General features: G+C 63.5%; 43 protein-coding genes and 6 pseudogenes (1 of these 49 running past the window's edge). 35 read left to right on the top strand and 14 right to left on the bottom strand.

The genetic code is table 11. The annotated features are described in order from the left end of the window. The first annotated feature begins 101 nt into the window (after positions 1-101). The 5 genes and pseudogenes from MF410_RS26600 (at position 102) to cueR (ending at position 13,463) form a co-directional block, all read left to right on the top strand. A pseudogene (locus MF410_RS26600) lies at positions 102-5,570 on the top strand (alpha-2-macroglobulin family protein). After that, positions 5,567-7,647, top strand: a pseudogene (pbpC, locus tag MF410_RS26595) (penicillin-binding protein 1C). Before MF410_RS26600 ends, pbpC begins: the two co-directional pseudogenes overlap by 4 nt. Positions 7,648-7,809: 162 nt before the next feature. Further along, complete coding sequence (gene treY / locus MF410_RS26590) at positions 7,810-10,419, top strand: malto-oligosyltrehalose synthase (RefSeq protein WP_222134852.1); 2,610 nt, start codon at positions 7,810-7,812, stop codon at positions 10,417-10,419. 119 nt (positions 10,420-10,538) lie between these two features. Next, positions 10,539-13,064, top strand: coding sequence for a heavy metal translocating P-type ATPase (locus MF410_RS26585; RefSeq protein ID WP_222134851.1), 2,526 nt, complete (start codon positions 10,539-10,541; stop codon positions 13,062-13,064). Positions 13,065-13,073: 9 nt separating this feature from the next. After that, positions 13,074-13,463 (top strand): Cu(I)-responsive transcriptional regulator, encoded by a 390-nt coding sequence (gene cueR / locus MF410_RS26580; RefSeq protein ID WP_097625667.1) that lies wholly within the window; start codon positions 13,074-13,076, stop codon positions 13,461-13,463. A 28-nt stretch (positions 13,464-13,491) separates the two neighbouring features. Here the strand turns inward: cueR and MF410_RS26575 are convergent, their stop codons facing one another. Beyond that, the gene (locus MF410_RS26575) at positions 13,492-13,773 is read right to left on the bottom strand and encodes a hypothetical protein (protein WP_183777855.1); all 282 of its coding nucleotides are present in this window, start codon (positions 13,771-13,773) and stop codon (positions 13,492-13,494) included. A 154-nt stretch (positions 13,774-13,927) separates the two neighbouring features. Between MF410_RS26575 and MF410_RS26570 the strand changes: the two genes are divergently transcribed. The 3 genes and pseudogenes from MF410_RS26570 (at position 13,928) to MF410_RS26560 (ending at position 15,951) form a co-directional block, all read left to right on the top strand. Then, positions 13,928-14,467, top strand: coding sequence for a sigma-70 family RNA polymerase sigma factor (locus MF410_RS26570; RefSeq protein WP_183777854.1), 540 nt, complete (start codon positions 13,928-13,930; stop codon positions 14,465-14,467). Next, positions 14,454-15,244 (top strand): annotated as a pseudogene (locus tag MF410_RS26565) (anti-sigma factor). The gene MF410_RS26570 and the pseudogene MF410_RS26565 overlap by 14 nt, the downstream one beginning before the upstream one ends. Next, positions 15,241-15,951 (top strand): Bax inhibitor-1/YccA family protein, encoded by a 711-nt coding sequence (locus MF410_RS26560; protein WP_097625671.1) that lies wholly within the window; start codon positions 15,241-15,243, stop codon positions 15,949-15,951. Before MF410_RS26565 ends, MF410_RS26560 begins: the two are co-directional and overlap by 4 nt. 141 nt (positions 15,952-16,092) lie before the next feature. Here MF410_RS26560 and MF410_RS26555 read toward each other — a convergent pair. The 4 genes and pseudogenes from MF410_RS26555 to repA form a co-directional block, all read right to left on the bottom strand. Next, a pseudogene (locus tag MF410_RS26555) lies at positions 16,093-17,227 on the bottom strand (RHE_PE00001 family protein). A gap of 181 nt (positions 17,228-17,408) precedes the next feature. Beyond that, positions 17,409-18,623: a plasmid replication protein RepC gene (repC, locus tag MF410_RS26550; RefSeq protein WP_239620517.1), complete on the bottom strand. Its 1,215-nt coding sequence runs from the start codon at positions 18,621-18,623 to the stop codon at positions 17,409-17,411. 153 nt (positions 18,624-18,776) lie between these two features. Beyond that, on the bottom strand, positions 18,777-19,772 hold the full coding sequence (repB, locus tag MF410_RS26545) for a plasmid partitioning protein RepB (protein ID WP_183777851.1): 996 nt from the start codon (positions 19,770-19,772) through the stop codon (positions 18,777-18,779). Beyond that, positions 19,769-20,965 (bottom strand): plasmid partitioning protein RepA, encoded by a 1,197-nt coding sequence (repA, locus tag MF410_RS26540; RefSeq protein WP_183777850.1) that lies wholly within the window; start codon positions 20,963-20,965, stop codon positions 19,769-19,771. The genes repB and repA overlap by 4 nt, the downstream gene beginning before the upstream one ends. A gap of 201 nt (positions 20,966-21,166) precedes the next feature. On the opposite strand from repA, the gene cobF reads away from it, so the two are divergent. The 5 genes and pseudogenes from cobF to MF410_RS26515 all read left to right on the top strand — a co-directional run bounded on the left by cobF (position 21,167) and on the right by MF410_RS26515 (position 25,554). Further along, complete coding sequence (gene cobF, locus MF410_RS26535; protein WP_239620516.1) at positions 21,167-21,931, top strand: precorrin-6A synthase (deacetylating); 765 nt, start codon at positions 21,167-21,169, stop codon at positions 21,929-21,931. Between the two features lie 73 nt (positions 21,932-22,004). Then, complete coding sequence (gene cobG, locus MF410_RS26530; protein ID WP_239620515.1) at positions 22,005-23,387, top strand: precorrin-3B synthase; 1,383 nt, start codon at positions 22,005-22,007, stop codon at positions 23,385-23,387. Between the two features lie 2 nt (positions 23,388-23,389). Beyond that, positions 23,390-24,022, top strand: coding sequence for a precorrin-8X methylmutase (locus MF410_RS26525; protein ID WP_183777847.1), 633 nt, complete (start codon positions 23,390-23,392; stop codon positions 24,020-24,022). Further along, positions 24,019-24,750, top strand: coding sequence for a precorrin-2 C(20)-methyltransferase (locus tag MF410_RS26520; RefSeq protein ID WP_222134846.1), 732 nt, complete (start codon positions 24,019-24,021; stop codon positions 24,748-24,750). Before MF410_RS26525 ends, MF410_RS26520 begins: the two co-directional genes overlap by 4 nt. Then, positions 24,747-25,554: pseudogene (locus MF410_RS26515) on the top strand (precorrin-3B C(17)-methyltransferase). The gene MF410_RS26520 and the pseudogene MF410_RS26515 overlap by 4 nt, the downstream one beginning before the upstream one ends. Here the strand turns inward: MF410_RS26515 and MF410_RS26510 are convergent. Beyond that, the gene (locus MF410_RS26510) at positions 25,490-26,245 is read right to left on the bottom strand and encodes a cobalt-precorrin-6A reductase (RefSeq protein WP_239620513.1); all 756 of its coding nucleotides are present in this window, start codon (positions 26,243-26,245) and stop codon (positions 25,490-25,492) included. The pseudogene MF410_RS26515 and the gene MF410_RS26510 sit on opposite strands and share 65 nt — an antisense overlap. Here MF410_RS26510 and cbiE point away from each other — a divergent pair. Continuing rightward, on the top strand, positions 26,244-27,476 hold the full coding sequence (cbiE, locus tag MF410_RS26505; protein ID WP_222134844.1) for a precorrin-6y C5,15-methyltransferase (decarboxylating) subunit CbiE: 1,233 nt from the start codon (positions 26,244-26,246) through the stop codon (positions 27,474-27,476). The two genes, MF410_RS26510 and cbiE, sit on opposite strands and share 2 nt — an antisense overlap. Before the next feature lie 4 nt (positions 27,477-27,480). Next, on the top strand, positions 27,481-28,239 hold the full coding sequence (gene cobM / locus MF410_RS26500) for a precorrin-4 C(11)-methyltransferase (protein WP_222134843.1): 759 nt from the start codon (positions 27,481-27,483) through the stop codon (positions 28,237-28,239). A 58-nt stretch (positions 28,240-28,297) separates the two neighbouring features. Here cobM and MF410_RS26495 read toward each other — a convergent pair whose 3' ends face one another. Together MF410_RS26495 and MF410_RS26490 are read right to left on the bottom strand one after the other, a co-directional pair. Next, positions 28,298-29,110 carry a TIM barrel protein gene (locus MF410_RS26495; protein ID WP_183777842.1) on the bottom strand — a complete coding sequence of 271 codons (813 nt, stop codon included), beginning with the start codon at positions 29,108-29,110 and terminating at the stop codon, positions 28,298-28,300. A 164-nt stretch (positions 29,111-29,274) separates the two neighbouring features. Further along, positions 29,275-30,303 carry a LacI family DNA-binding transcriptional regulator gene (locus MF410_RS26490; RefSeq protein WP_183777841.1) on the bottom strand — a complete coding sequence of 343 codons (1,029 nt, stop codon included), beginning with the start codon at positions 30,301-30,303 and terminating at the stop codon, positions 29,275-29,277. Between the two features lie 132 nt (positions 30,304-30,435). On the opposite strand from MF410_RS26490, the gene MF410_RS26485 reads away from it, so the two are divergent. From MF410_RS26485 to MF410_RS26425, 13 genes are all read left to right on the top strand, one after another. After that, the gene (locus MF410_RS26485; protein WP_183777840.1) at positions 30,436-31,524 is read left to right on the top strand and encodes a fatty acid desaturase family protein; all 1,089 of its coding nucleotides are present in this window, start codon (positions 30,436-30,438) and stop codon (positions 31,522-31,524) included. Positions 31,525-31,545: 21 nt separating this feature from the next. Then, positions 31,546-31,860 (top strand): MocE family 2Fe-2S type ferredoxin, encoded by a 315-nt coding sequence (locus MF410_RS26480; RefSeq protein WP_012555387.1) that lies wholly within the window; start codon positions 31,546-31,548, stop codon positions 31,858-31,860. An 11-nt stretch (positions 31,861-31,871) separates the two neighbouring features. Beyond that, entirely contained in the window at positions 31,872-33,095 is a 1,224-nt protein-coding gene (locus tag MF410_RS26475) for an FAD-dependent oxidoreductase (RefSeq protein ID WP_222134842.1), read from the top strand. A gap of 35 nt (positions 33,096-33,130) precedes the next feature. Further along, a complete protein-coding gene (locus tag MF410_RS26470) occupies positions 33,131-33,943 on the top strand; it encodes a 3-methyl-2-oxobutanoate hydroxymethyltransferase (protein ID WP_222134841.1) in 813 nt (270 codons plus the stop codon). Between the two features lie 366 nt (positions 33,944-34,309). Further along, entirely contained in the window at positions 34,310-35,239 is a 930-nt protein-coding gene (locus MF410_RS26465) for a hypothetical protein (protein WP_239620511.1), read from the top strand. A 70-nt stretch (positions 35,240-35,309) separates the two neighbouring features. After that, the gene (gene nadA / locus MF410_RS26460) at positions 35,310-36,281 is read left to right on the top strand and encodes a quinolinate synthase NadA (RefSeq protein ID WP_222134839.1); all 972 of its coding nucleotides are present in this window, start codon (positions 35,310-35,312) and stop codon (positions 36,279-36,281) included. Then, positions 36,278-37,819 (top strand): L-aspartate oxidase, encoded by a 1,542-nt coding sequence (locus MF410_RS26455; protein ID WP_222134838.1) that lies wholly within the window; start codon positions 36,278-36,280, stop codon positions 37,817-37,819. The genes nadA and MF410_RS26455 overlap by 4 nt, the downstream gene beginning before the upstream one ends. Then, positions 37,797-38,717 carry a carboxylating nicotinate-nucleotide diphosphorylase gene (gene nadC / locus MF410_RS26450; protein ID WP_206099933.1) on the top strand — a complete coding sequence of 307 codons (921 nt, stop codon included), beginning with the start codon at positions 37,797-37,799 and terminating at the stop codon, positions 38,715-38,717. Before MF410_RS26455 ends, nadC begins: the two co-directional genes overlap by 23 nt. A gap of 246 nt (positions 38,718-38,963) precedes the next feature. Further along, a complete protein-coding gene (locus MF410_RS26445; protein WP_097625691.1) occupies positions 38,964-40,916 on the top strand; it encodes a BTAD domain-containing putative transcriptional regulator in 1,953 nt (650 codons plus the stop codon). A 104-nt stretch (positions 40,917-41,020) separates the two neighbouring features. Next, on the top strand, positions 41,021-41,164 hold the full coding sequence (locus MF410_RS26440) for a hypothetical protein (RefSeq protein WP_164918697.1): 144 nt from the start codon (positions 41,021-41,023) through the stop codon (positions 41,162-41,164). Between the two features lie 13 nt (positions 41,165-41,177). After that, on the top strand, positions 41,178-42,440 hold the full coding sequence (locus MF410_RS26435; protein ID WP_222134837.1) for a YcaO-like family protein: 1,263 nt from the start codon (positions 41,178-41,180) through the stop codon (positions 42,438-42,440). Then, positions 42,437-43,180, top strand: coding sequence for a TfuA-like protein (locus tag MF410_RS26430; protein WP_183777832.1), 744 nt, complete (start codon positions 42,437-42,439; stop codon positions 43,178-43,180). Before MF410_RS26435 ends, MF410_RS26430 begins: the two co-directional genes overlap by 4 nt. Positions 43,181-43,245: 65 nt before the next feature. Next, positions 43,246-43,512: a hypothetical protein gene (locus tag MF410_RS26425; RefSeq protein WP_003594963.1), complete on the top strand. Its 267-nt coding sequence runs from the start codon at positions 43,246-43,248 to the stop codon at positions 43,510-43,512. Positions 43,513-43,624: 112 nt separating this feature from the next. Here the strand turns inward: MF410_RS26425 and MF410_RS26420 are convergent, their stop codons facing one another. From MF410_RS26420 to MF410_RS26410, 3 genes are all read right to left on the bottom strand, one after another. Then, positions 43,625-44,029: a helix-turn-helix transcriptional regulator gene (locus MF410_RS26420; protein ID WP_097625694.1), complete on the bottom strand. Its 405-nt coding sequence runs from the start codon at positions 44,027-44,029 to the stop codon at positions 43,625-43,627. A gap of 202 nt (positions 44,030-44,231) precedes the next feature. Next, the gene (locus MF410_RS26415; protein WP_097625695.1) at positions 44,232-45,068 is read right to left on the bottom strand and encodes an amidohydrolase; all 837 of its coding nucleotides are present in this window, start codon (positions 45,066-45,068) and stop codon (positions 44,232-44,234) included. Positions 45,069-45,306: 238 nt separating this feature from the next. Continuing rightward, positions 45,307-46,092 carry an IclR family transcriptional regulator gene (locus tag MF410_RS26410; RefSeq protein ID WP_097625696.1) on the bottom strand — a complete coding sequence of 262 codons (786 nt, stop codon included), beginning with the start codon at positions 46,090-46,092 and terminating at the stop codon, positions 45,307-45,309. A gap of 303 nt (positions 46,093-46,395) precedes the next feature. Here MF410_RS26410 and MF410_RS26405 point away from each other — a divergent pair, with 303 nt between their 5' ends. From MF410_RS26405 to MF410_RS26385, 5 genes are all read left to right on the top strand, one after another. After that, a complete protein-coding gene (locus tag MF410_RS26405; protein WP_097625697.1) occupies positions 46,396-47,130 on the top strand; it encodes an SDR family oxidoreductase in 735 nt (244 codons plus the stop codon). Between the two features lie 80 nt (positions 47,131-47,210). Continuing rightward, complete coding sequence (locus tag MF410_RS26400) at positions 47,211-48,488, top strand: L-fuconate dehydratase (protein WP_183777831.1); 1,278 nt, start codon at positions 47,211-47,213, stop codon at positions 48,486-48,488. 245 nt (positions 48,489-48,733) lie between these two features. Beyond that, positions 48,734-51,316: a caspase family protein gene (locus MF410_RS26395; RefSeq protein ID WP_222134836.1), complete on the top strand. Its 2,583-nt coding sequence runs from the start codon at positions 48,734-48,736 to the stop codon at positions 51,314-51,316. A 24-nt stretch (positions 51,317-51,340) separates the two neighbouring features. Further along, complete coding sequence (locus tag MF410_RS26390; protein ID WP_164517721.1) at positions 51,341-51,676, top strand: hypothetical protein; 336 nt, start codon at positions 51,341-51,343, stop codon at positions 51,674-51,676. 14 nt (positions 51,677-51,690) lie between these two features. Continuing rightward, positions 51,691-52,908 carry a DUF1295 domain-containing protein gene (locus MF410_RS26385; RefSeq protein WP_183777829.1) on the top strand — a complete coding sequence of 406 codons (1,218 nt, stop codon included), beginning with the start codon at positions 51,691-51,693 and terminating at the stop codon, positions 52,906-52,908. A 34-nt stretch (positions 52,909-52,942) separates the two neighbouring features. Here the strand turns inward: MF410_RS26385 and MF410_RS26380 are convergent, their stop codons facing one another. After that, positions 52,943-54,547, bottom strand: coding sequence for a hypothetical protein (locus MF410_RS26380; RefSeq protein WP_222134835.1), 1,605 nt, complete (start codon positions 54,545-54,547; stop codon positions 52,943-52,945). 180 nt (positions 54,548-54,727) lie between these two features. Between MF410_RS26380 and MF410_RS26375 the strand changes: the two genes are divergently transcribed. Both MF410_RS26375 and MF410_RS26370 read left to right on the top strand, forming a co-directional pair. Beyond that, the gene (locus MF410_RS26375) at positions 54,728-55,318 is read left to right on the top strand and encodes a hypothetical protein (protein WP_222134834.1); all 591 of its coding nucleotides are present in this window, start codon (positions 54,728-54,730) and stop codon (positions 55,316-55,318) included. Between the two features lie 186 nt (positions 55,319-55,504). Continuing rightward, positions 55,505-56,010, top strand: a pseudogene (locus MF410_RS26370) (hypothetical protein); the annotation flags it as partial. 106 nt (positions 56,011-56,116) lie between these two features. Here the strand turns inward: MF410_RS26370 and MF410_RS26365 are convergent. After that, positions 56,117-57,103, bottom strand: a complete 987-nt coding sequence (locus MF410_RS26365; RefSeq protein ID WP_239620636.1) for a HupE/UreJ family protein — start codon at positions 57,101-57,103, stop codon at positions 56,117-56,119. Positions 57,104-57,108: 5 nt separating this feature from the next. Further along, positions 57,109-57,671, bottom strand: partial view of a peptidylprolyl isomerase gene (locus tag MF410_RS26360; RefSeq protein ID WP_239620509.1) — the 3' portion only. The gene runs 286 nt beyond the window's last position; only the last 563 of its 849 coding nucleotides appear in the window; its start codon lies off the right edge, out of view — the gene reads right to left on this strand; it ends in the stop codon at positions 57,109-57,111.

Genomic DNA, 57,671 nt, shown 5'->3' with positions numbered 1-57,671 from the left:
CGTCTGTGTGAAGTTGAAACAGCCTACAACCTGAGTTGACAATCCCGTGAGGAGTGAGGAGAGTGCCGCCGGTTAGAGCCTGCATTTCCGGGGGGAACCTTATGTCCGTGCGCTCGTTCTTCGCTTTCGCGACAATCGCATTTTCCATGATCGCCGTCAGTTTTCCCGCAGCCGCTGCGGACACCAAGCGCGACATCCAGACGATCAAGGACGCCGATTTCTTCGGCTTCGATCTTCGCACCGAGCAGAACGTCTCGCTCGATCAGTGCAAGACCTCCTGCATCGGCGATAAGAGCTGCAAGGCCTTCACCTACAATCCCAAGGTGAAATGGTGTTTCCTGAAATCCGATTTCAAGACGATGAACGCCTTCCCCGGCGCCATCGCCGGCAAGATCGTCGAAACCGCCGCCCAGAAGGAGCCGGACCTCGGCGCCGCGCCGCGCCTGACCTTCCTGACCAACGACCTGATCCAGCAGGCCCACGACTTCAAGGACAATCTCGAGCTGACCGACGACCAGCAGGGCCAAGGCGCTGACAGCCTGACCGCCAATGCCCGTCTCGACCTCACCGCCAACAATCTGGCCGACGCGCTCAAGTCCTTCCATGGCGCGCTGTCGATCACTCCTGACGACGCCGATCTTTGGCTCGAAACCGCCCGCGCCGCAGCTTCGCTCGGCACCGCCGAGAGCGGTACGAGCGGCCAGGCCGTGCTCGACGCGCTGAACGGCTACGAGCTGACGCGCACCAAACCCAAGCGCGCCGAAGCGCTCGCCGTCCTCGCCGACGCCCTGGACCGAAACGCCAATTACCGCCCGGCGCTCGACGCCTACAAGGCGAGCTTGGCGCTGGTTGCCTCCGACGATGTGCAGGCGGCCTATCTGCAGCTGAAATCGACGCAAGGATTCCGCATCACCGAACACACGGTCGATGCCGACAGCGCCACGCCGCGGGCCTGCGTCACCTTCTCCGAGGCACTCGTCAAGACCACCGACTACACGCCCTTCGTGACGCTGAACGGCGCCGCCCCCAAGGCGCTCGAAACCAAGGACAAGCAGATTTGCGTCGAGGGGCTGACCCATGGCGAGACCTACAAGATCGCCTTCCGCACCGGCTTGCCGTCATCCGTCGATGAGGCGCTCGAAGCACCGGTCAGCATCGACGTCTATATCAAGGACCGCAGCCAGATGGTGCGCTTCACCGGCGACAGCTTCGTGCTGCCCTCGACGGCACGCCGCGGCATTCCGATCGTCTCGGTCAACCTGGCCTCGGCCAACCTCAAGCTCTACCGCATCGGCGATCGCGCCATCGCGCCGCTGCTGACCAATTCGCAGTTCCTGAGCCAGCTCGACGGCTACAGCGCCCAGAACATCCAGGATCAGAACGGCGAACTCGTCTGGCAGGGTTCGATCGACATCGCCAACGAGCTCAACAAGGATATCGTCACCAGCTTCCCGGTCGACGAGGCGCTGCCCGAGCGCAAGCCCGGTATCTACGTCATGACGGCAACCGGCCCGAACGGACCGACGCAGGAGTGGGATTCACAGGCGACGCAGTGGTTCCTTGTTTCCGATATCGGCATCACCACCTATGCCGGTACCGACGGGCTCAATGTCTTTACCCGTTCGCTCGCATCGGCAAAGCCGATATCGGGCGTCGAGCTGCAGCTGCTCGCCAAGAACAACGAAGTGCTCGGCACCGCGACCACAGACGAAAACGGCCGCGCCACCTTCACCGCCGGCCTGATCCGCGGCACGGCGGCGCTGACGCCCGCCGTCATAACCGCCAAGAACGGCACCTCGGACTACGTCTTCCTCGACATGACGCGGGCCGGCTTCGACCTCTCCGACCGCGGCGTCACCGGCCGCGCCGCACCCGGCGCGATCGACGTCCTGACCTTCACCGAACGCGGCATCTACCGCGCCGGCGAGACGGTGCATGCGCAGGCGCTTGCCCGCGACACCGACGGCAACGCCATCGAGAACCTGCCGCTCACCTTCATCTTCAGCCGACCCGACGGGGTCGAAGACCGGCGGATCGTCAGCCAGACCAGCAATCTCGGTGGTTACAGCATCGATTTCCCGACCCAGGAAAATGCCATGCGTGGCACCTGGACGATGAACATCTATACCGATCCCAAGGGCAGCGCGATCGCCAGCAAGAGTTTCCTGGTCGACGATTTCGTGCCGGATCGCACCGACATGGAAATCAAGACCGAGGCCAAGGAAATCGGCCCGGATACGCCGGCGACGATCAATATTTCCGGCAAATATCTCTATGGCGCCCCGGCCGCCGGCCTGACGCTTGAAGGCAATGTCGTCGTCAAGCCGACCCGCGAGAGCGCCGCCTACAAGGGCTTCCTCTTCGGGCTTGCCGACGAGGAGGCGAGCGAGGATTCGCGCCTGCCGATCGACGGCCTGCCGGAACTCGACGAGAACGGCGAAGCCTCGACCGATCTGACCGTCGGCGACCTGCCGGCAACGACGCAGCTGCTCAACGCCACCGTCTATATCAGCATGCAGGAGGCTGGCGGCCGCGCCATCGAGCGTTCGCTGACCCTTCCGGTGAAGAATGAGCGCGCTTCGATCGGCATCAAGCCGGAATTTTCCAGCGATCTGCCCGAGAATTCGATCGCCAACTTCACGGTGATCGGCGTCAATGCCGATGGACAGAAGCAGGAGGCCAAAGGCCTGCGCTGGAAATTCTACAGCCTCAACCGCGAGTACCAATGGTATCGCGAGGGGACGGCATGGAAATACGAGCCGGTCTATACCGCCGAGCAGATCGCCAATGGCGGCGTCGACGCGACGACGGACGGCGGCAAGATCTCCGTGCCGGTGAAATGGGGCCGCTATCGCCTCGAAGTGGAAAGCCCGGATGCCGACGGCCCGACCTCCAGCGTCGAATTCGACGCCGGCTGGTTCGTGGCCTCGACCTCGACCGAAACACCGGACGGGCTGGAAATCGCCCTCGACAAGGACAGCTACAAGATCGGCGACACCGCCAAGCTGAAAGTCACCTCGCGCTATCGCGGTGAGCTGATGGTCATGGCCGGAACCGAAAAACTGGTCGCGGTGCAAAATGCGACGATGGGCGAGACCGGCGGCGAGGTCGACATCCCCGTCACCGCGGATTGGGGGCCGGCGCCTATGTGACCGCGACGCTCTTCCGCCCCGGCGACGCCCAGGACAGCCACATGCCGATGCGTTCGATCGGCATCAAATGGCTGAAGGTCGATCCCGAGCAGCGGGCGCTGCAGGTCAAGCTCGACACGCCGGAAAAGATGCTGCCGCGCGGACCGCTCAACATCGGCCTGCAGGTGGCGGGCGCCGGCGCCAATGAAGATGCCTATGTCACGGTTGCCGCCGTCGATGTCGGCATTCTCAACCTGACGCGCTATGAACCGCCGAACCCGGAGGATTGGTATTTCGGCCAGCGTCAGCTCGGCCTGGAAATCCGCGACCTCTATGGCCGGCTGATCGACGGCTCGCTGGGTGCGACCGGCAAGCTTAGAACCGGCGGCGACGGCGGCGCCATTGCGCTGCAGGCGAGCCCGCCGACGCAGAAGCTCGTCGCCTTCTTCTCCGGACCGGTGAAGCTCGACGCCGAAGGCAAGGCCAATGTCTCCTTCGACATTCCGCAATTCAACGGCACGGCGCGTGTGATGGCTGTGGCATGGTCGAAGACCGGTGTCGGCCACGGCGTCAAGGACGTTATCATCCGCGATCCCATCGTCGTCACCGCGAGCCTGCCGAAATTCCTCGCCCCCGGCGACAAGGCCAATCTGCGCCTCGACATCGCCAACACCGATGCACCGGCCGGCGACTACAAGCTGCAGCTGACCGGCAATGACGCGGTCGGCATCGACCAAGCCTCCGCCGCCCAGACGATCCGTCTCGAAGCCGGGGCGAAATCCGAGCTGACGCTGCCGCTCATCGGCAAACAGCCGGGCGCCGGCAGCGTCTCGATCAACCTCTCCGACTCCTCCGGCCTCTCGCTCGACCAGACCGTCGACGTGCCGGTGCGTCCGTCATCCCTGCCGATCACCGAACGCAGGGTACTGGCGCTGAAACCCGGCGCCAAGCTCACCGTCGACAAGAACCTGCTTGCCGACAGCGTGCTGCCCGGCGCCTCGATCAGCGTCAACGTCACCCGTTCGGCCGCCTTCGACATTCCCGCCCTGCTGATGACGCTCGATCGCTATCCCCTCGGCTGCGCCGAGCAGACCACCAGCCGGGCGCTGCCGCTGCTCTATCTCGCCGAAGTGGCCAAGCAGGCCGGCATTGAAAATGACGACGATGTGCACAAGCGCGTGCAGGACGCGATCTACCGCGTCCTCTCCTACCAGGCTTCGGCCGGCAGCTTCGGCCTCTGGGGACCGGATTCGGGCGACGTCTGGCTCGATTCCTACGTCACCGATTTCCTGACGCGGGCCCGCGAAATGAAATATGACGTGCCGGAAAAGGCCTTCGTGCAGGCGCTCGAAAACCTGCAGAACACCCTCTCCTACACCACCGACATCAAGGGCCAGGGCGACCAGATCGCCTATGCCATCTATGTGCTTGCCCGCAACAAGAAGGCGGCGATCAGCGATCTGCGTTACTACGCCGATACGATGATCAACGATTTCCCGACGCCGCTTGCCAAGGCGCATATCGCCGCCGCACTGGCGCTCTACGGCGACGCCCAGCGTTCGAAGAACATCTTCGTCGACGCGCTGCAGATGTCGCAGCAATCGATGGTGTCGCGAGTGAACCTGTCGCGCACCGACTACGGCACCATCCTGCGCGATGGCGCGGCGATCCTGGCGCTCGCTGCGGAAAGCCGGCCGGTGCCGCCCGTCATCCCGGATCTTGCCAAGGCCGTCGCCAAGGAATGGAGTTCGCAGCAAATACAAGAGCACCCAGGAAGAGACCTGGATGCTGCTTGCCGCACGCGCCATTCAGGGCGGCGATGACGGGTTGAAGGTCGACGTCAACGGCGCCGCCCATACCGGCGCCTATATGGCCCGCATGAGCGGCGATGCACTCGCCGACCATCCGCTGACGCTGACCAACCAGACGAGCGACGCGGTCTCGGCTGTCGTCACCACCGTAGCCGCCCCGACGGTGCCTCTGCCGGCCGGCGGCGACGGCTTCATTATCGAGCGCAGCTATTACACGCTCGACGGCGAAGAGGCGAATGTCAGCGAAGCCAGGCAGAACGAACGCTACGTCGTCGTCATCCATGTGCGCGAGACCAACGACTGGCCGTCGCGCATCGTCGTCACCGACCTTCTGCCGGCCGGTTTCGAGATCGACAATCCGAACCTGGTCGATAGCGCCCAGATGACGAATTTCGATTGGATCGGCGAGATAGCGGCCGCCCATACCGAATTCCGTTACGACCGCTTCGTCGCTGCCTTCAACCGCGCCCAGGGCGACGAGCGCGAATTCAACGTCGCCTATGTCGTGCGCGCCGTCACCCCCGGCACCTACGACCATCCGGCCGCCAGCGTCGAGGACATGTACCGGCCGGAGCTTTCGGCCCGTACCGCGACCGGCAAGATGGAGGTCGTGGCAGCACAACAATGAGGCTGTGGCGCAAGATCGCGATCGGGTCCGCCGCCGGCATCCTTCTTGCCGGCGCGGCCCTCTTCGCGCTCGACGCCGCCGACACGGCCTTTCCGCCGCCGCTCGATAAGGCGAACCTGGTCTCCGCCGAGGTGCTGGATGCCGACGGCCAATTGCTGCGCGCCTTCGCGACCTCGGAAGGCCGCTGGCGGCTGAAGACTGGAGTCGCCGACGTCGATCCGCAATTCCTGCGCATGCTGATCGCCTATGAAGACCAGCGTTTTTACGATCACGGCGGCGTCGACGCCTGGGCGCTTGGGCGCGCGAGCCTGCAATTCATCCGCAACGGCCGCATCGTTTCCGGCGCTTCGACACTGTCGATGCAGGTGGCGCGGCTCATTGAGCCGCGGGCGGGACGATCGCTTTCGGCAAAACTGCTGCAGCTCGCACGCGCCGTGCAGATCGAGCGGCGGCTGTCGAAGGAGCAGATCCTCGACCTCTATCTCACCCATGCGCCCTATGGCGGCAATCTCGAAGGCGTGCGCGCCGCAAGCCTTGCCTATTTCGGCAAGGAGCCGCGGCGCCTGACCGTCGCCGAGGCCGCCCTGCTCGTCGCCTTGCCGCAATTGCCCGAACGGCGCCGGCCGGACCGCAATCTCCAGGCGGCGCATGAGGCGCGCAAGCGCGTGCTTGAGCGCGTCGCCGTGGCTGAGGCCGTCGGCGACGGCGAAGCGGCGCGGGCCGAGATTGTCGCCATCCCGTCGCGGCGCATGCAATTGCCGGCACTGGCCGCCCATGTCGGCGAAGCGGCTCTGCGCAAGGAGCCTTCGGTCCTCAAACATCAGACGACCTTGAAGAAGCAGGTGCAGCAGGGGCTGGAGGCAGTCGCCCGGGCAGCGGCGATGAAACTCGGGCCGAAGCTTTCGCTCGCCATGGTGATGGCGGATGCCCAGACCGGCGCGATCGTCGGCGAGGTCGGCTCCGCCGATTATTTCGACGCCAGCCGCTCCGGTTGGATCGACATGACGCGCGTCAACCGCTCGCCCGGCTCGACGCTGAAGCCCTTCATCTACGGGCTCGCCTTCGAGCAGGGTCTCGTCTCTCAGGAGACGATCATCGAGGACCGGCCGGCCGATTTCTTCGGTTACCGGCCGCGCAATTTCGACATGAGCTATCAAGGCGACGTCACCGTCCGTGAGGCCTTGCAGCTCTCCTTGAATGTGCCGGCCGTCAAACTGCTCGACGCCGTCGGACCGTCGCGGCTGCTGGTGCGCTTCCGCCGCGCCGAGGTGCGGCCGGCTTTGCCGCCGAACGAGACGCCGGGGCTGGCGATCGGTCTTGGTGGCGTTGGGCTCACGCTGAAGGATCTGGTGCAGCTCTATACGGCGCTCGCCAATCGCGGCCAGCCGGCAAGGCTCGGCGACGGCATCACCGGAACGCCTGATAAGCTCGACGGCGAACCGCTTTTGGAGCCGGTGGCGGTCTGGAATATCGCCGATATTCTTTCCGGCGTCATTCCCCCACCGGCGCGCCGCAGCGCGGCATCGCCTACAAGACCGGCACGAGCTACGGCTATCGCGACGCCTGGTCGGTCGGCTATGACGGACGTTATGTCCTCGGCGTCTGGGTCGGACGGCCCGACAACAGCGCCGTGCCTGGTTTGACCGGCTATGGCACCGCCGCACCCATCCTGTTCGAAGGTTTCGCCAAGTCCGGCATCGCGACAACGCCGCTGCCCCGACCGCCCGCCGGCGCCGTGCGCATCGCCCAGTCCGAGCTGCCGATCAGCCAGCGGCGGTTTGCGCTGAATGCCCGCGGCCTGCTTGTCGCCTCCGGCCGCGAAGCCGCGCCTCAGATCGTCTATCCGCCCGAGGGTGCTCATATCGATCTCGGGGCAGGCGCAGGCGACCTGTCGCCGCTGATGCTGAAGCTGCAGGGCGGCCGCGCCCCCTTCCGTTGGCTTGCCAACGGCAAGCCGCTGCCCGATCTCTCGCGCCGGCGCACGCAGCAGTGGCTTCCGGATGGCGGCGGCTACTCGAAACTGACCGTTATCGACTCGGCCGGACGCGCCGCAAGCGTGGGCGTTTTCATCGACTAGCATCGGCCCGAAAATCGGAATCGCTTTTCGGAAAGCACGATGCGTAGATTCAAAAATGTTACAGCGTCCTTTGCGCGTCTCAAAAGACGCGCGGCGCTGTAAGGGAACCAAACCCCCGGTACAACCGTTGGAAAGGGTCTCCCTCCAACGTCAGACGGCCTCATGACACTTCCGACCGCGACCTACCGGATACAATTCCGCAACGGCATGACCTTCGATCGTGCCTGCGGCCTCATTCCCTACCTCAAGACCCTCGGCATCAGCCACCTCTACGCCTCACCGATCTTCACCGCCGTTAACGGCTCGACCCACGGCTATGACGTCACCGATGCCAACGACATCGATCCGGCGCTCGGCGGCCGGGCGGGGTTCGAACGGCTGACGGAAAGCCTTGCCGCGGCGGGCATGGGCCTCATCCTCGATATTGTTCCGAACCACATGGCCGCCTCGCCGGAAAACGGCTGGTGGCGCGACGTGCTGGCATTCGGCCCGCAGAGCGCCTATGCCGGCCACTTCGACATCGACTGGAGCGAGCCGCTGACCCTGCCGCAGCTCGGCCAGGATTTCGAGGCGGCACTTGCCGCCGGCGAGCTGCGGATCGTGCTCGACGAAACGCGCGGCAATTTCGCCTTCGCCTATTTCGAAACGCTGCTGCCGCTCAACCCCAGCAGTTACGGCGCGATCGCAAACCGACTCGACGATCCGGTGGCAACGAGAATGGCGGAGGCTGCGGCCATAACGTCCGGCGAGGACATTGTCCGCACCATGCGCGACATCCTCTTCGAAGGCGGCGACCGGGCGGTGCTCAGGCAGAAGCTCGAGGACATCTCCGCCGATCGCGACTTCGTCAAAGGCCTGCATGAGGCACAGTACTGGCGGCTCACCCATTGGAAGGAAGCGGCCCGGCATTTGAGTTATCGCCGTTTTTTCGAGGTCACCGGGCTTGTGGGAACCCGGGTCGAAAATCCCTCCGTGTTCGAGGACATGCACCGGCTGACGATCGAGCTGGTGCACCATGGCAAGGTGCAGGGCCTGCGCATCGACCATGTCGACGGGCTCGCCGAACCCAAGGCCTATCTCGACCGGCTCAGGGACGCGGTTGGGCCGGACACCTATATCGTCGTGGAAAAGATCCTCGGGGGCGGCGAAGCGCTGCCGGAGAGCTGGCCGGTCTCGGGCACCACGGGATATGAATTCATCGCGGCACTCAGCGAACTCTTCGTCGACGGCAGCGGCCTGCGCAGATTGGATGATGCCTATCGCAGCCTCGCCGGCGAGACCGGCGATCTCGAGGAAGGCCGGCGGCTTGCCAAGCGGCTGATGGTCGAGCGCAACTTCGCCGGCGAGACCAGCAGGCTGGCAGCGATCGCGGTGGGGATCTTTCCCGAGATAAACAGAGACGAGATCGCCACGGCGCTGACCGAGCTGCTGATCGCCTTCCCGGTCTACCGCACCTATGGCGACGGCGGTCCGCTCGCCTGGCAGGATTCAGCCGTCCTTGCCGCAACCGCATCGCAAGCCATGGCCCGGCTCGATGATCGGCGGGCCCTTGATCATGTGCTGCGGCTTCTCGAAGGCAAGGTCGACGGTGATGCGGCCCATGAGTTCCGCATCCGCTTTCAGCAATTGAGCGGGCCGGTGATGGCGAAAGCGACTGAGGATACGCTGTTCTATCGCTATAACCGGTTGCTTGCCGCAAACGAAGTCGGCGGTGAACCCGGCAAGGCGCCGGATGGCCCGGAGGGTTTTCATCGCCGCATGGCCGACCGGGCACGGCTGCAGCCGCACGGGCTGTCGGCAAGCGCCACTCATGACACCAAACGCGGCGAGGATGCGCGCGCCAGGCTTTATGCGCTGAGCGAGGGCGCGGATGTTTTCGCGCAGGCGGTGGCGCGCTGGCGTGAGATGAACCGGCCATGGCTGACGGAGCTGCCGGATGGAGCAGCACCGGAGCCGAATGTCGAATGGATGCTCTATCAGGCGTTGGCCGGCATCTGGCCGGAGGATTTCGGCCGAGCTCAGACGGCCGAGCTTGCCGAGCGCTTTACCGATTACGCGGTCAAGGCGGTGCGCGAGGCGAAACTCCACACCGGCTGGATCGAACAGGATGCCGCTTACGAAGACGCGGTGAAGGCCTATGCGGCGGCGCTGATTTCACCCGAGAACGACGCCTTCCTCGAGGATTTCGAAAGGGTGCTGCAGCCCTTCATCGCCGCCGGTTACCTTAACAGCCTGTCGCAAACGCTCCTCAAGCTGACGGCGCCCGGCATTCCCGACATCTACCAGGGCTCGGAGGGTTTCGATTTCAGCCTCGTCGATCCCGACAACCGCCGGCCGGCCGATCATGAACGGCTCACCGCCTGGCTCACTGAAGCTGGGCCGATCGCCAAGCTTCAGGCGGCCGCGTTGAAGCAGCGCATCGTCGCGATCGGCCTGCAGCTGCGCCAGCGGCACCCGGCACTCTTTGCCAGGGGTGACTATCTGCCGCTGAAAGTGACGGGCAGCCGGCGCGAGCACCTGCTGGCGTTTGCCCGGGTGCACAAGGACAATTTCGCGATCGTCGCCGCACCCCGGCTGATGTTCGGCTGGCTCGACCCCGGCGTGCTCTTTGCCGGCCCGGAATTCTGGGAGGATACGGCGATCGCCGTCCCCTCCCCTCTCCATGGGCTGAAGGCGGATCTGGTGACCGGCAAGACGATCGAACCCGGCGGCAGCATTGCGGTCGCCGCCCTGCTCGGCAGCCAGCCGGTCGGATTGATCAGCCCGATCTGAGGATCGGGCGACAGAGCGCCGGCTTCAAAAAATGGGCCTTGTCAAAATTAGCGCTTGACCTTCCAGTTGCTGGAAGGTGGATAAGCATCTCCAACTGCCCCAGGGCATAGGAGATAGTCATGAATATCAAACACGACCACGATCACCATCACGGTCACATCCTTGATGACACTCACAGCTGTTGCAGCCATGGCCCGGAAAAGACTGCCGGCGTCATGACCCGCGATCCGGTCTGCGGCATGACCGTTGATCCGGAGGTCGGCAAGTCATCGCTCGATCACGCCGGCCGTCTCTATCATTTCTGCTCCGAGGGCTGCCGGACGAAATTTGCGGCCGCGCCGCAGGATTACCTGACGGCAAAGGATCCCGTCTGCGGCATGACCGTCGATCGCTCGACGGCGAAACATTTTCTGAAAGTCGAGGGCGAGAAATTCTACTTCTGCTCGGCCGCTTGCCGGACAAAATTCGAAGCCGATCCCTCCGCCTATCGCGACGGCAACCGCCCGGCGGCAAAGCCGGCGCCGAAGGACACGCTGTATACCTGCCCGATGCACCCGGAGGTCGTCAGCGACCGGCCTGGCGACTGCCCGAAATGCGGCATGGCGCTGGAGCCGATGGGCATTCCGCCAGCCGGCGAAGGCCCAAACCCGGAACTTGTCGACTTCACCAGACGGCTTTGGGTCAGCGCCATCCTGGCTCTGCCGCTGCTCGCCCTCGGCATGGGACCGATGCTCGGCCTGCCGCTCCGCGAAGCGATCGGCGAACCGCAGGCGAGTTACATCGAGCTGTTGCTGGCAACGCCTGTGGTGCTGTGGGCGGCCCTGCCCTTCTTCCGGCGTGCATGGGCGTCCGTCGTCAACGGCAGCCCGAATATGTGGACGCTGATCGGTCTCGGCGTCGGCACCGCCTATGTCTACAGCCTCGTCGCCACGCTCGCGCCAGGGATCTTCCCGATGAGCTTTCGAGGCCATGGCGCCGCCGTACCGATCTATTTCGAGGCGGCCGCCGTCATCGTCGCTCTCGTATTCGTCGGCCAGGTGCTGGAATTGAAGGCACGCGAGCGCACCGGTTCGGCGATCCGCGCGCTGCTCGATCTCGCGCCGAAGACGGCACGCCGCATTGGTGCCGATGGCAGCGAGAGTGACGTGCCGGTGGACGAGATTGAGACCGGCGACCGGCTGCGCGTGCGCCCGGGCGAGCGTGTGCCGGTGGATGGCTCCGTCCTCGAGGGCCAGTCGACCGTCGACGAATCGATGATTACAGGCGAGCCTCTGCCCGTGGAGAAGTCGAAAGGCGACGGACTGACCGGCGGCACGATCAACAAGAACGGCGCGCTCGTCATGTCGGCCGAGAAGGTCGGCGCCGACACGGTGCTGTCGCGCATCGTCGACATGGTCGCCAAGGCGCAGCGCTCGCGGGCGCCGATCCAGGGGGCGGTCGACCGGGTGTCGGCCTTCTTCGTGCCGGCGGTCGTCGCCGCGGCCATCCTTGCCTTCATCGTCTGGGCAGCGGTCGGACCTGAGCCGAGCCTTGCCAATGCGCTGCTGGCCGCCGTCGCCGTTCTGATCATCGCCTGCCCCTGCGCACTCGGTCTTGCCACACCGATGTCGATCATGATCGCGACGGGGCGCGGCGCTGGAGAAGGCGTGCTGATCAAGGACGCCGAAGCACTGGAGCGTTTCTCCAAGGTCGATACGCTGATCGTTGACAAAACAGGCACGCTGACCGAGGGAAAGCCGAAGCTTACCGACATCGTCGCCTTCGGTGGAACCGACGAAAACCGGCTGCTGTCGCTGGCCGCCAGCCTGGAGCGCGGCTCCGAACATCCGCTGGCCGAAGCGATCGTTTCCGGCGCCGAGGAGCGCGGCGTCGCCTTCGTCGAGGTCACCGGCTTCGAGGCAAAGACCGGCAAGGGCGTTCAGGGTCTTGCCGGCGACACGATGGTGGCGCTCGGCAATGCGGCGATGCTCGCCGATCTCGGCATCGATGCTTCGGCGCTTGCCGAGAAGACCGAAGCCCTGCGCGGCGATGGCAAGACGGTGATGTTCGTGGTGGTCGACAGCGCGCTTGCCGGTCTCGTCGCCGTTGCCGACCGGATCAAGCCGACCACTCAAGCCGCTATCAAGGCGCTGCACGACAGCGGTCTGAAGATCATCATGGCAACGGGCGACAATGAGCGCACGGCGCGGGCGGTGGCAAAAAGCCTGGGGATCGACGAGGTCCGCGCCGACATGCTGCCGGAGGGCAAGAGCGCGCTGATCGACGAACTGCGCTCCAAGGGCGCCGTCATCGCCATGGCCGGAGACGGCGTCAACGACGCGCCGGCGCTCGCTGCTGCCGATGTCGGCATCGCCATGGGCACCGGCGCCGACGTGGCGATGGAAAGCGCCGGCATTACCCTGGTGAAGGGCGATCTCACCGGCATCGTCAGGGCGCGGCGGCTGGCCGAGGCGACGATGCGCAACATCCGCCAGAATCTCGGCTTCGCCTTCGGCTACAACGCGCTCGGGGTGCCGGTCGCAGCCGGTGTGCTCTATCCGATCTTCGGGCTGCTGCTATCGCCGATGATCGCGGCAGCGGCGATGAGCCTCTCATCGGTCTCGGTGATTTCAAATGCGCTGAGACTGCGCTTTGCAAAATTATAGGAGATGGCGATGAATATCGGCGAAGCATCCGAGCAGTCCGGCCTGCCTTCAAAGACCATCCGCTATTACGAGGATATCGGCCTGATCCGCCCCGAAAGGGGCGGAAACGGCTACCGCGACTATGCCGCGACCGACATTCACAAGCTGCGCTTCCTGCAGCGCTCGCGCGGTCTCGGCTTTTCCGTCGAGGAATGCCGGCAGTTGCTGGCGCTCTATGAGGACAAAAGCCGGGCAAGCGCCGACGTCAAGGATATCGCCGAGACCAAGCTTGCCGAGATCGACCGCAAAATCCGCGAACTCTCGCAACTGCGCCGCACGCTGGAGCATCTTGTGCATGCGTGCCACGGCAATGACAGGCCGGACTGTCCGATCCTCGAAGGACTTTCGGACGGCGGCTGACCATGTTGGGAAACGCAGATGGCGCTGTTCAGGAAAGCTGCGGCATGTTCTGATTGGCTGCCAGCGCCGATGGAGCTCCCTCTCCCTCGCCGTCATCCAGCCGATGTTTGATCGCAAGCGCGTAGATCACGTCGAGAATATTGCGGTCTCTCAGATGGGGATCGATCAAGGCGAGAAGCGAGGCCCGGACGATCTTCTTGCTGGTGGCGTTTGGACAACGCGCTTTGACGAAATCATAGAGCGCCTGATCCGTCAGCCCTTCCATGGCGCCGTCTACGAGAGCTTCGTAGACCCGCTTCTTATCTTTCATTCTTTATTTTCCCCTCAAATCAGCGGCGTCATGATCTGTCATATAATTGTCATAAACAATCGCGGATTTGAGGTGCGGCAACGGCATCTTCGGCCCGCATGATTTTTTTAGCCGCGCCGGGAATAAAATCGGCCGCGCTTGCGTATACTCAATCATGGAACGCAAAGAACGCCCCTTCGACGTCATCGGACAGCTTGCAGCGCTCAGGCGCTATGCTCGCTCGCTGGTGCGCAATTCGGACGAGGCGGAGGATCTGGTGCATGATGCGCTGGTGCGTGCGCTCGAGAAGAAAAAGAGCTTCCGCAGCGGCGGCAATCTGCGCACCTGGCTGCTCTCTATCCTGCACAACGCTCATATCGACCGCCTGCGCCAGAACCGATCGCTGACCCGCCGCCATGACGAGGCGGCTGTCGAGGCCGAGCAGTCGCTGCCGGCCGGCCAGGAACATGCCGTGCGCCTGCAGCAGGTGCGCGACGCCTTTTTCGGCCTGCCGGAGGAACAGCGCGAGGCGCTGCATCTTGTTGCAATCGAAGACCTTTCCTACCAGGAAGCCGCCAATGCGCTCGGCATTCCGATAGGGACGCTGATGTCGCGCATCTCCCGCGCCCGCGCGCAATTGCGCGAATTCGAGGAGAACACGCCGCGCAAGTCGCATCTGAGACTGATCGGAGGAGACGGCAATGAAAGCAATTGATCCGATCCTCGATGCCGATCTCGACGCCTATGTGGATGGCGAACTCGATGTCGCCCGCCGCATCCAGGTGGAATCCTATCTCTCAGACCATCCGGCGATTGCCGCCAAGGTCATGGCCGACCTCAGCGTCAAGGGCGAGCTGCGCTTGGCGCTCGCCGGCGAAAGCGCCTTTGGCCGCCCGGAGACCCGCGACGCGGCCCGCCGGCTGGAACGTGGCCTTTCCTATGGCCGCATCTTCCATTCCATGCAGCGCATTGCCGCTGTCGGCATTCTGGTGACCGCCGGCTGGGTGGCACATAGTTCCTTCGGCGCTTTCTCGGCAACCGAGGTATCGGCATCGGTGCCGGCACCCGCCTATGTCGAGGATGCCGTCCGTGCCTATCAGACCGCGGCCCTGCGGCAATCGATGCCTCCGCAGACGCCAACCATCTACAGCGCTGACGATATTCGCGCCGCTACCGCCATCGTGATGCCGGAACTGCCTGCGGATTGGAAGGTTGCCGACGTGCAGATCTTCCCATCCGAATTCGGCCCCAGTGTCGAGATGGCGATCGAGCAGTCGGATGGAAAACGGCTGTCGCTTTTCGCCGTTCGCCCGGGGCATTCGAGGTCAAGCCGGTCAGCCATCTCGCACTTGAGAAAGCAGAAGCCGCCTATTGGCAGATCGGCGAGGTCGCCTATGCGCTGATCGCCGACGAAAGCGGCCTCAATCTCGATCAGGCGGCCGAACGGCTCGCCCGTTCGCTCTATCAGTTCAAACCGAGGAGATCAGCATGAACCCGATCAATTCCCGCTACGGCGCCGTGGCCGGCACCCAGGCCGCCTTCGACGAAGGCCTGCGCCAGCATATGCTGCGCGTCTATAATTACATGGCTCTCGGTCTCGTCATCACTGGCCTCGTCGCCTTCGTCGTTGGCTCGACGCCAGCTCTCTACGTGCCGATCTTCGGCTCGCCGCTGAAGTGGGTGGTGATGCTGGCGCCGCTCGCCTTCGTCTTCTTCTTCTCGTTTCGCATCCAGACGATGTCGGCCAGCACGGCGCAGATCACCTTCTGGGCCTTCTGCGCCGTGATGGGTCTGTCGCTCGCCTCCGTCTTCCTGGTCTTCACCGGGATGAGCATTGCGCGGACTTTCTTCATTACCGCCACGATGTTCGGCGCGACGAGCCTATACGGCTATGTGACGAAGCGTGACCTGTCGCGCATGGGCTCGTTCCTGATGATGGGTCTCATCGGCGTTGTCATCGCCAGCATCGTCAACATCTTTCTGGGTTCGTCCGCGCTGCAGTTCGCCGTCTCGGTGATCGGTATCGTCGTCTTCGTCGGCCTTACCGCCTACGACACACAGAACATCAAGGAACAGTATTCGGAAAACTACGATCAGGAATCGAACCAGAAGCTCGCCGTTTTCGGTGCGCTCTCGCTCTACCTGAACTTCGTCAACATCTTCCAGCTTCTGCTCAACTTCACGGGCGAGCGGGAATAGGGACTGCGCTTCTGGGGGCAATGGAAGCGCAAGAGCGCCTGGTCTGCACTCTGTGACAGGATGGCGGATCGGGTGCTCACTTTAAATACATGGATAACATAGAGCCAGTGTGGCCGGGTCGTCGACCCGGCCGCTTTCGTTTCAGATGATGCCCCAGGCGCGGTAGCGGCCGCGGCCGGTGATTTCACGAATGCCGATCTCGTTGACGAGGTTCAGCGCGCCCCGCGGCGTAATGCGCAGATGCCGGGCAATCATTGCCGCCGAGACCATCGGCCGCGACAGGATGAAATCGGCAAGATCGGGCAGGCTGCTATTCGAGCGGCGGCCGCGGAAGCGCAGTCTCCATCTGGGTGCGGGCGAGCGACAACCGGTCGAGTTCCTTCAGCCCGGCCGCAGCCCCCAGATGCATCGCCTCCAGGAAGGCCTGCAGCCGCGTCGCCCGATCGCGCGCCCGGCGACGTTCATGGCGCACCAGCTTCAGCCCGCCGTAAAAAGAAAAGAGATGCGAGGCGACCTTGCCGCGGGCGCGCAGGTGGCCTGCGACCAGAAGACCGCCGAGCCAATGCTGACGCCGCAATGGCTCGATCCGTTCCCAGGCTTCGAAAAGGATGATGGCGCCGAGAACCGGCGGCAAGCTGTCAGCCAATGGCAATAGGCTGCGCCACTCGGCAAGCCGCTGTTCCTCGTCCCATTCGTCGTCACCCAGCAAGCCGAGAGGATCGTCATTGCGCCGTGACGGGGCAGCGGCGACCGTCTCGCTTGCCGGCGCCTTGCCTGTATGGATGTCGAGCAGCTTCTGCGAGCGGGCAAGCAGCGCATCGATCTCGGCCATCTCGGCAGCCAGCGGCCCGTCCTCATCCCCGCCCTCTTCGTCGGTCTCGACCGGGACTGCGGGGCTCTTTACTTCAGGCACCGTCCCCTCCCCTTCCCCGAGCGTCGCCGTCAGCGTCGCAAGCCCCGAGGCTCCGAGCGCCCAGGCAGGCTCCCCGGTCCAGATGCGCCGGCGGGCCCGCAGCACGGAATGGGCGATCGTCAGCTCGTGGCTGGGCGCCCGGCTGTCCATATGCGCATCGTGCAAAACCAGATCTTCGACATGCACGAGTTCGCCGGCCACCCACAGCGCGCCGGCGGCATCGAAGAAATGACTGCGTTCGGCAAACCCCTCGCCGACCGGTGAACGCACCACCCGTTCGTCCAGCCGCGCCAGCGCATCCTCTGCTGCGGCAAAGGACGGAAGCAGGGTTTGAAGCATCGCACTGTCGATTTCGTAGCGCATTGTTAAGCTTTACGGTTTTTTACAAATGGAAGCAAAGCAAACGTTTCCTTCCGCCATCTATGACATGGTTAACGGCGCATTTCAAACAGAATGGTCAGGGAAGGAAGCGGTCGAGACGGCTGAGCGACGCGCCGCATATCTTCTAGCTGCCGCAACTGGCGCGAACCTATTTCATCGCCGTTCATCCGGTTTTCCTCGCTGCCGGACCATTTGCCCGCATCAGCGCCATCAGCATCGGCCCAAGCGAGAACTCGCCGCGCTCGGCCCGCCGTGTCAGATCACGCAGATAGCCGCCGGCCGAGTTGATATGGCCGCCCCTTTCCAGGATGCAGGCGATCACCGTCGCGGCGTTTTCCGGCCCCATGACATCGCAGGCCAGTTGATAGGCGCTCGGGCTGACGCCCAGCATGGAACGGACGATGACGGCCGCCGCCATCAGATCCCGCCAGCTGCCGATCCCGCCGCCCGGCCCATAAGCGACGATCTCCGGGCAGGCCTGCAGCACCATCGCAAGTGGGAAGGATTTTGGCGGCTCCCGCCACGGCCGCGGTTCTTCCTCCGGCTTTGCCCCCTGCTTCGGTTCGAAGCTTGGTTCAAGTTCAGGTAAGGGGTGTGGGTTTGAATTATGTATGTGCCGGCCGTTTTGGCTGTCATTGGCGTCTGATTTTTCTGTTTTCGTCTTCAGTTCCAGCGTCTTGACGATCAATTCGCGGAAGGCTTCGAGATCGGTCAGCAGGCTTTCCATCTCGGCGGCCGACGGGCGGCGCGGCAGGCTTGCCGAAAGCAGCGTGAAATGCCTCTGCATCTCGATCCATTCGCCGGCGATTTCCTCTTCCAGGGCGATCTCGATGAGTTTGCTGATATCGCGTCGGCAGAGCGTCAGCCGCTCCCGCAGACGCTTCCATTCGAGCTTGTCGGCGAGCACCTGAGCCGCCTGTGCCTCGATCTCGCCGGCACGCGCCAGCAGCGGCGCCAGGCTGAAGCCGAAGGCCTCGCCAAGCCCGCCCTCGCCGTTACGGCGAGCGAACCGCTTCCCGTTCGGGCTGTCACGCCGGATGATCAGCCCGGCTTCCACCAGCATCGCCAGGTTCCGCCGCAGCGTCGTTCCGGCCATGCCATGCGTGCGCAGCGATAGCTGCTCGTTCGAGGGAAAGACCACGAAGCCGTTGGCCTCGGCAATCTCGTTCTTTGGATAGAAGGTCAACAGCGCGTTGAGAACGGCGAGCGCACGATCGGATACGCCGACCATGTCCTTTGCTTCGCAGAGCGCGCGAAAAATCCTCCACTTATCGACCGATGCGTCCGGTTCGACCTTGCTGGCGCTTTCCTGGCTTGCCAGCATGCCAAGCGTCATCGATCGGCGCCCAAAGGGCGTCGATACGTATTGAGGCTCCATGTCTCTCACCTTTTTCAAGGCAAAAGAAATCTACCACCCAAAAGGATGCCGAAGATGCTTGACAGTGATTCGAGGAAGTGCGATTCTCAGATTGTCCAGATATGAGAAAGGCTTCCGCGACGGCAACGTTCGGAGGCTTTTTTCTTTTGCGGCCTATTCTCCTGCTTGCAACCTGCCGGCCCGATAGGCTTCGTAAAGCTCATCGAGACGGCGTGAAATGTAAGCGCCGAAATCCGGCGCATCGCCGGTCTTCAACGCGATCGTGAAGGAATTGCCGGCGCTCTTGATTCGGCCGGCAATCTTGCCGCCGCTCTTCGGCTTCCAGTCATATTCCGTGGCTTCCGGCTTCGCCTCTTTCCTGGCGAGCTCGGCCACCAGAAGTTCAAAGCGGCGGTCGCTTTCCTCGCCCATGAACTTTTCCGAGCCGATGAGCTTGGCAAGCCGCGCCGCCGTCATCCCGTTCCAGTCCTGAGCAAGCGCCATCCATCTGCGGCGCCCGATGGCGGGCGCGGCACCCACCGACCTGACGATCTCGGCCGGGATGGCCCTGGCGACGGAGAGCAGCTTCGACAGCTCCGTCTTGTCGGTCGACAGCGCCTTCATGATGACCGGACGCTCAAAGCCCTTAAGTTCGAGATTGAGGGCAAAGACCGCGCGCTCAATATAGGAAAGGTTGCGGCGCGCCGAATTTTCGATGCCCTGGGCGATGACGACATCGGTATCGTCAAGGCTGCGGACGATCGCCTGCACCTTGCGGCCGAGCAGCTTGACGGCCTGCAGGCGGCGATGGCCGTAGGCGATCTGGTAGCGGCTCTCATCATCGGGATGGCGACGAACGAGAACCGGCACTTCCTGGCCGTTTTCGGCGATCGACTGCACCAGCTCGTCGTCGATATCGAGCGGCTGGTCGGCGAGGCGGTCGCGGACGAAGGAGGAATCGATCAGATCGGGATCGAGTTCGACGATGCGTTCGCCGGAAAGCAGGGCTTCGTGCATCGCCCTGCTCTCTTCCTCCATGCGCCCGAGGGTCAACGCCATCGTCCGGACAGGCCCAGCCGAACCGCGCGAAGACGGTTCTTCGTAGTTGGCCGCGGCCAACTCCTGCGCCGTGTCGTCGAAAAGACCTTTCAGGCGATCGCGTCTGCTCATGTCCGGCCCCAGGCTTTGTGAATGCCGGCGAGAACCTCGCCGTTGGCGGCGTTGACCGATTCCAGCGCCCGGTCGTAAGTCGAGCGGCGCACCTGCCCCTTCTCGATTTCGAACAGCGTCTGCTTGGTCAGACCGGCATCGGCGATCGCCGTCGACTTGAGAATGGTCGCCGTCAAGACGTCGTCGCCGAACAGGCTGCGCAGCAGCGCAACGATCTGCGACTGCGGCGCATCGAAGGGTTCGTGACGGGTGACGACATATTTGATGAAGTCGTGCTGCAGATCGCCGCCGGCCTTGCGGACGACGGAAAGCAGATCCGAGGTCATCAGCAGGAATTGCGACATCGAGGCGACGTCGACCATCTGCGGATGGATGGTGATGAGCAGCGATGTCGCCGCGCAGACGGCGCCAAGGGTCAGGTAACCGAGCTGCGGCGGGCAGTCGATCACCACCACGTCGTACTCGGCCTCGACCTCGGCAATGGCGACACCGACGCGGCGGAAGAACAGCTCGGCCGGTTTCTGCCGATCATTGAGCGCCCGCGGCGTTTCATGCTCGAACTCCATCAGTTCGAGATTGCCCGGCACCAGATCGAGCCCGTCGAAATAGGTCTTGCGGACGATGTCTTTCAGCGGTTTGCGGCCGGCATCGTAGCGGATGGCGCCATAAAGCGTATCGCCATCGGAAAGATCGAATTCGGGCTGGACGCCCAGCATGGACGAAAGCGAGGCCTGCGGATCGAGATCGATGGCGAGCACCCGATAACCCGCCAGCGCCAAATACTGCGCCAGATAAAGCGTCGTCGTCGTCTTGGCCGAGCCGCCTTTGAAATTGGTGACGGCAACCGTCTGCAGCTTCTCGCCGGGGCGCCGCCAGGGAAGATAGGATAGCGCGTCCTTCGGCTTCAGCTTCGCCATATAGTGGCGCAACTCATTGATCTGGCCGAGCGTATAGGAGCGCCGGCCATTCTGAGAAAGCTCCGGCTGGGGCCCCTTGCCATCGAGGGAAAGCTGGCGAAGATAGCCGTCGGACACGCCGATCATCTGGGCGGCCTCGCCTGAAGAAAATGTCCGCAGCGTCTTTTGCGAGAGCGGCGGAAACAGCTTGTCGCGGAGAAGCTTCAATTGCCGCGAAAGCTGGTTCGCATGCCGCTCGATGCGCACATCTGTCGTCGATACGCTAATGTTGTCCAAAACACCCAATCCTTTTCGATGCGCTTTTCTGTCAACATAGCGTCAAAAAGCGTATCGAAGGTGACACGATTCGGGATTTCCGGCAACAATGGGGGCCAGGAGCCCATTCCGGCCCGGTTGGCCGCGGCCAACTCTTCGCCATCGCCCTTGCGGCGGGGCGGCTTTTTCGGCAAGACCGCCGAGACTCATGGGAGTATCGGCTTGAAACATATCCATATCATCGGCATCGGCACGGGCAATCCCGAGCACGTCACCATACAGGCGATCAACGCGATGAACGCCGCGGACGTGATATTCGTGCCGCTGAAGGGCGCGGCCAAGGAAGAGCTTGCCGAGGTCCGGCGAGACATCTGCGAACGATATGTCACCCGGCCGGGGATCCGGATTTCAGAATTCGCGGTGCCGCAAAGGCAGACCGCCGACAGAAGCTACCCCCAAAGCGTCGATACGTGGCATGCCGAGATCGCCCTCATCTATAAAGAACTGATCGCCGACCTCCCCCATGACGGCCGCGGCGCCTTTCTCGTCTGGGGCGATCCGAGCCTCTACGACAGCACCATCCGCATCATCGAACGCGCCCGGCAGGATGCCGGTGTGGATTTCGACTACAGTGTCATTCCCGGAATCACCAGCATCCAGGCATTGGCCGCCAGTCACAGGATCCCGGTCAACTTGGTGGGAAAGCCGATTGAGATCACCACGGGGCGCAGACTGGCGCTGGCGGGGCTCCAGGCGCCCACGACGATTGTCATGCTCGACGGTGAACAGGCCTTTGCGAAGATCGACGATCCCGATGCCGAGATCTTCTGGGGCGCCTATCTCGGCACCGAGGACGAGATCGTCAGATCCGGGCGGCTCGGCGATATCGCGGCCGACATCGTGGCGCTGAGGGCCGAAGCCAGGCAGCGACATGGCTGGATCATGGACATCTATCTCCTGCGCAAGGGGCGGGATTTCGAGGAATAACCGGGGTCGCCCATTTCCATCATGTTTTGCCGCGCCGGCTGCGATCATGTAAGAAGAGCCCAGAGGATTGGGAATGAGCACTAAGGCCATAACGGCGGTCGACAGGAGAGCCGAGACGGAGCTGCAAGTCCGCGCTGCGGCGAAGATGCGCGCGCGCGGCGCCTGCCCCGCCCTGGCCGCACCGATGTCGACCGGGGACGGCCTGCTGGTGCGGCTGCGGCCGGCCGGAGGTGCGCTGACGCTGCCGCAGTTTAGAGCACTTGCGCGCGCAGCCGCGGCACACGGAAACGGCATTCTCGAGATCACGGCACGCGGCAATCTGCAGATCCGCGGGCTGCGGGCCGAGACCGTCGGACAGCTCGCCGCCGATATCGAAGCCGCGGGCATTACCGTGCCGTACGGCCCGACGTTCGAAATCTCGCCGTTGCACGGCCTCGACCCGGAAGAACTGAGCGATCCCGCCGCAATGGAACTGTCCCTGCGCAGCACGCTTCAGGCGCTGCTCGCCTCGCCGCGGCTTGCGCCGAAACTGTCGATCGTCATCGACGGCGGCGGTGCCTTCGGCCTATCGGCACTTTCCGCCGATATCCGCGTCGTCGCGCAACCGGACACAGGTTGGCTTGTCGCCATCAACGGCGATGGTGCGACGGCAACGACGGTCGCGGTCGGTCCCGCCGAGGCGGCAATCTCAGCCGTCGGCGAAGTCCTCAGCCTGTTGGCGGCTCTCGGGCAGGGCAGCCGGGCACGGGATATCGATCCGGCGCTTCTGCAAGCACATTTTCCCGCTCTAAGCGCCACTCGCTCCCTCCCATCTCGCGCAGCCAAGATGCCGCTTACCGGCCTGCACAGACTGGCGGACGGCAAAACCGTGCTCGGCGTCCGGCCGGAATTCGGGCAGATGCGCTCGTCAGATCTGACCGCCCTGCTTGATCTCGCCACGACCGACGGTGCAACCGCCGTCCGGCTGGCGCCCGAGCGCGGTTTCTTTCTTATCGGCCTGGCGGAAGATAGAGTGCCGGCTATGCAGATCGCTGCCGCCAGGCATGGCTTCGGCGCGCAGCCCGGCGACAACAGCGAGCATATCGCCGCCTGTGCCGGCGCCGGCGCCTGCGGCTCCGCCTTCTACGGGACGCGAACGCTGGCGCGCCGCATCCTTGCCGCAGCACCTGCCCTCTTCGACGGTTCGCTGACGCTGCATCTCTCCGGCTGCGCCAAGGGCTGCGCGCATGCCCGGCCGGCGCTGACGCTGACGGGCACGGCTGAAGGTTACGAGCTGATCCTCAACGGGCTTGCCGCGGATCGGCCGGATGAACGGATCGCTGGCGGTCGGATCGATTTCGCTATAGAGAGGCTCGCCCGGTCCATCGAAGACAACAGAGGCGCTGGCGAATCGGCCGCCGCCTGCCTTACACGGCTTGGCGCAATCGGCGTTTCGAAGGCGCTGCGACAGGAATAAGAATGCCAGACTACGATTATATCCGCAGCGGCGACGCGATCTACGAGCGTTCCTTTGCGATCATCCGCGCCGAGGCCGATCTTTCGCGCTTCACCCAAGATGAGGCCGACATCGCCGTGCGCATGATCCATGCCTGCGGGCTGGTCGAGGCGGCCGAGCATTTCCTGTTTTCCGCCGATTTCGTCGGCGCCGCGCGCGAAGCCCTGAAGGGCGGGGCGCCGATCTTCTGCGACGCGGAAATGGTCTCTCAGGGCGTGACCCGGGCGCGGCTGCCGGCGCTGAACGAGGTGATCTGCACGCTGCGCGACCCCGCCACACCGGAACTGGCGCTTAAGACCGGCAACACGCGATCGGCCGCCGCCATGCATCTCTGGCTCGACCGGCTCGGCGGCAGCGTCGTTGCGATCGGCAATGCGCCGACCGCGCTCTTCCATCTGCTCGAACTGCTGCGCGACGGCGCCCCTAAACCCGCAGCCATCCTCGGCATGCCGGTGGGCTTTGTCGGCGCGGCGGAATCGAAGGATGCGCTGGCGGAGAATTCCTACGGTGTGCCCTTTGCCATCGTCCGCGGCCGGCTCGGCGGCAGCGCCATGACGGCTGCGGCGCTGAACGCGCTGGCGAGGCCGGGCCTATGACGCCAAGCGGCCGTCTTATCGGCGTCGGCACCGGTCCCGGCGACCCGGAGCTTCTGACCCTCAAAGCCGTGCGCGCCATCGAAGGCGCCGACGTCATTGCCTATTTCGCCAAGCAGGGGAGGGGCGGCAACGGCAAGGCGATTGTCGAGCCGCTCTTGAAATCCGGCGTGACGCTGCTGCCGCTCTATTATCCCGTCACCACAGAGATCGACAAGAACGACGAACGCTACCAGAGCCTGATCACCCAGTTCTATGATCGCTCTGCCGAAAGCGTCGCTGGCCATCTCGATGCCGGGCTGACCGTCGCCGTACTCAGCGAAGGCGATCCGCTGTTCTACGGTTCCTATATGCACCTGCATGTCAGGCTCTCCCAGCGCTATCCGACGGAAGTGATCCCCGGCATCAGCGCTATGTCGGGCTGCTGGTCCTTGGCCGGCATGCCGATCGTCCAGGGCGATGATGTGCTTTCCGTACTGCCCGGTACGATGGCCGAGACCGAGCTGACGCGCCGCCTGGCCGATACCCAGGCCGCCGTCATCATGAAGGTCGGCCGCAACCTGCCGAAAATCCGCCGGGCTTTGGAAGCCGCCGGTCGGCTGGCGGAAGCCGTCTATGTCGAGCGCGGCACCATGGCGAATGCGGCGCTGGAAAAGCTTGCCGACAGATCTGACGGCGAGGCGCCGTATTTTTCGCTGGTGCTGGTGCCGGGATGGGAGAGCAGCCGATGAGCGGAGCGCTTTTCGTAATCGGCACCGGTCCCGGCAATCCCGAGCAGATGACGCCGGAAGCGCTGGCGGCAGTCGAGGCCGCGAGCGATTTCTTCGGATACGGACCCTATCTCGACAGGCTGCAGTCTCCGTGACGATCAGCTGCGGCATGCCTCGGACAATCGCGAAGAGCTCGACAGGGCAGGGGCAGCCCTTTCGATGGCCGCCGATGGCGCCAAGGTCTGCGTCGTCTCCGGCGGCGACCCTGGTGTTTTCGCCATGGCTGCCGCCGTCTGCGAGGCGATCGAGAACGGGCCGGCAGCCTGGCGCGCCGTCGACCTCACCATCCTGCCCGGCATCACCGCGATGCTTGCGGTGGCGGCAAGAGCCGGGGCGCCGCTTGGTCACGATTTCTGCGCCATCTCGCTTTCTGACAATCTAAAGCCTTGGAATACAATAGAAAACCGCCTCGAACTGGCTGCCAGGGCGGGTTTCGTCATTGCTCTTTATAACCCCATCAGCCGGGCGCGGCCGTGGCAACTCGGGGAAGCCTTCAAGCTGTTGCTCGACCATCTACCGGCAACGACGCCGGTCATTTTCGGCCGGGCGGCCGGACGGCCGGACGAACGCATCGCAGTGCAGCCGCTGTCGCAGGCGGATGCCTCGATAGCCGATATGGCGACCTGCGTCATCATCGGCTCGGCCGAGACCCGGATCGTCACGCGGCCCGGCCGGCCGGACCTCGTCTATACCCCGCGCTTCATGGCAGGGGGACGAGGTGATCGATCGCCGCCAGCGTCGCCTCGACAGTTTCGACCGTTTTGACTGCGGACGCCGGCGCGCGCGCGACCATCATCACCTCGATGCCGAGCAGGCGGGCTGCCTTGATCTTCGCATAGGTGGCGGCGCCACCGCTGTTCTTGGCAATGATGGCGTCGATCCGGTGGCGCTTCAGCAAGGCATATTCGCCTTCCAGCGTGAAGGGGCCACGATCAATCACATAGTCGACATTGGCAAGCGCCGGCGGCGGCTCGACAGGATCGACGCTGCGGATGAGATAGAAATGCTGCGGCGCCGCCTCCGCATGATGGGCGCCCTGCCGGCCGGTCGCCAGGAAGACCCGGCGAGGGGAGGGGCCGAGCGCCTCGATTGCAGCCGGTATGCTCTGCACCTCCTGCCAACGGTCGCCCGGCAGGCGCTGCCATTCGGGACGGCGCAGCGCGATCGCGGCGATACCGGTCGTCTCGGCGGCAAAGGCGGCATTGGCGGAAATGCGCTCGGCGAAGGGATGGGTGGCGTCGATCAGCAGATCATATCCGCCGGCCGTCAGAAAATCGGCCAACGCCGCAGCGCCACCAAAACCGCCGATGCGAACCGGAACCGGCTGCGCGGCCGGTTTTTCGGTGCGACCAGCCAGCGACAGAAGAACATCGCCATTTCCCCGCATCGCGAGCGCTTTGGCGAGCAGCCGCGCCTCGCCGGTGCCGCCGAGGATCAGAATGCGAGGTCTTCCCATGTCTGATATCTCTCCTGCTGCAGGCCCGCGCTGGCTGACTATTATCGGCATCGGCGAAGATGGTCCAGAAGGGCTCGGTGAAGAAGCGAAGGGGCTGATTGCCACTGCACCTGCCGTCTTCGGCGGCGCGCGCCATCATGCGCTTGCGGCGTCGCTGATATCAGGCGAAAGACTTTCCTGGCGGAGCCCGTTCGAGCGCTCGGTCGATGCCATCCTCCAGAGGCGCGGCACGCCCGTCGTCGTGCTCGCCTCCGGCGACCCTTTCCTCTACGGCGTCGGCGCAACGCTTTCCCGCCACGTGGCGTCGGAAGAGATGCGTACCATCCCGGCGCCCTCTGCCTTCAGCCTTGCCGCCTCGCGGCTCGGCTGGCCGCTGCAGGACATCGCGACAATTTCGCTGCATGGCAGGCCGATCGACCTGATCCGGCCGCATCTGCACGCCGGCCGGCGCATCCTCGCGCTGACCTCAGACGAGAAGGGGCCTGCCGAGCTGGCTGCGCTGCTTGCCGCCACCGGTTTCGGTCAGTCGCAGCTTACCGTGCTCGAGGCGCTGGGCGGCGCACGCGAACGGCAAAGAAATGCCTTGGCCGCGGATTTCGATCTCACGGATATCGATTCTCTCAACGTCTGCGCCCTGCAAATCGCGGCAGGGGAGGGGGCGCGCATTCTGCCTTTCGCCGCCGGGATCGAGGACGCGCTGTTCGAGCATGACGGACAGATCACCAAACGCGAAATCCGGGCGCTGACCCTGTCGGCGCTGGCGCCGCATCACGGTCAGGTGCTCTGGGATATCGGCGCCGGCTCCGGATCGATCGGTATCGAATGGATGCTGGCCGATCCCTCCCTGAAGACGATCGCCATCGAGCAGGCGCCGGAGCGGGCCGCGCGCGTTGCCCGCAACGCATCCGCCTTCGGCGTGCCGCATCTTGCCGTCATCGAAGGCGAAGCACCCCGCGCGCTGATCGGCCTGCCGGAACCGGACGCGATCTTCCTCGGCGGCGGCGGCAGCGCGCCCGGCGTCATCGATACCGCGATCGCCGCGCTGAAGCGGGGAGGGCGGCTCGTCGCCAATGCCGTGACGCTGGAAATGGAGGCCGTGCTGCTCTCAGAACACGCAAAACGCGGCGGCTCGCTGACGCGCATCGAAATAGCGCGTGCGGGGCCTGTCGGCGGCATGAGCGGCTGGCGGCCGGCCATGCCGGTGACGCAGTGGTGTTGGACGAAAGGATGACGCAATGACGGTGCATTTCATCGGCGCGGGGCCGGGGGCTGCGGATCTCATCACGGTGCGTGGCCGCGATCTCATCGCCCGGTGCCCGGTCTGTCTCTATGCCGGTTCGATCGTCTCCCTGGAACTGCTGCAATATTGCCCGTCGGATGCGCGTATCGTCGATACCGCACCGATGTCGCTCGACGAGATCGAGGCGGAATATCTCAGCGCCGCGGCCGCCGGCCAGGATGTCGCCCGGCTGCATTCCGGCGATCTCTCGGTCTGGAGCGCGGTCGCCGAGCAGGTGCGCCGGCTTGAGAAACACGGCATCGCCTATACGATGACACCCGGTGTTCCGGCCTTTGCCGCCGCTGCCTCGGCGCTCGGGCGCGAGCTGACGATCCCGGCCGTGGCCCAGAGCCTGGTGCTCACCCGCGTTTCCGGCCGCGCGTCGCCGATGCCGAACGACGAAACACTTGCGAAATTCGGCGCGACGGGCGCCACGCTGGCGATCCATCTGGCGATCCATGCGCTGAAGCAGGTGGTGGAGGAATTGACCCCGCTCTACGGCGGCGACTGCCCGGTCGCCATCGTCGTCAAGGCCTCCTGGCCGGACGAGCGCGTCCTGCGCGGCACGCTGTCCGATATCGAGGCAAAGGTTGCGGCCGAACCGATCGAACGCACGGCGATCATCTTCGTCGGCCCATCGCTTGCCGCAGAGGATTTTCGCGAGAGTTCACTCTACGACCCCGCCTATCAGCGCCGGTTCAGAGGCCGCGAATAGATCGATACGATCGGCCGCTCGCCGGCGGCCGCTCGTCACGCTACATTTCGCTGAGGCTTCAAACCCGCGCGGTGAGATAATCCATGCTGGCGCGAAGTGCTGCGGCCGGGTCCTTGACCGCATGCACTTTGGCCGCGAAGGGCTCGAAGGAGAACGGACCCTTGTAGCCCGCCTGCAGCAGCGCCTTGATCTGCCCGGCATTGTCGAGCCGGTCGTCGCCATCGACGAGCACGCGGTGGGAATCGCGCATATCGGCAACGGATACAGCGGGGTCGCTGACGCCGGAAATGTGCACGAGACCGGCCAGTTCAGGGAAGGTCGAGGCTTCGCCGGCGAGGTGATGGTGGAAGGTGTCGTGGACGAGCTTGAAGGTCGATTGCGCGCCGAGTTCCTTGATTGCCTCGGCCGCCTCGGTCTTCGAGCGCAGTGAGCAGATCTCGAAACCGAGCGGCTCGACGAGGCCGATAATGCCGGCCTTATCGAGCATCGGCTTTAGCGCCGTCAGGGACTCGCGCAGATTGGCCTGGCGTTCGCCGTCGGCGCAGCCGGTGCCGTCGTTCTTCGGAACGAGGACGAGCGCCTTGGCGCCGCAGGCGCTGGCATAATCGATCAGTTCCTGCGCTTCAGCAGCCCTTGCGGTATTCCACTCGTTGAAGCGCTGCAGCGCGTTGATCGAGATGATCGTCAGTCCATGGCGCTCGGCAGCCTGCTTGATCGCCTCCGGTTTGGTGCCGTCGAGAATGGCATTGCCGGAAAGGTCGTTGCGGATCTCGACCGCGTCGATGCCGAGCGACTTTGTCAGCGCGAAGAAATCATCGATAGCGAGCGACGGCGCGGCCATATGGTTGAGCGCAAAGCGGATGGAAGTCATAACGGATATATCCTCCTCGTCTCCGCGACATCAAGCGGAGCAGTTTCTCGTGAATGGGGCTGCGAATCTCTATCGGAATTTCCGTGGCAATCCATCGGCCATCGCCGCCGCCCCGCTCTCATTGCTGAAAGAATTTCAACCACAATGATAGATTTCCGTCATTTCTAGATGTTCTCCGAGATATGGATATCGAAGGGCAGGAAGAACTGGCCGGGAACGGCCGTTTCGCTGTTTTCGATCGCACTCATCATCAGCCCCATCAGCTCTTTGCAGAGTGCGGGCAGGGGGGTGCCGATCGCCATGGCGACGATATCGTCGGCAAGCCCGGCTTTGCTGTCGGGCGTCAACTCGTTGACCACGAGGGCGATCTTGCCACCGAGACTTTCCTCACGGATCGCCGAGATCGCGCCCTCCATACCGCCGCCGCAAACGTAAATGCCGACGAGATCGGGATGCTTCTGCAGCAGCGTCAGCGTCGCCTCATGGGTGATCTCGGGAGTATCCAGGTTGATCAATGTATCGATGACGTCGAATTCCGGCGCGTTTTCACGAAAATAGGAACGAAAGCCGATCTCGCGCAGCTCATGTCCGTGAAAACGGTGGCTGCCGACGAAACAGGCGACCTTACCCGGCACACGGGCAGTCTTGGCAATCACCCAGGCGGCGGTGCGGCCGACCTTGCGGTTGTTGACGCCAATATAGGCATTGCGCACCCCTGAGGCGAAGTCGGAAAGCAGCGAAAAGACGGGAATGTCTCTTTCCCTCAGTTCCTCAATCGCCGCCGTCACCGCAGGATAGTCTGGAGCAACCAGAGCGATGGCCTGATTGCGGGCGCCGAGAGCCCTGAGCTTCTCGACGATCGCCGCCGGTGTCGAAGCGGAGGGATAGTCGATCTGGATCTGGACACGGGCGGTGGTCACGGCGCGGGCCGCCACTTCGATCTCGCGAGCGAAAGCCTGATAGAAGGGCTGCATCGGCTTTTGCAGCAGGAACGCCAGCCGGTATTGCGGCAGATCCTCGAAGACGCGTTGCCGGATGAGGCCGACGGCATGGTAGCCGATCGACTGGGCCGCGTCATAAACCCGCCGCGCCGTTTCCTCGCGCACGCGGTGGCGACCGTTGAGCACCCGGTCGACGGTGGCAACGCTGACGCCCGAGGCGCGGGCGAGATCGGAGATGGTGGGTCGGCGCATCGGCGTTCCTGATAGATTCGATCATGAATGCAAGCCATTTATGATGGCTTTTGATAGATTATATCAAGCCTGCATTGAGCGCCTTACAAAGTCAACCTATCCTCCCAAGCATTGCATAACGGGAGGCGGATGATGACGATCCAGGCAAAGAAACGGGACTACGACCTGCTCGGCGAAAGCGGCCGCACCGCTGTCGAGACGGGGCTGGCGGCAGCGCAATGGTACCACACGGATATTCCGCGCAAGGAGATGAAGGCGCTGATGCAGCGCTCGGACGCCCCGGCGATCCGTGACACCGTCATCTGGCTCGGCAGCATGGTGGCCCTGGCCGGGCTCGGCGTCTATTTCTGGGGTTCGTGGGTCGCGTTGCCCTTCTTCCTTGCCTATGGCGTGCTCTACGGCTCGGCCTCCGACAGCCGCTGGCACGAATGCGGCCACGGCACCGCCTTCAAGACGCGCTGGATGAACGACGCCGTCTATCAGATCGCCTGCTTCATGATCATGCGCAATCCGGTGACCTGGCGCTGGAGTCACACACGCCACCACACCGATACCGTTATCGTCGGCCGCGATCCCGAAATCGCCGTCATGCGCCCGCCCGATCTCGTCCGGCTGGTCCTCAATTTCTTCGGCATCCTCGATGTCTGTCATGCTGTCGTCGACATGTTGCGCAACGCCTTCGGTGTCGTGAGCGCGGCGGAAAAGACCTTCATTCCGGAGATGGAGCAGCCGAAAGCGATCCGCATCGCCCGCATCTGGCTGGCGATTTATGTCGCCACGATCGCTGCAGCACTCGCCATGGGTTCGATCCTGCCGCTGATGCTGATCGGCCTGCCGCGCCTCTACGGCGCCTGGCACCATGTGCTGACCGGGCTTTTGCAGCATGGCGGCCTCGCCGACAACGTCATCGACCACAGGCTGAACAGCCGCACGGTCTATATGAACCCGGTCAGCCGCTTCATCTACTGGAACATGAATTACCACGTCGAACATCACATGTTCCCGATGGTGCCTTACCATGCGCTGCCCAGGCTGCACGCGATGATCAAGCACGACCTGCCGGCGCCGAACCCGTCGATCCTGTCGGGCTATCGAGAGATGATCCCGGCCTTCCTGCGCCAGCTGCGCAACGAGGATTATTTCCTGAAGCGCGAATTGCCGGCCACCGCGCGGCCCTATCGCGAAGAGTTCCACAACGAGCTGGCTCCGGCCGCGCAATAATCACGATCGAGGGAGGATAAGATGAGCGGAAACTGGATCGAAGTCTGCGGCAAGGACGAGATCGACGAAGAGGATGTCATCCGCTTCGATCATGGCGGGCGCACCTTCGCGGTCTACCGCAGCCCCGACGACGAATTCTTCGCAACCGACGGGCTCTGCACGCACGAACATATCCACCTTGCCGACGGGCTTGTCATGGATGAGATCATCGAATGCCCGAAGCACAACGGCCGCTTCAACTATAAGACGGGCGAAGCCAAAGGCGCGCCGGTCTGCGTCAATCTCAAGACCTATCCGGTAAAGATCGAAGGCGGCGCCGTCTTCATCTCGCTCTGACGGAGGCTGATGTGGCCCATTTCGTTATCTTGGGTGCCGGCGAATGCGGTGCGCGCGCCGCTTTCGCCCTGCGGGAAAAAGGTTTTGACGGCGAAATAACGCTTGTCGGCGCCGAGCCCCTTCATCCCTATGAACGGCCGCCGCTGTCGAAGGCGGGTGCCGATGCAGGCGATCCGAAATTCATCGCTGCGTCGGAAAAATACGCCGACAGCGGCATCCGATTGCTGACCGGCCTTGAAGCCAGGGATTTCGACACGGCATCCAGGACCGTCACGCTTTCCGACAGGACGACGCTTTCCTATGACAAGCTTCTGCTGGCGACGGGCGCAGCGGCGCGTTCGTTCCCCGGCGCGCCTGAAGGTAGCGCCCATATTCGCTCGCTGCGGACGCATCACGATGCAGCCGCACTGCGCGACGTGATGAAGCCCGGCAAGCATATCGCCATCATCGGCGGCGGCTTCATCGGCCTGGAACTTGCGGCGACGGCGCGCCTGCTCGGCGCCGAGGTCACCGTCATCGAGGGGCTGGAACGCGTACTGAAGCGCGGCGTGCCTGAGGAAGTCGCGCACCTGCTGACCGAGCGCCACCGCGCCGAGGGTGTCGATATCCGCTGCGGCGTCTCGATCGAGAGGCTGAGCGAGGAAGGCGGAAAGGCCTTGATCCGGTTGTCGGCCGGCGAGGCGATCGAAGCCGATCTCGCCCTTGTCGGCATCGGCGCCCGGCCGAATGTCGAGATCGCCGAAAAAGCGGGGCTTGCAATCGAAAACGGTATCGCCGTCGACCGCTATCTCCAGACCTCGGCGCCGAATGTTTTTGCCGCCGGCGACTGCTGCTCCTTTCCTTTGCCGATCTATGGCGGCCGGCGAGTGCGGCTCGAATCCTGGCGCAACGCCCAGGAGCAGGGCACATTGGCCGCGGCCAACATGCTCGGCCTCGAGCAAGCCATTTCATCGGTGCCGTGGTTCTGGTCGGATCAATACGACATGACGCTGCAAATTGCCGGCCTTGCCGAAGGCGCCGCCACGCATCAGCGCCGCGATCTCGGGGCCGGCGCCTTCATTCTGTTCCACCTCGATGCCGACGGCCGATTGATCGCCGCAAGCGGCATCGGCCCGGGCAATGCGGTGGCGCGCGACATCCGCCTCGCCGAAATGCTGATCGCAGCCCGCGCCCATCCGGACCCGGCGGCGCTCGCAGCCAATGACGTCAAACTGAAATCCCTGCTGGCCGCCTGAGCCGCCCGATATATAAATATTCAAAGGAATTGACGATGAAAAAACACCAGCGCGCGACCGTCGCCGATCTGCTGGCGGAAAAGGGCAAGCGCCAGCTCACCATGCTGCGCGTCACCTCGCTGGAGGAGGCGGAAGCGGCTGAAAAAGCCGGGATCGACATCGTCTCGGTGCCGCCCTCGCTGCTCGGCCCGGTCTTTCGCGAAATCGCCCCAACGCCTTTTGCCATTCCGGGGCTCGAATATGGCGATCTTGTCTCGTCTGAAGATTATCTGCGTGCCGCCTTCGCGGCGCTGAAGGCCGGCGGCGATGCGGTCTATTGCGCCGCAAGCCTGCAGACGATCCGGCGCATGCGCGACGAGGGCATTCCCGTCTGCGGCCATCTCGGGCTGATCCCGTCGAAGGCGACCTGGACCGGCGGCTTCCGCGCCGTCGGCAAGACGGCGGCAAGTGCCGCCGAGATCTGGCGGCAGACCAAGGCGCTGGAAGAGGCCGGCGCCTTCGCCGCCGAAATCGAAGTGGTGCCTGGGGATGTCGCTGCCGCCATCAGCAGCAACACCTCGATGCTGTTGATCTCCATGGGGGCCGGCAGCGGCTGCGACGCCCAATATCTCTTCGCCGACGACGTGCTCGGTGCCAATCGCGACCACTATCCCCGCCATGCCAAGGTCTATCGCAACTTCGCCGCCGAACACGACCGGCTGCAGCGAGAGCGCATCGCCGCCTTCACCGAATTCGCCGAGGATGTCCGGACCGGCGCCTATCCGGAAAAGCGCCATCTCGTCGGTATCGACGAAGCGGAATTGAAGATTTTCCTGGATGGACTGGCCGGCGAGACGGGGGATCGTTGAAGTAGTCCCACCTATTCTTTGCCCTCGCTTACGCTCAGCGCATTCGCTTCGCTCACCCCCTCATCTGCCTGCCGGCATCGTCTCCTCCTGGGGAGAAGGGGGTGTGGCGGCGCCTCACTCCTCTTGAGACCTTTGCTGTAGGAATGGCACCGTACGGCTTGCTCCCCCTTCTCCCCAGCGGGGAGAAGATGCCCGTCAGCGCAGATGAGGGGTGAGGAGCGCCAGCGACGAACGCCTTGAGCAGCAAGCGAAAGGCATCATTCGCCAGAGACAAAAACATAAACACCCCAGCATCCACTGGATGATGTGGGCAATACCCCGAACTCGTTGGCGCTCCATTGGCTTCCATCCCAGCCTGTGTCAGGAATGATCCATTCGGAACGGAGTATTCGGTCCCCTGTGACGATCGGCTTTGCGCATGCGGAATTGATTGCGGTGCTCGTCGCGGTGACGGGGGACGAGCCGCGTGTGATGACGATCCGTTCCGGCAATGCGCTGCCGTCAGGCCCCTTCGAAATGGGCCACCGCACCCTGCAATCGGGCCTGCGCGAATGGGTGCAGGAGCAGACCGAACACCCGGTCGGCTATCTCGAGCAGCTCTATACCTTCGCCGACCGCGACCGGAACAACGACATCCCGGGCGGGCGGACGATCTCGATCAGCTATCTCGGCCTCGTCAACGAGCAGTCGGGCGCCGGCCGGCCGGGATGGCATGGCTGGTACGAATATTTTCCCTGGGAAGACCACCGGAAGGGCCGGCCGGCCGTGCTGGATGAGATCATGACGCGGCTGAGCCACTGGGCCGATGCCGATTCTTTCAGGCGCGACCACCGACATCGCCGGGCGGATTTCACCTTCGGCCTCGACGGCGGCGGCTGGAACGAGGATCTGGCGCTGCAGCGCTACGAACTGCTTTATGAAGCGGGGCTCGTTGCCGAAGCCGGATGCGCAAGCGAAGCCAATCTCGGCCGGGCGATGTTTGCCGATCACCGCCGGATTCTGGCGACCGGGATCGCAAGACTGCGCGCCAAGATCAAATACCGTCCGGTGGTCTTCGAACTGATGCCGGAGAGCTTTACGCTTCTGCGGCTGCAGCGCACCATCGAGGCCCTGGCGGGGCTGACGTTGCACAAGCAGAATTTTCGCCGCTTGATCGAACAGCAGGAACTCGTCGAGGAAACCGGCGGCACGGAAAGCGAAACCGGCGGCCGGCCGGCCAAGCTGTTCCGCTTCCGCCACACGGTGCTCGAGGAACGGGCGCTCGCCGGAACAAAATTACCGCTCTCCCGCAATTGACATATGCTCACCGTGAGAATATCTATTTTGCCCATGATATGCTCAAATAGAGCATAATAAGGAGCCGGTCATGAATCATTCTGTTTCCGCATCCTCGCTCTACGAGCGCGTCAGCCGCGTCATTCCCAAAGCCGAATGGATGTCGTTCGAGAACGATGTCGACGCCATCCTCGAGCTCAAGCGCCGCCGCAACGCCGTCATTCTCGCGCATAATTACCAGACGCCGGAGATCTTCCACGGCGTCGCCGATATCGTCGGCGACAGCCTGGCGCTTGCCCGCAAGGCGATCGAGGTCGATGCCGATGTGATCGTGCTGGCCGGCGTGCACTTCATGGCCGAGACCGCCAAGCTTCTGAACCCCGAGAAGACCGTGCTGATCCCCGATCTTGGCGCCGGCTGTTCGCTGGCGGATTCGATCACGCCTGAAGATATCGCGCTCTTGCGCCAGGCCCATCCCGGCGTGCCCATCATCACCTATGTCAACACTTCGGCCGCGGTGAAGGCTGCCTCCGACATCTGCTGCACCTCGGGCAATGCCAAACAGGTGGTGGAATCGCTCGGCGTGCCGAAGGTGCTGATGATCCCGGACGAATATCTGGCGCGCAACGTCGCCCGCGAGACCGACGTCGAGATCATCGCCTGGCACGGGCATTGCGAAGTGCATGAACTCTTCACCGCCGACGATGTCCGCCAGCTGCGCGAAAACCATCCCGGCGTGACAGTGCTCGCTCATCCCGAATGCCCGCCCGAGGTGGTGGCCGAGGCCGATTTTGCCGGCTCCACCGCTGTCATGTCGGATTACGTCGGGCGGCAGAAGCCGGCGCGCGTCGTGCTGCTCACCGAATGCTCGATGAGCGACAATATCGCCGTGCATCATCCCGAGGTCGAATTCATTCGCCCCTGCAATCTCTGCCCGCATATGAAGCGGATCACCCTGGGCAATATCCGTTCAGCGCTTGAGGAAAACCGCCACGAGGTGACCGTCGATCCGGCGATTGCCGTGGCGGCGCGCCGCGCCGTCGAAAGGATGCTGGCGATATGACCGAGATTCTCCACAATCTCGCCGGCCGCACGGTGATTGTCGGCAGCGGCCTTGCCGGGTTGATGACCGCGCTGACACTGGCGCCCGAATGCTGCATCATCATCACGCGCGCCGCCCTCGGCACCGAGACGTCGAGCGCCTGGGCGCAGGGCGGCATCGCTGCCGGCATGGGCGCCGACGACAGCGCGGCGCTGCATCTTGCCGATACGCTTGTCGCCGGCGACGGCCTCTGCGATCCCGCAGTCGCCGCCGGCATCATCACCGAAGCGCCGGCGGCAATCTCAGCGCTGGAGCAGGCCGGCGTCCGTTTCGACCGAAATGCCGCCGGCGAACTCTCTTTCGGGCTGGAGGCTGCCCATAGCCGCCGCCGCATCGTCCACGCCGAAGGCGATGGTTCGGGGGCGGCGATCGTCGCCGCGCTTGTGCGGGCGGTGAAGCAGACACCTTCCATATCCGTGCTCGAAGGTTTTGAGGCGCGGCGGATCATGATGGATGGCGAGCGTGTCGCCGGCCTGCACTGTGCGACCGCCAACGGCGCCGCCATCCTGCCGACGTCGAAAGTGGTGCTTGCCACCGGCGGGATCGGCGGGCTTTACGATGCGACCACCAATCCGATGGGCAATTTCGGCCAAGGGATTGCGCTCGCCGCAAGGGCGGGTGCCGATCTCGCCGACATGGAATTCGTCCAGTTCCATCCGACGGCGCTCGATTCCCGTCGCAGGCCTTTGGCGCTCGTCAGCGAGGCAGTGCGCGGTGAGGGGGCTCTGCTCGTCAACGAACGCGGAGAACGCTTCATGGCCCGCACCCCGGGCGCCGAGCTTGCGCCGCGCGACGTGGTGGCGCGCGCCATCAGCGCCGAAATCACCCGCGGCGGCAGGGTCTTCCTCGATGCTCGCGATGCGCTCGGCAGCCGCTTTGCCACCCGCTTTCCCGTCATCGCCGCCCTTTGCGGCGAGGCCGGCATCGATCCGGCGAAGCACCTCATTCCAGTGCGCCCGGCCGTTCACTATCACATGGGCGGCGTTGCGACGGATGCCAACGGCCGCAGCTCGGTTCCAGGACTCTGGGTCGTGGGCGAAGCGGGCTCGACCGGCCTGCACGGCGCCAACCGGCTCGCCAGCAATTCGCTGCTGGAGGCGGCGGTGATGGGCATGCGGGCGGCGCGCGACCTCGCTTCCATGCCGGCGAGCCGTCCCGGCACCCTCTTCGGCGAGAGACTGCCGGTGCCAGCCGATGCATCGCTCGTCCGGCCGATCGTCTCACGCCATCTCGGCGTGCTGCGCAATGCCGGCGCCGTTGAGGACGCGATCGCCGCGCTGCTGCCGCTTGCCGAAGGCGACGGCCCCGCCGCCGATCCTGCCATCGTCGGGCTGCTGATCGCCGTCTTTGCCAGCCTGCGGACGGAATCGCGCGGCGCCCATGCCCGTACCGATTTTCCGCTGAAGCTCGGCGCTGCCGACCGGCGCCAGATGCGCCTTTCCCAAGCGCTGGAAATCGCCCGTGCCACATCGCCCTATGCCCTTGCCAGGAGTGCCTGAGATGAGCCTCGTTCCGCTTCCGCGCCTGATCGTCGAACCGCTGGTCCGCGCAGCCCTGCTCGAGGATCTCGGTCTTGCCGGCGATATCACCTCGGCATCGGTCATCCCAAACGACCATCGCTCGACGGTCGTCATGGCCGCCCGCCAGCCGGGCGTGATCGCCGGCCTCGATGCGGCCGAACTCGCCTTCACCCTCGTCGATCCGGAGATCACCATGCGCCGGCATCTCCAGGACGGGGATGCGGTCAAGCCCGGCGACGCGATCGCCACCATCGAAGGCCCGTCACGCGGCCTGCTGACGGCCGAGCGCACCGCGCTGAATTTCCTCGGCCACCTCTCCGGCATCGCCACCGTGACGGCCGAGATTGCCGCCGCCATCCGCGGCACCAAAGCCTCTGTCGCCTGCACGCGCAAGACGACGCCGGGGCTCCGGGCACTGGAAAAATATGCGGTGCGGGCCGGCGGCGGCATGAACCACCGCTTCGCGCTTTATGACGCGGTACTGATCAAGGACAATCACGTCGCCATTTCAGGCGGCGTTGCCGAGGCGATCCGCCGGGCGCGGGCCGGCGTCGGCCATCTGGTGAAGATCGAGGTCGAAGTCGATACGCTTGATCAGCTGCGCGAAGCGATGGAGACCGGCGTCGACGCTGTTCTGCTCGACAACATGACGCCGGATCAGTTGCGCCAAGCCGTCGCCATCGTCGCCGGCCGGGCGATCACCGAGGCTTCGGGCCGGGTCACCCCGGCAACGGCGGGAGCAATCGCCGCCTCCGGCGTCGATCTCATCTCCGTCGGCTGGCTGACGCACAGCGCGCCGGTACTGGATATCGGCCTCGACTTCATCGAGGCCGCCGCGACGGAAACGAGCCCGAAACGGGTTGCACACGTGCTGTAATCGGCTTGACGGCTGGGTCTTGAAACTGGCGATTGTTCAAACAACTCCCGCTACAGAAGGCCCACAGCATGCTATCGGCAAGTGTTGGCGAAGCATCTTCTTGGCGAGCGGCAGGCGAAAATGCAAATATTCGCTGAAATTTCTTCTTTTTATAGCAAAACCGCTATGCGCGGCGCCCTTCTAGCTCTAACATGATTTAAGCGGCGGCTGCGTTTGCGCGCCTTGGCTTTCAGGGGTGAGACCGGGATGCAACGGACATCCGGACAGATGTCGAAGAACAGGCTGTGCCTGCTCGGAAGACCGAGGCTACTGGCAGCGGGGAGGGAACTCCCCTTGCCGGAGAAGTCTTATTTTCTCCTCGCCATGCTGACCGCCGAAGCCAATCTCGAACTCGACCGCGAAACCGTCAGGCGGCAGCTCTGGCAATCGGAACTGCCGGAAAAGCGCGCCGGCAGCCTGCGCCAGTTGCTGTCGCGTATCGAGCAGAGCATTCCCGCCGATCTTCCGCCGCTGCTTGCCGCGACCCGAACCCATATCGGGCTCGCGGATGGCTGGGAGGTCGACGTTCATATCCTGAAACAGAAAGGGCCGCTCGCCTCCGAAGACAGCGATATGCTGAACGGCGAACTGCTGGAAGGCGCCAAATCGCCGACGCAAGGCGCCGAGGACTGGCTGACCTTTGAGCGCCAGCGCATCGACGAATTGCGCTCGGCCCATCTCACTCGGCTGATCGAAACATCGGAAGACGGATCGGATGACGAGCAGGTGGCGTTTGCCCGGCGCCTGCTGGAACTCGATCCTGCCAGCGAGACGGCCTATCGCACCCTGATGCGCACCTATGTCAGGATGAACGATGCGGCCGCGGCCCGTCAGGCCTATCTGAAGTGCAAGAGCCAGCTGAAGGACGACTTCGATACGGAGCCGGAGGAAAGCACCACGGCGCTTGCCCGCGAACTCGGCCTGATCCCGGCCGCACAGGCAGCCGTGCCGGAGCGCCCGTCTGCATCAGGCATGTTCGCCAATCTGCTCGGCCAGCCGCGCATCATCATCCTGCCGCCGGAAAGCATCTTCACCGATCCGTTGATGGAGCGCGTCGGCAGGGCGCTTCTCGAAGACGTCACCATCGGCCTCAGCCAGCAGCGCGGCTTCAAGGTGATCGCCGCGCATACGAGCCTCGAAATCCTCAGCCGCTCGATCGATCCGGCGCGCGCCGTGCCCGGCCCGCTCGACCTCAGTTTCGACTATGCGGTCTATGTCACCATCCAGGGCCGCGACGAGGATGTTTTTGCCACCTGCCGGCTGACGCGGACGACGACGTCGGAGGTGATCTGGGCGCTGGAACTGCCGCTGGTGATGCAGAAGATCAGCGAATCCTTCGCGCATCTGACGCGGCGGATCGTCTCCTCGCTCGCCGACACGATCGAGCGCCACGAACTGGCAATGCCGATCGGCGATGCGCCGGCCTCCGCCTATCGCCTTTATCTCGAAGGCAAGCGGCTGATTGCCCAAACCGACCTGCAGCACCTGCGCCAGGCGCGCAAATGGTTTAAATCTTCGCTCAATCGCTACGAGCATTTCTCGGCCGCGCATGCGGGCGTGTCGCGGGCGCTCGGCATGGAATGGCTGATCCGCGGCATGCGCGACAAGGAACTGCTCGACGAGGCGAATGGTGCTGCCCGGCAGGCGCAACAGTCCGATCCGAACAGCGGCCGGGCTTATCGCGAACTCGGTTTTGTCGCGCTTTATCGCCGCCGCTTCGACGAAAGCCTGGAATATTTCCAGCAGGCGCAGGATCTCAATCCCAATGATGCGGACATCCTCGCCGATTTCTCCGACGCACTTTCTCATGACGGCGATTTCGACCGGGCGCTGGAGCTCAACCGGGCGGCCTTCAAGCTCAACCCGCTGCCGCCGGATTATTATTACTGGAACCTCGGCGGCATCCATTTCATGCGTGAAGAGTATGAAAAGGCGATCGACGCGCTGGAACCGGTAAAGACCAAACAGGCGACGGCGCGTCTGCTCGCCGCCTCGCATGCGATGGCGGGCGAGACAGGCAAGGCCCAGAGCTATGCCAGGACGGTGCTCGAAAACTTCCCCGATTTCCGCAGCGAGGATATCCGTCATTTTGTCCCCGATCGCGATCCCGCCTTCACCGAACCGCTGATAAAAGGCCTGCAACTCGCCGGTCTTCCCTGATGCATCGCCTTTTAACGAAGCCTGTAACGCTTAAATGACGCAGGCAATGTTTCCCTCCGATGGTTAACGGCAGCAAGCGCTGCCCAACCAATCGGAGATGGAACATGAAGACGAATGCTGAAACCACCGCAGTTCAGACCCAGTCCCTGCGCTTCTCTGCAGCTGCGAGAGCAGCGATGAAACAAGATGAACTCAGCGTTTCCGCCAATGCGCTCGAGAGCCTGACGCATGCGCTGAGGTTCCGCTAAGGAACAGAAACGGATGTCTGTTTTCACCGATCTCGAAACGCTTGCCGGTGACCTCAAACGATCATCGGCCGGCGTCAGCGATTATCATGACCGCGCCGTCACGCCGGCTCAGACACTTGCAGCTATCAGGCCGCATCTGCGCGAATTCGGCATCACGCGCGTCGGCCTGCTGACCGCGCTCGACGTTTTGAACATCCCCGTCGCATTCGCGACGCGGCCGAACAGCCATACGCTCTCGGTTTTCCAGGGCAAAGGCATCGACAATGATGCCGCCATGACCTCGGCCGCCATGGAAGCGATCGAGACGCGGATCGCCGAAATCCCGCCCGCCGACCTGACGGAGGCGACTGTCGCCGGCATGCGGGCGGAAAATGCCGCCATGATCGATCTCGACAATGTCGCCCGCTGCGCGCCCGACGAGATCGGCAGCGGACCCATTCCCTGGTGCTCCGGGCTCGATATCCTTTCCGGCAGCAGCGTCTTCGTGCCCTGGTGGCTCGTCGGCCTCGACCATCGCGGAGAAAGGCCACCGGGTTTCGAGCAGTCGAGCGATGGGCTGGCCTCCGGCAACACGCCATCCGAAGCCGTCCTGCACGGGCTCTGCGAACTGGTGGAGCGCGACGCCTGGGCCCTGACCCAGCTGAAATCGCCCGAGCGGCTGAAGGAGAGCCGCATCGATCCTGCCTCCTTCGGCGACGCAGTCATCGATGTCATGACCGACCGGATCGCACGCGCCGGCATGCGGCTGCTGCTCCTCGACATGACCACCGATATTGGCGTTCCCGCCTTTCTCGCCGTCATCATGCCCGGCAATCTTTCCGACCGCGTCGATGCGCGCTGGGCCCATGTTTGCGGCGGCTGCGGCTGCCATCCTGATCCCGTTCGCGCCGCGCTGCGCGCCATCACCGAAGCGGCGCAGAGCCGGCTGACCGCAATTGCCGGCAGCCGCGACGATTTTTCGCCGCGCGTCTATCAGCGGCTCGACCAGAGCGCGGCGATGCAGCAGGTGGTCGAACTTTGCGAGGGCGGCGGCCGCATGCGCGCCTTCCAGCCGCGTCAGAGCAGCCCGGCAACGATCCAGGAAACCATCGGCCATATCGCCGGCCGGCTGGCGGCGACCGGCATCGAGCAGATCATCGTCGTGCCGTTTGCGCACCGGGCTCTGCCGGTCTCCGTCGTCAGGGTCATCGTGCCGGGCCTGGAGGTCGATATCTCCGGCCAGTACATCCAGCTCGGCATGCGGGCGGTCAACACCATGAGGGGAGCCCAGTCATGAAGGTGCTGTTCGTCGGTCCGAGCCTTGGCAGCGATCTCGCCGCGGCAAGAGCCACATCCCCTCGCATCGATTTCCGGCCGCCGGCTGCCTGCGGCGACATCCTCAAGGCCGTTCACGACGGCGCCACCGCCATCGGTCTCGTCGACGGATATTTCGGCGATCTGCCTTCGGTCTGGCACAAGGAAATTCTGTTCGCGCTCGAGCACGATGTCGCCGTTGCCGGCGGCGCCAGCATGGGCGCGCTGCGGGCGGCCGAATGCGCGCCTTTCGGCATGGTCGGGCTCGGCTCGATCTTCGAAGATTACGAGGCCGGGCGGCTGCTCGACGATGAGGCCGTCGCGCTGGTGCATGCGCCGCAGGCGCTCGGCTGGCTGCCGCTCTCCGTGCCTTGGGTCGATTTCGAGCCGACGATCGAGGCGCTTCTGACCAGTGGTGAGATCTCGTCCAGCGAGCGCAAGAAACTGCTGCTTGCCGGCCGTTTCCTGCATTTTTCCGAGCGCACCTATGCCAAGGTCGTCGACGAGTGCCATTTCCGCAAGCCGCGCCGCGACCAGATCCTCGCCGCGGTCCGCCAGCATCGTGTCGAACGCAAGCGCGACGACGCCCGACTGGTGCTGGATTGGCTGCGCCGGGACGAATTCTTGCCCGTCAACCGTGACTGGCGCTTTGCCGCGACCTCGCACTGGGAGCTGCTGCACGCCGAAGTCACGCGCAATGCAGTTGCTGTAACGCTCGAATAACGGTCACCGCGGAAGATGCATTGGTAATGGAATCGTACGGTTTCACGGCCAAAGGGGCGGGAACGATGTTTGAACAACGCAACGAAGGTACAGGCAGCGAATACGCAAGGATCTTCCGGCTGCTGTCGGCAGCCAAGGAGGAGGCTGAAAAGCTTCAGCTGCGTAATCTGATGCACCTGACGAACATGGCGCTGCTGCAGGTCGTGATCGATTGGGACGGCATAGATCCCGACAGGGAACTAGACGTCAATCTCGAGAAACTGCTCGGCAGCAAAGCCAAGATCGCAATGAAGGACGCCAGCGAGAATCTGATCCTGATCGATCGCCATTAATCCGGATCAATGGATATTAATCCCGGTCGATCACCATCGATCCCGGTCGAATTGATCCCGATCGCTATTTATCCTCATGCGGCCCAGTGGATTCGCGTGAAGGAGACCTGGTTTATTCGGCTGCTTCGCCTTCCACCTGTTCGGTGTGGGCAATCGCCTGGACGAGCTTCAGGATCTTCTTGCGAAGAGCTTCGTTCTTGATCGAAAAGAACGCCGCATTGAGAAGCACGCCTTCGCGCGAGATAATGAATTCCTCGCTAGGAGCCGGGTTGTCGTTGGCCGTATCGGGGGCCGACAGATCGTCGAAAAATGTCCTGACGTCGACCTTCAGCGCGCCGGCGATTTCAACCAGCATGCTGGCGGAAACGCGGTTGGAACCCTTTTCGTATTTCTGGATCTGCTGGAACGTCACGCCGACGCGGTCGCCCAGTTCCGTCTGAGATACTTTCCTCAATAGACGCTGAATACGGATAGTCTTTCCGACGTGAACGTCGACGGAATGCGGTTCTTCTTTCATTTTTTCCCTCCTGAGGACACGGACTGAAGTTATTCGCCAAATCCGTGTCTGACAACTTTTACCTGAGATGGCTAAAGCTAGCAATTGCCCGGCGGTAAGTCGTCCCAAACCGATACACTGCGTCGCTTCATCCTTACAGAAGCAAAAGACATGCCAGAGTAGCACTTTTGCAAGCCACAGCACATCATGTGATTTTGTGACGTCAAAGCGACCAGAGGCGCTGGGCATTGGCGAAAAGCAGCCCGGAGCGCTCCGCCTCGCTGCTGCCGGACAGCACGGCATGGGTCGCGGCAACCCAGGTGGAAAGGCCGCCGCCGAGCGTGCACACCGGCCAATCGCTGCCCCAGACGACGCGATCCCAGCCGAAGCTTGCTATGACATGCTCGATATAGGGCCGGAGCGTCTGCGCCGTCCATGTCTCGGCGTCGGCATAGGCAACGACGCCGGAGACTTTGCAGACGACATTCGGTCGCCGGGCGATCTCCGAGATGCCGGCCTTCCACGGCTCGTAGGCATCGGAGCGGATATCGGGCACGCCGCAATGGTCGAGCACGAACTGCACATCCGGCGCCAGATCGACGAGGGCTGTGACGCGGCCCGCCTGGTGCGGCAATGTGCAAAGGTCGAAGGTCAGGCCGCTGCCGCCGATGCGGCGGATGTTTTCGCGAAACAAAGCACCTTCCGACACGTCGTCGGGCACGACATGCAGCACGCGGCGGAATCCCTTGACGAAGGGATCGGCCTTCTGCCGCTCGAGATAGGCGGCAAAGCCTTCTTCCTCCGGCCGGCAGGAGACGATGGCGCCGGCAATCAGGCTGCCTGTCTTTTTGGCGATGCCGGCGATATGGTCGGTCTCGGCCTGCATGGCGGCGGGATCGACGTCGACCTCCATATGCAGCACCGTAGTGATGCCGCAGCGCCGCGCCTCGGCCGCGTAGGTCTCATAGAGAAAATCGTGATCGAGATCGGCCACCTGGGAAAGCCAGGGATAGGGTAGCGCTGAGCGATCGATAATGTGCAGATGGGTGTCGATGAGCACGCTTTTCTCCTCCAGGACAGGCTGTGCGCAAGCTATCCCTGGTGAATGGATTGTTCAAATAAAAATTGCCGGCCCATAGCTGCCCCTCACTCTAACCCTCTCCCCGTAAACGGGGCGAGGGGACGTGCCATGCGAGACATTCGTGTCGAACGGAGGGGTTGCGGCTATTCCCCTTCGCTCCGTTTACGGGGAGAAGGTGGCGGCAGGCGGAATGAGGGGCCGCTCTCGCAGTACCCCGTCAGCCAGAATTGGCGACGTCGGCACCGGCCAGCAGCGACAGCTGGTTGGCCGCCTTTTGCACCAGCATGGTCGCCTGGCTGATATCCGGCGCGGTGGGTGCATTGACAAGCGCGATGAAGGGGCAGGTGAGGGCGGCGATACAGCGCCCGTCCGGCCCGAGAACGGGCGCGGAAAGATTGTAGACGCCTGATGTCTGGGCGCTTGCCATCATCTCGTAGCCGCGCTCGCGGATCTGGTCGAGACGATCGTAAAAATCCGGCCCGAGTTCGATCTCCGCGCGGCTGCGTACATGTTCCGAGATCATCATCTCCCGCTCCTCCGCGCTGCGGAAGGCGAGCAGCACATGCCCCGATCCGGTGTCGAACAGGCTGATATGGGCGCCGATGCGGATCGAGAAGCCCCAATAGTCCGGCGCCTCCTGCTGGGCAATAACGACAGCCGCGCCGCGGTCGAAGACGGCGAGGTGATTGGCCTGGCGCGTGCGCTGGGCGAGATCGCGCATCAGCGGCGTCGCATAGGATGCAAGCCGGCGGACCGGCGTATGCAATTGCGCCAGGCCGAACAGCTTCAGCGTCAGCGAATAGCGGTCGCCGTCCAGCCGGGTGACGTAACCGCGGCGCACCAGGCGGTCGAGCATGCGGTAGAATTCGTTGGGGCTGCGATCGAGCCGCTTGGCGATATCGGCCTGGGTGAGGCCGCTGTCGACGCCGGCGAGCAATTCCAGGATATCGAGGCCCTTGTCGAGCGCCGGAGCGCGATAGCGGTCTGACTCCTCGGTCTCCATTCCTTCCTCCTGTGAATATCACTCTGCATATACGCAGAAGAGCAGCCGGAAAAGGAAAAGTTTGCGCTTGACCCTTGGCTAATCGTCTGTTTGTCTATAAACAGACAAATCATAGCTGAAGACGCAGCTTGACATCCGGTGAGATCTCGCGCGCTTCCGAAACGAAACCAGGCGGCAGGCGGCCAGCACTCTCTTGCCGCAGAGCGGTCACAGCGCGCAAAATGGGAAAGGGTGAGCCCGCCTTCGTCAGACAAAACGCATTCCATCGTTCCGCGCAGACAATTCCAGAAAAGGCCCCGTGACATGACAAACAGACTTTCCGGCAAGACCGTTCTCATCACCGCCGCCGGCCAGGGCATTGGCCGTGCAACGGCGACAGCCTTTGCCGCGGCCGGCGCCAAGGTCCACGCGACCGACATCAATACCGAGGCGTTGGCGACCTTAGCTGCGGAAACCGGCGTTTCCACCCATCAGCTGAACGTGCTTGAAGAGGATGCGGTCAAGGCTCTGGTCGCCGAGATCGGCGCTGTCGACGTGCTGTTCAACTGCGCCGGCTTCGTTCATGCCGGCTCGATCCTGGAGATGAAGGATGCCGATTTCGAATTTGCCCTCGACCTCAACGTCAAGGCGATGATTCGCACGATCCGCGCCGTGCTGCCCGGCATGCTGGAGCGCAAGGACGGGTCGATCATCAACATGGCCTCGGTCGCCTCCAGCATCAAGGGCGTGCCGAACCGTTTCGCCTACGGCGTCACCAAGGCCGCCGTCATCGGGCTGACCAAATCCGTCGCCGCCGATTATGTCGCCGAAGGCATCCGCTGCAACGCCATCTGCCCCGGCACGGTGGAGAGCCCGTCGCTGCAGGACCGCATGCGCGCGCAGGGCGATTATGACGCCGCCCGCGCCGCCTTCATCGCCCGCCAGCCGATGGGCCGGCTCGGCTCGCCCGAGGAGATCGCCGATCTCGCGGTCTATCTTGCCGGCGCCACCTACACCTCCGGCCAGGCGATCGCCATCGACGGCGGCTGGACGATCTGAGCCCATTCAGCGATGTGGCCGGCACGCAGCCGGCCAATCCGGCCCCGCCGGCAGCCGACCGCGTTAACGGAGAATACACCATGACCCGCATCACCGACCTTCGTGTCTTCGATCTCCGCTTCCCCACGTCGCAAAGTCTGGATGGGTCGGATGCGATGAACCCCGATCCGGATTATTCGGCCGCCTATGTCATTCTCGATACGGATACGCCCGATCTTGCCGGCCACGGCCTGACCTTCACCATCGGCCGCGGCAACGACATCTGCTGCATGGCGATCGAAGCGATGCGCCATCTCGTCGTCGGCGCCGAGCTTGCCGAGGTGCTCGCCCATCCCGGCAAATTCTGGCGGCATCTGACCAGCGACAGCCAGTTGCGCTGGATCGGCCCGGAGAAGGGTGCCATTCATCTGGCGACCGGCGCCGTCGTCAACGCCGTCTGGGACCTGCTTGCCAAACAGGCGGGAAAACCGGTCTGGCGCCTTGTCGCCGAGATGTCGCCGGAGGCGATCGCCGATATCGTCGACTACCGCTATCTCACCGACGTGCTGACGCGTGAGGAGGCGGTCGAGATCCTGAAGCGCGCCGAAACCGGCAAGGCCGAACGCATCGCCATCCTCGAAAAGGAGGGTTATGCCTGCTACACCACCTCGGCCGGCTGGCTCGGCTATGAAGACGAGAAACTGCGCCGCCTTTGCCGGGAGGCGATCGATGCCGGCTTCAACCATATCAAGATGAAGGTCGGCCGCGACCTGGACGACGATATCCGCCGCCTCCGGATCGCCCGCGAGGTGATCGGTCCCGATCGTTACCTGATGATCGACGCCAACCAGGTCTGGGATGTTGGCCAGGCGATCGACTGGGTCAAGGCGCTTGCCCCGGCCAAGCCCTTCTTCATCGAGGAACCGACCAGCCCCGACGATGTCGCCGGCCACCGCAAGATCCGCCAGGCGATCGCACCGGTGAAGGTCGCGACCGGCGAGATGTGCCAGAACCGTATCATGTTCAAGCAGTTCATCGCCGAGGGCGCGATCGACATCGTCCAGATCGATTCCTGCCGGATGGGCGGGCTGAACGAAGTTCTCTCCGTGCTGCTGATCGCCGCCAAGTTCGGCCTGCCGGTCTGGCCGCATGCCGGCGGTGTCGGGCTTTGCGAATATGTCCAGCATTTGTCGATGATCGACTACATCGCCGTCTCCGGAACCAAGGAAGGCCGCGTCATCGAATATGTCGATCACCTGCACGAACACTTCCTCGACCCCTGCCGGATCGAGAACGCCGCCTATATGCCGCCCACTCAGCCGGGCTTCTCGATCGAGATGAAACCGGCCTCGATCAGCAACTATACGTTTCCAAGCTAAGAAAACTTCGCCAGCGCCGACGTATCCGCTGCCGGCCGCAGGATAATTTCCTGTTTTCGACAGTCTTTCCTGACGCCGATGGGCTTCCAATCTGACGGGACTGCTCCAATTCACTTGGAGGCGGGCGAAGCTTGCTTTTTTTAGCAGTGAGGAATATTTTCAAAGGGTGAATGCGGAGGGGGCCCAGCACCAGCAGGCCAGCAAATTTTATTGAACTTAAACAATAGAATGTTTGCGATCGAGCCATGCCCAAGTTTCACTACGTCAAGAGACTGTGCGCCTATCTGCTGATTGCTGCGGCAATGCTGCTGTCGATCGGCACGGCACGTGCCGCCATCACCGAAGGTGAGAACGGACGCCGCGTCGCCCTGGTCATCGGCAACTCGGTCTATAAGACACTGCCCTCGCTTCCCAATCCCGCCAATGATGTCGAAGAGGTCGCGACCACGCTGCGGGCGGCCGGCTTCGACGTGACGATCGGCGTCAATGTCGACCGCATCGGGCTCGAGGATACAGTGCGCCGCTTCCTGCGTTCGACCAGCAATGCTGAGGCCGGCCTGATCTATTATTCCGGCCACGGCATCCAGGTCGGCGGGCAGAATTTCCTCGTGCCGGTCGATGCGACGCTCGAGACACCCTATGACGTCGAGACGCAGACCATGCCGCTCGACCTCATCCTCAATCACCTCAAGCAGAATTCGCGGGTGCAGCTGATCTTCCTCGATGCCTGCCGCAACAATCCCTTCAACGCCCAGAAATTCTGGATGGCAGAAAAACTGGAGCCGGTCGGCGCCACCCGCGGCCTTGCGCGCATCGACAGCGATCTCGGCAGCCTGATCGCCTTCTCCACCGAACCGGGCCAGGTGGCGCTCGACGGCACCGGGGCGCTCAGCCCCTATTCCGAATCCTTCATCAAACGCGCCAGCGAACCCAACAAGGAAATCCGCCAGGTGCTGACCGATGTGCGCCGCGACGTGATCGCCATGACAGGCGGCAAGCAGGTCCCCTGGGAAAATTCCTCACTGATGGACAGCTTCTATTTCATTCCGGCGCCGCCGCCGCCGAGCGTCGAGCCGATGCAGCAGGTGAGCGTGCCGGAAGGGGCTGCCGCCACCAAGCTGCCGATCGCTCCGCCGCATGACGAGACCGGCTCGGCGCTGCTCGTCACCCTCAACCAGCTTCCGCAGACCGGCAAGCTCAGCTTCGACGGCAAGCCGGTCGAGCAGGGCGCCAAGATGCCGGCTGCGGCGCTCACGGCACTCACCTATGATTCCTCAGGCGTTAGCGCCGGAACCGTCGGCCTGATCGGTTACACCGTCAGCGATCCCTATGGTCAGGCGACGCAGGGCGTCGTCGCGATCACCGTCTCGGCGGATGCCGGCGCCAAGCTCGCCCAGCTCGAGCAGCAAAAGCAGGTGCGGCTTGCCGACGCCGATGCCTATCTGAAAACGCTGCCGCGCGACGTCGACACGCCGATCGGCGTCGGCCCCGTCAGGACAAGCCTGCCGGTCGTTCCGGCATCGGCCGCCGAAATGACCTTCAAGGTCGCGGCCTTGCCCGACAAGGGCACGCTGCGGGCCGGAGGCCGGGTGATCGGGCTCGGCCATGTGCTTGAGGCAGCCGACATTCCGGGCCTTTCCTACGAGCCGCAGATCGGCACGGAAAACCAGCCTTTCGCCCTGACGCTGCAGGCGGCCAATGACAACCTGCCGGCTGCGACCGTCACCTTCAAGCCGGTGCTCGATGCCTGCGACACATCAGCCGCCGCCGCCCTCGACCTGCAGGGCGTGACCGCAGGCAAGCTGCCGAACGAGATCGACCCGAATGTGGCCCTGCCTGCCTGCACGGAAGCGGTGAAGGCCTACCCCGAGGTTGCCCGCTTCGTCTACCAGCTCGGCCGCGCCCAGCTCGCCAACCGCGACACCAAGACGGCTTTCGCCACGATCAAGAAGGCGATGGATGCCGGGCATGTTCGGGCGATTCAGGAATTGTCGAGCCTTTATGAGTTTGGCGCTTCCGTTCCACGTGATGCCGCCAAGGCCAGCGAGATTGCTAAAGGGGGCGCCGCCAAGGGCGATCCCTTCGCCCTGCACAGCTACGGCAAAGCTCTCTACTACGGCCGTGGTACCAAGGCCAATCAGCAAGAGGGATTGCGGATGATGCTGCAGGCCGCCGACCTTGGCCATACCTATGCGATGAACGAGCTCGGATATATCTTCCTGAACGGCGTCAACGTCCCAGCCGATCCCGAGCGCGGTATTCGCTTCTATGAGGCCGGCGTCGAACGCAACGACATCTACTCCCTGAACAATCTCGCCCTGGTCTATCGCTTTGGAAAAGGCGCCCCTCAGGATCTTACCAAGGCACTTGACCTTTTCACGCGGGCTGCAGAAGGCGGACAGCCTCATGCCCCGACAAATCTCGGGCGCATGTATCGTGACGGCGTTGGCGTTACCGCAGATAAGACGGAAGCGGTAAAGTGGCTGGAGATGGGCGCCGAACGCGGCGACTACTGGGGTGCTTTCGACCGTGCCGTCCTGGCGAAGGAAGAAGGCGGCGGTGATGACAGCCTTGCGACGGCGGCGCATTATTTCGCGCTGGCGACCGCCATCAACTTGCCGGGCAGCGGCGATCCGAAGAACCAGGCTTTGGCAGAACTCAAGAGGCTGCCCAATGCTGCGAAGAAGAACGCAGAAGCCGCCTTTATCGCCGACCTGACTGCTCAGGAGCAAAAAACAATTCCAAAATCTAAGTCGATCGATGACAGGCTCGTCAAGCTCGCCAAGGCGACATGGGTAAAGCGAAATCCGAGGTACGATCTCTTCTGAAATGGCGAACCGGGGGCGCCCTACATGAACAGCAAGCTCATCATCCGTGTGCTATTGTGCTCTACCTTCATCGCGGGCTCAGCCGCTATCCTACAGAGTTGTGTGTTCGACCCGGGGGCCAAGACGCTGTTCGCCAGCGACGAGCCGAATAGGAATACCCCGAACGCCACGCCGACCAGGAAAACGACGCCCACTGTCAAAAAGGTGGTGGCAAAGAGCAATGAAACGGCTTTTGGCCGTTCCGGCAATGACTCCGGTTCGAATTCCGGCTCCGGTTCCGGTGGCATGGGCGGCGGATCATCGAGTTCCGGTGGTTCTTCTAGCTCCGGCAACTCTTCGAGCGGCGGCCCGTCCTGGTAGGGGCAGGATCCTTCATGATTCAGGCTGCGACCCTTATCGGAGGCGTCGCCGGCATTGCGCTCTCGAATTATCTGCTGCTTGAGCCCGGCAAGGCGATGGCACTTGCGCTGTTCTGCCTTGTCTTCGTTTGGTTCGTCGTTGACGGCATGCCAGCCACCCGAGGGGTTTGGGTGTCGAGACAGAGGCGGAACGAAGCTTCGGCCCTCTTCTGGCGGCGCATCGGGACCAAGCTTGTCGGCCTCGCCGCGCTTTTGGGTGCTATCGTCATCGCCTGCTCGGTCTTTCCGTTTTTCACGCAGTCGTCGGCGGTCCAATGGTTCATCGGGGCTGGCCACACGACCATCCCCATTTCCATCGTCCTTGCCGGCGCCACCATTCTCTACGTCGCGGTCACCGATCTCGTCGCCGAGGAGCCCGACGATTATCTCAATCAGGTCGGACGTGCGGTGCTGATGCAGGATTTTCGCGAAGAAGACGTACTGTTCGCACTGCGCCTGCTGACGATTAAATGCTTCTTCCTCGTGCTGATGTTTTCAAGCGGCATAGCGGCGCTTTCCGATCTTGCCGACAGACCGGCCTGGCTGTTTCCTCCATTTTCAGCCGCCTGGTTCGAAGGCTTGCTGCGGCTTGTCTTCCTTCTCGACGTCATCCTGGCGGCCGGCGGCTATATCGCCACGTTCAAACTGTTCGGATGGCATGTCAGGGCGACGGAGACGACGGCGCTCGGCTGGCTCGTCTGCCTCATCTGCTACGAGCCGTTCTTCCCGGCGATTTCCAGCGCCTTCGTGCCCTATGGCGCCGGGCCGGGTTGGGAGAGCGTTATCCAGGAGGGATCGGTGGTCTACTTCGTCTGGAGCGTTGCGACGCTGGCCTGCGCGATAATCTACGTCTGGGCGACCATTGCCTTCGGGCCGCGCTTTTCCAACCTGACCCATCGCGGCATCATTACGTCAGGCCCCTACCGCTTCGTAAAACATCCGGCCTACCTCTCGAAGAACATCTCCTGGTGGCTGTTTGCAGCCCCGAGCTTCGTCGCCAGCGGTCTTGCCGAAGGATTGGCACGAGCTGGCATGCTGGCGATCGTCAGTCTGATCTATCTGCTGCGCGCCCGCGCCGAAGAGCGCATGCTGAGCCGAGATCCCGTCTATCGGCAATATGCGGAGACTGTCGCCGCGCATGGACTTCTGGCAATGGCGAAGCGGCGGCTGGCGCCGACCGTGCCGCGCGTCTGAAAAGCGCAAGGAACGTCCTAGACGCTCCCGTCCTTCACCCATCCAGCCCCTTGAAGCGCACCGGCTGGTAGCCGCGCATCAAGAGGCTGCCGAGCGAATAGGTGTTGCGGCAGACGCGGCCCTTGCAGGCGTTGGGCGAGGCCTCCATCACCTCGACCTTGCGGTCGTCGGTGAAGCGCATGAACAACAGCACATGCGAGCCGGGCTTGTTCAGCGCGTCGCCCGGCCGCATCGACCAGGGGTCGGCGACGCGTTTGGTGATGCCCGGGATGGCGCGCGTCGAGACATGCATCTTCAGGCCCCAGGCGTCGCTGACGAAACCGGAACAGTCGACGCCGAGAATATTGGTTTGCGGCGCACTCTTGGTGCAGACATTGCCGGCGGTCTGGCCCTTTTCGACGCCGTCCATGAAATCCTCGAGCCGGGTCTTGCAGCCCCAGCAATAGGGAACGCCCTTCACCGTTTGGCCGCGCTTGCCGATCAGGTAGATCGGCCGGCGCAGCCGGTTCATGTTGATGCAGCCGGGCCCTGGGTCCTTGCCGTAGGCTGATGACGTCACCAGCCAGTTCAGTGTCTCGAAGCCGATCGCCCGCTCGATGACGTCGCTGCGCGACTTCGGCACGATCGCCAGTTTCGGCGCCTTGCCCGGCTTGCCGGCATTGAGCGGTTTTGCCGGCCGCGCGACGGCAAGCTTTCGGCCAGGGTCGCGGCCGTCGAGCCGCAGCACCTGCGCCCGGCTTTCCTGCGATTTGAGATAGAGCACGTCGCCGCGCGGACCGATCGCCACGAAACGCCGGGAAAAGACCGTGCCGGGGTCGATCGGCAGGTCGTAGACCCGGTCGATCGCCCCGTTGGGCGTAAAGCGCACCACCAGCATGCCGGTGCGCTCTGGCTGATCGGCAGGAACGAGTTCGACCAGCGCATAGGGCCTGCCAGTCGTGTCGATGTCGAGAAGTTCGACGGTGCCGATGCGGCCCTCGGCAGTCAGCGGCAGCGACAGGAAATTCTCCTCCGAGCTGCTGCGCCGCAGCAGGATCTCCGCCTTGTCGTTTGCAGCCGAGACTTCGGCGACAATATCGCCGAGCCCACGGCTCGGCACATATTGAATGACCGGCGGGCGGGGCGCCGGCCGGCTGGTGCTGCGCCCGATCTCATCGACGATGCTGTTCAGCGGCCCCGGCGGCACCGAGCCCATCGAGGCAAAGACCGAGCGGGTGTAATCGTCGGCATCGCCGCCATCGACGGCGCGCAGCGTCTGCGACCTTCCATCGGCCTCGGTGGAGCGTTCGAGGGGCACGACACCGTCCGACCAGAGGTAGAGTTCGTTGTGGACGACGGCCAGATCTTCCGGGCTGGCATTTTCCGGCAGCGGCAGAATTTCGGGCTCGGCCTGCGAGCGCTCGGCGTCGATGGCGAGCACGCGGCCATTGTTCTGGTCGAGAATATAGATGGTGCCGTCGTCGCCGACGGTGATCGCCGCAGGTCCCGATGCCTCGACTTCCTCACTGGCGGAAATAATGCCAACCGAGCGGCCGCCATCGCCGCTGCGAAGCTCTATAATCGTCGTGTCTTCGGCAAAAACCGGCGAGGCGACCGCAAGTGCCGCGGCAATCAGAATATGCGACCCAAAACTACGCATGTCCTCGACCCCCGAACAGGACGATGTCAGGCCGGCTCGGCCTTCTCTGACCGTCAAGTCTTCGAAATGGTAAGATAGATGCGCCTTGTCAGCAAGCCGTTGCTTTCCAAACGATTTGGAGATTGGCGCCGGCGATAGTACAAGAACATCGTCTCGAAGATTTGCTGGCGGGAAATGCTTATGCTGGAATGGAACGGTGACGAACTGGCGCTCGATATCAGCCTGCTGGAGCAGGTGCGCGCCGCAAGGATAGGCTTCTCCGATCGGGTCTGCGCCGCCTCGCAAAGCACCGATGACAAGCATCTGGCGCAACTGCGCTCCGAGCCGACCTATCTGATGGCCGAATTCCTCTACTCGATGAAGGTCTTCGGCATCAACACGGCCGAGGATATCGAGCGCTTCGCCGATCTGCACAATGATTACGTGGTTTCGCTGACCCGCGATCCGGCCAAGCTGCAGCGCCTGGGGCTGTCGCAGGATCGCGCGCTCGCCTCGATGTTCACCGCCGACACCAAGCCGCGGCTGATCCAGAACTGGGCGGAGAAATCAGGCGCCATCGACCAGTCCAATCTCGCCCGGTTCCTGGTGGCGGTGATGTCGAGCGAGACCTGCCGCAAGACGCTGATCGATTTCGAGATCGCCGGCTTCATGCAGCGCAAGCGCTCGCCCTATGGCACCATGGTCGTCTGGTCGACGGGAACGATCGAGGAGATCTTCGGCGAAATGCTGCGGGATCTGCGCCTCAGCCTGCAGCAATTGAAGATCCTCTGACCCGGCGCCAAAGCAACGGATTGAAGCATTCGGTTGGCGCAAAAGGAGCCCGCAGGATCGACCGGCGCCTCGGTCAAGTAACGCGCCCCTTCGATTGTCGAAGATAGTGCAAAACCAGGAAAAACCAGGAAACCTGTAGCCCGACAGCACGCTATGATACGGCGTCTCGAAAATTGTTTGGCGAACTACAGCATAGTTGACGATGTGATGTACACGAAGATCTCGGGTCAAGCCGGCACCCCGAGAGGGTTTCTGGCAACCGATGTCGAGCTATCGAGTGAGACCTTCGCAGGCTTCCTCGGCGCCGTTATGCGGTTTTCGAAGACCGTTCCGCGCGGCTGGATGTCGTCGGCGGCCTGCGTGTCTGGTCCGTGGAAAGCGAGCTTTCCTTCCACGGCGGCATTCTGGACGGGCGCTCCAGAACGGATAACGCAACCTGGGTGGACGGCTTGGTCGGCTTCAAGGGCACTTACGCCATTACCCCGGAGGTCTACCTGACCGGCTGGGAACTCGTCGGCGCCGGCGGCGCTGACCTCGATTGGGACGTTGCCGCTGCGATCGGCTACCGGTTCGCCGACAACATCTCGGCCGTTGCCGGGTACCGCGCGCTCGGGGTGGATTACAGCAACGACGACTTTGTCTTCGACGTCGTCCAGCAGGGCCCGATGTTGGGGCTGGTGATACACTTCTAATGCATGTCGCCCGGAAGTGTGCAGCGGTTCCGGGATAACGACATGCATCAAAACAAAGAGCTAAAGCGCGGCAGGTTTCCAGCCGATCCTTGTTCCGCGCCATCTCTCATATCCCGAGACCGGCGATCCTGGGAACGAGCCACAACATTGACGCCGTGCCGATCGCGTAGGCGCCGAGCCGGCGGGTCGGCGCCAGCGGCAAGGCGACCAGAGCGGCTCCGATCCTGAACAGGACCAGGATCGCCGCAACGAAGATGAGCTGCCCCGCCTCAACGCCCAGATTGAACGTCAAGAGGCTCAGCGGCACGTCCGATTGCGGCAGGCCGGTTTCCTTCAATGCGCCGGCGAAGCCGAAGCCGTGCAGCAGTCCGAACGCGAAGGCCACGAGCCAGGGATAGCTCTCGGACAGCCGCCTCCCGCCCGGTTCCGTCTTGACCAGTTCGCGCGCCACAAACGCAATGCTGAGCGCGATCGTGGCTTCCACCGGCCTTTGGGGCAGGCTGAAATATCCAAGCGACGCTCCAGCCAGTGTGATGCTGTGGGCGATCGTAAACGCCGTGATGGTCTTGAGCAGCATCCAGCGGTTTCGGATTAGCAGGATGAGCGCAAGCACGAAGAGCAGGTGATCGAGGCCGGAGAGAATGTGGTCGACGCCGAACAGGAAGTAGGTTCGCGCCACTTCGATGCTCGTCTGCGTGCCGGCCGCCACGAAGCGCGGCCGATCGGGCAGGAGGCGCGCAAGCTCGGTATCTCCACTGGCATATTCAATGCGCACCAGCGCTTCGGTCAGCGTCGACTTGAGGCCGTCGATGTTGATCTCGCCGCCTTTCAGGCCACCCGCGCACGCGACGTTCCAGCGCTCGAAATAGGCGCCCTGCTCGATCGACCGAACCGGCTCGGAATTCTCCGCGCAGGCGGCCGGCAGCCGCGCATGAAGCCCGAGGCGCATCTCACCTTGCGCCGGCACCTTCCAGACGACGGCGAACGTGTCGGTGGCGGTTTCGCGCATGTCGAGATAGGCCGGGCGGACCTCGTGCGCCCGGGCTGCCGCAGCAAGCAGCACAGCAAGCAGGAATGCGAATATTCTGCCGATCGGCTTCACCGGCCGGTCTCCTTGCCGACGAGGCTCTCGATCGTCACCGTATAACCCTTGAGAAGCTTCGCAAATTGCTGGTCTTCGAGTTCGCTGCGCCTGGCGTTCGTCCACTCCCGCGCGACGGCGTCACGCACTTCGCCGAGCGAGGGCGTACGGTCAGGCACACGCTCCGTCACCCGCACGAGGTGCAGTCCGAAACCGGACACGACCGGCCCGATCCATTGATCGACGGGTGCCTGGTCGAGCGCCTTGGCGAAATCGGCCCCAAAGGTCTGCGTGATCGAAGCGCTGTCGGAGAGCGCAGCCTCGGGCGGCAGCAGCGTGGCGTCGCCGAGCAGCGAGCGGTTCGCCTCCGGATCGGACAGCAGAATCTGGAGGATGGAGCCGGCCTCCTCTTTGGCCCGGCCGCCGTGCCGCTGCGGGCTCAGGAACACCTGCTCGAAGGCCAGCATGCCCTTGATCCTGAACGCGTCGGCGTTGCTGGTGAGATAGGCTTCGAGTTCCGCGTCGGTCGGCTCCAGCGCCTCGGCGTCCGCCGTGTTCAGGAACTCCATCTTCTGGCGAA

The sequence above is a fragment of the Rhizobium sp. C104 genome (genome assembly GCF_022354505.1).
In the GTDB taxonomy this organism is placed as follows: Bacteria; Pseudomonadota; Alphaproteobacteria; order Rhizobiales; family Rhizobiaceae; genus Rhizobium; species Rhizobium redzepovicii.
This window is presented reverse-complemented; position numbering and strand designations above follow the sequence as displayed.

Coding starts and splice junctions, on each gene's coding strand:
- MF410_RS26405 (WP_097625697.1), top strand. CDS start 46,396: ATGACAAACAGACTTTCCGGCAAGACCGTTCTCATCACCGCCGCCGGC.
- MF410_RS26425 (WP_003594963.1), top strand. CDS start 43,246: ATGTTTGAACAACGCAACGAAGGTACAGGCAGCGAATACGCAAGGATC.
- MF410_RS26390 (WP_164517721.1), top strand. CDS start 51,341: ATGAACAGCAAGCTCATCATCCGTGTGCTATTGTGCTCTACCTTCATC.
- MF410_RS26585 (WP_222134851.1), top strand. CDS start 10,539: ATGAATATCAAACACGACCACGATCACCATCACGGTCACATCCTTGAT.
- MF410_RS26400 (WP_183777831.1), top strand. CDS start 47,211: ATGACCCGCATCACCGACCTTCGTGTCTTCGATCTCCGCTTCCCCACG.
- cobM (WP_222134843.1), top strand. CDS start 27,481: ATGACGGTGCATTTCATCGGCGCGGGGCCGGGGGCTGCGGATCTCATC.
- MF410_RS26560 (WP_097625671.1), top strand. CDS start 15,241: ATGAACCCGATCAATTCCCGCTACGGCGCCGTGGCCGGCACCCAGGCC.
- MF410_RS26435 (WP_222134837.1), top strand. CDS start 41,178: ATGTCTGTTTTCACCGATCTCGAAACGCTTGCCGGTGACCTCAAACGA.
- MF410_RS26510 (WP_239620513.1), bottom strand. CDS start 26,245: ATGGGAAGACCTCGCATTCTGATCCTCGGCGGCACCGGCGAGGCGCGG.
- treY (WP_222134852.1), top strand. CDS start 7,810: ATGACACTTCCGACCGCGACCTACCGGATACAATTCCGCAACGGCATG.
- MF410_RS26495 (WP_183777842.1), bottom strand. CDS start 29,110: ATGACTTCCATCCGCTTTGCGCTCAACCATATGGCCGCGCCGTCGCTC.
- MF410_RS26570 (WP_183777854.1), top strand. CDS start 13,928: ATGGAACGCAAAGAACGCCCCTTCGACGTCATCGGACAGCTTGCAGCG.
- repB (WP_183777851.1), bottom strand. CDS start 19,772: ATGAGCAGACGCGATCGCCTGAAAGGTCTTTTCGACGACACGGCGCAG.
- nadC (WP_206099933.1), top strand. CDS start 37,797: ATGCCCTTGCCAGGAGTGCCTGAGATGAGCCTCGTTCCGCTTCCGCGC.
- MF410_RS26385 (WP_183777829.1), top strand. CDS start 51,691: ATGATTCAGGCTGCGACCCTTATCGGAGGCGTCGCCGGCATTGCGCTC.
- MF410_RS26410 (WP_097625696.1), bottom strand. CDS start 46,092: ATGGAGACCGAGGAGTCAGACCGCTATCGCGCTCCGGCGCTCGACAAG.
- MF410_RS26470 (WP_222134841.1), top strand. CDS start 33,131: ATGAAAAAACACCAGCGCGCGACCGTCGCCGATCTGCTGGCGGAAAAG.
- MF410_RS26490 (WP_183777841.1), bottom strand. CDS start 30,303: ATGCGCCGACCCACCATCTCCGATCTCGCCCGCGCCTCGGGCGTCAGC.
- MF410_RS26465 (WP_239620511.1), top strand. CDS start 34,310: ATGATCCATTCGGAACGGAGTATTCGGTCCCCTGTGACGATCGGCTTT.
- cbiE (WP_222134844.1), top strand. CDS start 26,244: ATGTCTGATATCTCTCCTGCTGCAGGCCCGCGCTGGCTGACTATTATC.
- MF410_RS26520 (WP_222134846.1), top strand. CDS start 24,019: ATGACGCCAAGCGGCCGTCTTATCGGCGTCGGCACCGGTCCCGGCGAC.
- MF410_RS26445 (WP_097625691.1), top strand. CDS start 38,964: ATGCAACGGACATCCGGACAGATGTCGAAGAACAGGCTGTGCCTGCTC.
- MF410_RS26420 (WP_097625694.1), bottom strand. CDS start 44,029: ATGAAAGAAGAACCGCATTCCGTCGACGTTCACGTCGGAAAGACTATC.
- MF410_RS26455 (WP_222134838.1), top strand. CDS start 36,278: ATGACCGAGATTCTCCACAATCTCGCCGGCCGCACGGTGATTGTCGGC.
- repC (WP_239620517.1), bottom strand. CDS start 18,623: ATGGAGCCTCAATACGTATCGACGCCCTTTGGGCGCCGATCGATGACG.
- MF410_RS26480 (WP_012555387.1), top strand. CDS start 31,546: ATGAGCGGAAACTGGATCGAAGTCTGCGGCAAGGACGAGATCGACGAA.
- MF410_RS26375 (WP_222134834.1), top strand. CDS start 54,728: ATGCTGGAATGGAACGGTGACGAACTGGCGCTCGATATCAGCCTGCTG.
- MF410_RS26440 (WP_164918697.1), top strand. CDS start 41,021: ATGAAGACGAATGCTGAAACCACCGCAGTTCAGACCCAGTCCCTGCGC.
- MF410_RS26380 (WP_222134835.1), bottom strand. CDS start 54,547: ATGCGTAGTTTTGGGTCGCATATTCTGATTGCCGCGGCACTTGCGGTC.
- MF410_RS26485 (WP_183777840.1), top strand. CDS start 30,436: ATGACGATCCAGGCAAAGAAACGGGACTACGACCTGCTCGGCGAAAGC.
- MF410_RS26575 (WP_183777855.1), bottom strand. CDS start 13,773: ATGAAAGATAAGAAGCGGGTCTACGAAGCTCTCGTAGACGGCGCCATG.
- MF410_RS26430 (WP_183777832.1), top strand. CDS start 42,437: ATGAAGGTGCTGTTCGTCGGTCCGAGCCTTGGCAGCGATCTCGCCGCG.
- nadA (WP_222134839.1), top strand. CDS start 35,310: ATGAATCATTCTGTTTCCGCATCCTCGCTCTACGAGCGCGTCAGCCGC.
- cueR (WP_097625667.1), top strand. CDS start 13,074: ATGAATATCGGCGAAGCATCCGAGCAGTCCGGCCTGCCTTCAAAGACC.
- cobG (WP_239620515.1), top strand. CDS start 22,005: ATGAGCACTAAGGCCATAACGGCGGTCGACAGGAGAGCCGAGACGGAG.
- MF410_RS26525 (WP_183777847.1), top strand. CDS start 23,390: ATGCCAGACTACGATTATATCCGCAGCGGCGACGCGATCTACGAGCGT.
- MF410_RS26395 (WP_222134836.1), top strand. CDS start 48,734: ATGCCCAAGTTTCACTACGTCAAGAGACTGTGCGCCTATCTGCTGATT.